This is a genomic window from Streptomyces sp. NPDC048002, from assembly GCF_040653275.1.
Taxonomy (GTDB): domain Bacteria; phylum Actinomycetota; class Actinomycetes; order Streptomycetales; family Streptomycetaceae; genus Streptomyces.
Genome location: NZ_JBEZNL010000032.1, coordinates 15,933 through 73,603, shown reverse-complemented (window position 1 = coordinate 73,603; position 57,671 = coordinate 15,933). Strand labels below are relative to the sequence as shown.

The 57,671-nt window shown below is 74.0% G+C and carries 37 protein-coding genes and 1 pseudogene (1 of these 38 only partly in view); 26 read left to right on the top strand and 12 right to left on the bottom strand.

The window, feature by feature from the left end:
* The 3 genes in view from AB0E07_RS29865 to ccrA are tightly spaced (each overlapping or abutting the next) and all read left to right on the top strand, a layout consistent with a single transcriptional unit that may run on beyond the window.
* Window positions 1-6,500: the 3' portion of an amino acid adenylation domain-containing protein gene (locus AB0E07_RS29865; protein ID WP_362258981.1), read on the top strand. Its footprint begins 2,344 nt before the window's first position; 6,500 of the gene's 8,844 nt are visible here — the last part of the coding sequence; its start codon lies beyond the left edge, outside the window; it ends in the stop codon at window positions 6,498-6,500.
* Window positions 6,493-10,434 (top strand): alpha/beta fold hydrolase, encoded by a 3,942-nt coding sequence (locus AB0E07_RS29860; RefSeq protein WP_362258978.1) that lies wholly within the window; start codon window positions 6,493-6,495, stop codon window positions 10,432-10,434. The genes AB0E07_RS29865 and AB0E07_RS29860 overlap by 8 nt, the downstream gene beginning before the upstream one ends.
* A complete protein-coding gene (ccrA, locus tag AB0E07_RS29855; protein WP_362258975.1) occupies window positions 10,431-11,666 on the top strand; it encodes a crotonyl-CoA carboxylase/reductase in 1,236 nt (411 codons plus the stop codon). The genes AB0E07_RS29860 and ccrA overlap by 4 nt, the downstream gene beginning before the upstream one ends.
* 126 nt (window positions 11,667-11,792) lie before the next feature.
* Here ccrA and AB0E07_RS29850 read toward each other — a convergent pair whose 3' ends face one another.
* Genes AB0E07_RS29850 through AB0E07_RS29840 form a run of 3 tightly spaced genes read right to left on the bottom strand, consistent with a single transcriptional unit; the run spans window position 11,793 to window position 14,265 of the window.
* The gene (locus tag AB0E07_RS29850; protein WP_362258972.1) at window positions 11,793-12,518 is read right to left on the bottom strand and encodes an enterobactin synthetase; all 726 of its coding nucleotides are present in this window, start codon (window positions 12,516-12,518) and stop codon (window positions 11,793-11,795) included.
* Between the two features lie 14 nt (window positions 12,519-12,532).
* Window positions 12,533-14,011, bottom strand: coding sequence for an AMP-binding protein (locus AB0E07_RS29845; RefSeq protein ID WP_362258969.1), 1,479 nt, complete (start codon window positions 14,009-14,011; stop codon window positions 12,533-12,535).
* Window positions 14,011-14,265: an acyl carrier protein gene (locus AB0E07_RS29840; RefSeq protein ID WP_362258967.1), complete on the bottom strand. Its 255-nt coding sequence runs from the start codon at window positions 14,263-14,265 to the stop codon at window positions 14,011-14,013. Before AB0E07_RS29840 ends, AB0E07_RS29845 begins: the two co-directional genes overlap by 1 nt.
* A 330-nt stretch (window positions 14,266-14,595) precedes the next feature.
* Between AB0E07_RS29840 and paaA the strand changes: the two genes are divergently transcribed.
* The 9 genes and pseudogenes from paaA (at window position 14,596) to kynU (ending at window position 22,316) form a co-directional block, all read left to right on the top strand.
* On the top strand, window positions 14,596-15,633 hold the full coding sequence (paaA, locus tag AB0E07_RS29835) for a 1,2-phenylacetyl-CoA epoxidase subunit PaaA (protein ID WP_362258964.1): 1,038 nt from the start codon (window positions 14,596-14,598) through the stop codon (window positions 15,631-15,633).
* On the top strand, window positions 15,630-15,947 hold the full coding sequence (locus AB0E07_RS29830; RefSeq protein WP_362258961.1) for a 1,2-phenylacetyl-CoA epoxidase subunit B: 318 nt from the start codon (window positions 15,630-15,632) through the stop codon (window positions 15,945-15,947). The genes paaA and AB0E07_RS29830 overlap by 4 nt, the downstream gene beginning before the upstream one ends.
* On the top strand, window positions 15,940-16,791 hold the full coding sequence (gene paaC, locus AB0E07_RS29825) for a 1,2-phenylacetyl-CoA epoxidase subunit PaaC (RefSeq protein WP_362258957.1): 852 nt from the start codon (window positions 15,940-15,942) through the stop codon (window positions 16,789-16,791). The genes AB0E07_RS29830 and paaC overlap by 8 nt, the downstream gene beginning before the upstream one ends.
* On the top strand, window positions 16,788-17,288 hold the full coding sequence (gene paaD, locus AB0E07_RS29820) for a 1,2-phenylacetyl-CoA epoxidase subunit PaaD (RefSeq protein WP_362258954.1): 501 nt from the start codon (window positions 16,788-16,790) through the stop codon (window positions 17,286-17,288). The genes paaC and paaD overlap by 4 nt, the downstream gene beginning before the upstream one ends.
* A gap of 8 nt (window positions 17,289-17,296) precedes the next feature.
* Entirely contained in the window at window positions 17,297-18,391 is a 1,095-nt protein-coding gene (locus AB0E07_RS29815) for a 2Fe-2S iron-sulfur cluster-binding protein (protein ID WP_362258951.1), read from the top strand.
* Window positions 18,392-18,515: 124 nt separating this feature from the next.
* A complete protein-coding gene (locus AB0E07_RS29810; protein WP_362258948.1) occupies window positions 18,516-19,292 on the top strand; it encodes an SDR family oxidoreductase in 777 nt (258 codons plus the stop codon).
* Window positions 19,293-19,363: 71 nt separating this feature from the next.
* Window positions 19,364-20,215 (top strand): tryptophan 2,3-dioxygenase family protein, encoded by an 852-nt coding sequence (locus AB0E07_RS29805; protein WP_362258945.1) that lies wholly within the window; start codon window positions 19,364-19,366, stop codon window positions 20,213-20,215.
* Window positions 20,202-20,999, top strand: a pseudogene (locus tag AB0E07_RS29800) (alpha/beta fold hydrolase); the annotation flags it as partial. The gene AB0E07_RS29805 and the pseudogene AB0E07_RS29800, both read left to right, overlap by 14 nt.
* An 84-nt stretch (window positions 21,000-21,083) precedes the next feature.
* On the top strand, window positions 21,084-22,316 hold the full coding sequence (gene kynU, locus AB0E07_RS29795) for a kynureninase (RefSeq protein WP_362259018.1): 1,233 nt from the start codon (window positions 21,084-21,086) through the stop codon (window positions 22,314-22,316).
* A gap of 64 nt (window positions 22,317-22,380) precedes the next feature.
* On the opposite strand, the gene adh is transcribed toward kynU, so the two are convergent.
* The 5 genes from adh to xylB all read right to left on the bottom strand — a co-directional run bounded on the left by adh (window position 22,381) and on the right by xylB (window position 29,140).
* A complete protein-coding gene (gene adh / locus AB0E07_RS29790) occupies window positions 22,381-23,904 on the bottom strand; it encodes an aldehyde dehydrogenase (RefSeq protein WP_362258942.1) in 1,524 nt (507 codons plus the stop codon).
* 223 nt (window positions 23,905-24,127) lie between these two features.
* The gene (locus AB0E07_RS29785) at window positions 24,128-25,444 is read right to left on the bottom strand and encodes a GAF domain-containing protein (protein WP_362258940.1); all 1,317 of its coding nucleotides are present in this window, start codon (window positions 25,442-25,444) and stop codon (window positions 24,128-24,130) included.
* A gap of 71 nt (window positions 25,445-25,515) precedes the next feature.
* A complete protein-coding gene (locus AB0E07_RS29780) occupies window positions 25,516-26,130 on the bottom strand; it encodes an N-acetylmuramoyl-L-alanine amidase (protein WP_362258937.1) in 615 nt (204 codons plus the stop codon).
* 307 nt (window positions 26,131-26,437) lie between these two features.
* The gene (locus tag AB0E07_RS29775) at window positions 26,438-27,646 is read right to left on the bottom strand and encodes an ROK family transcriptional regulator (RefSeq protein WP_362258934.1); all 1,209 of its coding nucleotides are present in this window, start codon (window positions 27,644-27,646) and stop codon (window positions 26,438-26,440) included.
* Window positions 27,647-27,694: 48 nt separating this feature from the next.
* Window positions 27,695-29,140, bottom strand: a complete 1,446-nt coding sequence (gene xylB / locus AB0E07_RS29770) for a xylulokinase (protein WP_362258932.1) — start codon at window positions 29,138-29,140, stop codon at window positions 27,695-27,697.
* Window positions 29,141-29,296: 156 nt separating this feature from the next.
* Between xylB and xylA the strand changes: the two genes are divergently transcribed.
* Window positions 29,297-30,463 (top strand): xylose isomerase, encoded by a 1,167-nt coding sequence (gene xylA, locus AB0E07_RS29765; RefSeq protein ID WP_362258929.1) that lies wholly within the window; start codon window positions 29,297-29,299, stop codon window positions 30,461-30,463.
* A gap of 350 nt (window positions 30,464-30,813) precedes the next feature.
* The gene (locus AB0E07_RS29760; RefSeq protein ID WP_362258926.1) at window positions 30,814-31,293 is read left to right on the top strand and encodes a hypothetical protein; all 480 of its coding nucleotides are present in this window, start codon (window positions 30,814-30,816) and stop codon (window positions 31,291-31,293) included.
* A 231-nt stretch (window positions 31,294-31,524) separates the two neighbouring features.
* Here the strand turns inward: AB0E07_RS29760 and AB0E07_RS29755 are convergent, their stop codons facing one another.
* Both AB0E07_RS29755 and AB0E07_RS29750 read right to left on the bottom strand, forming a co-directional pair.
* The gene (locus AB0E07_RS29755; RefSeq protein WP_362258923.1) at window positions 31,525-32,790 is read right to left on the bottom strand and encodes an SWF or SNF family helicase; all 1,266 of its coding nucleotides are present in this window, start codon (window positions 32,788-32,790) and stop codon (window positions 31,525-31,527) included.
* Complete coding sequence (locus AB0E07_RS29750; protein WP_362259015.1) at window positions 32,790-35,729, bottom strand: SNF2-related protein; 2,940 nt, start codon at window positions 35,727-35,729, stop codon at window positions 32,790-32,792. The genes AB0E07_RS29755 and AB0E07_RS29750 overlap by 1 nt, the downstream gene beginning before the upstream one ends.
* Window positions 35,730-35,969: 240 nt before the next feature.
* Here AB0E07_RS29750 and AB0E07_RS29745 point away from each other — a divergent pair, with 240 nt between their 5' ends.
* The 5 genes from AB0E07_RS29745 (at window position 35,970) to AB0E07_RS29725 (ending at window position 42,480) form a co-directional block, all read left to right on the top strand.
* A complete protein-coding gene (locus AB0E07_RS29745; protein ID WP_362258920.1) occupies window positions 35,970-36,152 on the top strand; it encodes a hypothetical protein in 183 nt (60 codons plus the stop codon).
* A 196-nt stretch (window positions 36,153-36,348) separates the two neighbouring features.
* On the top strand, window positions 36,349-37,428 hold the full coding sequence (locus AB0E07_RS29740) for a sugar-binding domain-containing protein (RefSeq protein ID WP_362258917.1): 1,080 nt from the start codon (window positions 36,349-36,351) through the stop codon (window positions 37,426-37,428).
* Window positions 37,425-38,102 (top strand): type VII secretion system-associated protein, encoded by a 678-nt coding sequence (locus AB0E07_RS29735; RefSeq protein WP_362258915.1) that lies wholly within the window; start codon window positions 37,425-37,427, stop codon window positions 38,100-38,102. The genes AB0E07_RS29740 and AB0E07_RS29735 overlap by 4 nt, the downstream gene beginning before the upstream one ends.
* Window positions 38,099-41,215 carry a hypothetical protein gene (locus tag AB0E07_RS29730; RefSeq protein WP_362258912.1) on the top strand — a complete coding sequence of 1,039 codons (3,117 nt, stop codon included), beginning with the start codon at window positions 38,099-38,101 and terminating at the stop codon, window positions 41,213-41,215. Before AB0E07_RS29735 ends, AB0E07_RS29730 begins: the two co-directional genes overlap by 4 nt.
* On the top strand, window positions 41,215-42,480 hold the full coding sequence (locus tag AB0E07_RS29725) for a hypothetical protein (protein ID WP_362258909.1): 1,266 nt from the start codon (window positions 41,215-41,217) through the stop codon (window positions 42,478-42,480). The genes AB0E07_RS29730 and AB0E07_RS29725 overlap by 1 nt, the downstream gene beginning before the upstream one ends.
* Window positions 42,481-42,553: 73 nt before the next feature.
* On the opposite strand, the gene AB0E07_RS29720 is transcribed toward AB0E07_RS29725, so the two are convergent.
* Window positions 42,554-45,877 (bottom strand): right-handed parallel beta-helix repeat-containing protein, encoded by a 3,324-nt coding sequence (locus AB0E07_RS29720; RefSeq protein WP_362258906.1) that lies wholly within the window; start codon window positions 45,875-45,877, stop codon window positions 42,554-42,556.
* A gap of 73 nt (window positions 45,878-45,950) precedes the next feature.
* Here AB0E07_RS29720 and AB0E07_RS29715 point away from each other — a divergent pair, with 73 nt between their 5' ends.
* The gene (locus tag AB0E07_RS29715; protein WP_362258903.1) at window positions 45,951-47,180 is read left to right on the top strand and encodes a S8 family serine peptidase; all 1,230 of its coding nucleotides are present in this window, start codon (window positions 45,951-45,953) and stop codon (window positions 47,178-47,180) included.
* 47 nt (window positions 47,181-47,227) lie between these two features.
* Here the strand turns inward: AB0E07_RS29715 and eccCa are convergent, their stop codons facing one another.
* Window positions 47,228-51,211: a type VII secretion protein EccCa gene (gene eccCa / locus AB0E07_RS29710; RefSeq protein WP_362259012.1), complete on the bottom strand. Its 3,984-nt coding sequence runs from the start codon at window positions 51,209-51,211 to the stop codon at window positions 47,228-47,230.
* 300 nt (window positions 51,212-51,511) lie between these two features.
* Here eccCa and eccD point away from each other — a divergent pair, with 300 nt between their 5' ends.
* The 6 genes from eccD to AB0E07_RS29680 all read left to right on the top strand — a co-directional run.
* Window positions 51,512-52,909 (top strand): type VII secretion integral membrane protein EccD, encoded by a 1,398-nt coding sequence (gene eccD, locus AB0E07_RS29705; RefSeq protein ID WP_362258899.1) that lies wholly within the window; start codon window positions 51,512-51,514, stop codon window positions 52,907-52,909.
* Window positions 52,910-52,926: 17 nt separating this feature from the next.
* Window positions 52,927-54,405: a type VII secretion protein EccB gene (eccB, locus tag AB0E07_RS29700; RefSeq protein ID WP_362258897.1), complete on the top strand. Its 1,479-nt coding sequence runs from the start codon at window positions 52,927-52,929 to the stop codon at window positions 54,403-54,405.
* Between the two features lie 459 nt (window positions 54,406-54,864).
* Window positions 54,865-55,215 carry a hypothetical protein gene (locus tag AB0E07_RS29695; protein ID WP_362258894.1) on the top strand — a complete coding sequence of 117 codons (351 nt, stop codon included), beginning with the start codon at window positions 54,865-54,867 and terminating at the stop codon, window positions 55,213-55,215.
* A gap of 63 nt (window positions 55,216-55,278) precedes the next feature.
* Window positions 55,279-55,599 carry a WXG100 family type VII secretion target gene (locus AB0E07_RS29690; RefSeq protein WP_362258891.1) on the top strand — a complete coding sequence of 107 codons (321 nt, stop codon included), beginning with the start codon at window positions 55,279-55,281 and terminating at the stop codon, window positions 55,597-55,599.
* A gap of 28 nt (window positions 55,600-55,627) precedes the next feature.
* Complete coding sequence (locus AB0E07_RS29685) at window positions 55,628-56,074, top strand: type VII secretion system-associated protein (protein WP_362258889.1); 447 nt, start codon at window positions 55,628-55,630, stop codon at window positions 56,072-56,074.
* 12 nt (window positions 56,075-56,086) lie between these two features.
* Window positions 56,087-57,671 (top strand): AAWKG family protein (locus tag AB0E07_RS29680; RefSeq protein WP_362258886.1); only part of this gene is annotated, 1,585 nt, incomplete at its 3' end.

Sequence of the window (57,671 nt, the reverse complement as noted above, 5' to 3'; positions counted from 1 at the left end):
GGCCCGCCCTGGTGAACATGTACGGCATCACCGAGACCACGGTGCACGTCACCCACCACCGCCTCACCCCGGCCGACCTCACCGACCCGCGGCGCGCCGACGTCATCGGCACCCCGCTCACCGACCTCCGCGTCCACCTCCTGGACGCGGACCGCAGGCCCGTGCCGCCGGGCGCCGTCGGCGAGATGTACATCGCGGGCGGCGGTGTGGCCCCCGGGTACCTGAACCGGCCCGAACTCACCGCCGAACGGTTCCTGGACGACCCCTACGGCCCGCCCGGCGGACGGATGTACCGCTCCGGCGACCTCGCCCGGCGCCGCGCCGACGGCACCCTCGACTACCTCGGCCGCGCCGACCAGCAGATCCAGCTGCGCGGGTTCCGGATCGAACCCGGCGAGATCGAGGCCGTCCTCGCCCGGCACCCCGGTGTCGCCCGCGCCGCCGTCGTCCTACGGGAGGCCGACGGCGGCGCCCGACAGCTCATCGCCTATACCGTGGCGACCGGTGAACAGCCGCCCACGGCGGCGGAGTTGCGCTCCCACACGGCCGCGCACCTGCCCGAGCACATGGTCCCCGCCGCCTGCGTCCCGGTGGACGCGCTGCCGCTGACCGCCAACGGCAAACTGGACACCGACGCGCTGCCCGCACCGGACTTCGGCGAGGAGGCGGCCGGAGGGCGCCCCGCGAACGCCGAACAGGCCCTGGTGTGCCACCTGTTCGAGACCGTGCTGAAACTGCCCCCGGACACCGTGGGCGTCGACGCCGACTTCTTCGCCCTGGGCGGCGACTCGTTGCTCGCCACCCGGCTGCTGGCCGCACTGCGCCACGAGTCCGGCACCGACGTCCCCATCACCGCCCTGTTCACCGCACCGACCCCCGCCGCGCTCGCCGGGCTCCTCGACGGGCGTCCCGGCACCGCACCCGCCCGGCCCGCGCTCGGCTCGCTGCCGCGCCCCGGACGCCTCCCGCTGTCCTACGCCCAGGAACGCATGTGGGTCCTGAACCGGCTGGACGGCGCGACAGCGACGTACAACATCCCCCTGGTCGTCCCGCTCGGTGCCGAGACCGACGACGCGGCGCTGCGGGCCGCGCTCGGTGATCTCACCGACCGGCACGAGAGCCTGCGCACGGTGATCGCCACCGCCGACGACGGCACCCCCCACCAGCGGATCCTTCCGCCCGGCGAGGCACACCCGAGTCTGCGCGCCGTCGACTGCCCGGTCGAGGAGATCGGCGCGCACGTGCGCGCGGCCTCCCGGCACCATTTCGACCTGACCGCCGAAACACCCCTGCGCGCCTGGCTGTTCGGCACCGGCGAGCAGCGCGTCCTGCTGCTCGTCCTGCACCACAGCGCCGCCGACGGCTGGTCCCTGCGCCCCCTCGCCGACGACCTCGGCACGGCCTACGCGGCGCGGCGCGCGGGAACCGCACCGGCCTGGGAGGCGCTCCCGGCGCAGTACGCGGACCACGCGCTGTGGCAGCGCGCCCTGCTCACCCCCGGCCCCGAAGGCGGCGGCGAGGCCGAACGGCTCACCGCCCACTGGCGGGAGGCACTGGCCGGAGCACCCGAGGAGTGCACCCTGCCCGGCGACCGGCCACGGCCTGCCGCACCGCGCGACGGCGCCCATGTCACCGAGCGCGTCGACCCCGGCCTGCACCGGGACCTGACCGGCCTCGCCGAACGCGAGGGCGCCAGCCTCTTCATGGTGCTGCACGCCGCCGTCGCCGCCCTGCTCGCCCGCTGCGGCGCCGGTGAGGACATCGTCCTGGGCGTCCCCGTCGCCGGGCGCTCCGAACCGGGCCTGGACGATCTGATCGGGCTGGTCGCCAACACCCTGGTCCTGCGCGCCGACACCTCCGGCGACCCCGCCTTCCGGGAACTGCTGGCCCGCGTCCGCCGGGACGACCTGGCCGCGCTCGACCACCGCGAACTGCCCTTCGACCGGCTCGTGGACGAACTCAACCCGGACCGCGTGCCCGGCCGGCACCCGCTGTTCCAGGTCATGCTCGCCCTCCAGAACAACGAACCCGCCGTGCTGCGCCTCGACGGACGGGTGTTCCCGCTTCGGCCCACCGCCACCGGCACCGCCAAGGTCGACCTGTTCGTGGACGTCCTCGAACGCCACGCCCCGGACGGCACCCCCGACGGCCTCGACCTGCACATCGAGTACGCCACCGACCTCTACGACCCGGCCACCGCGGCGGAGTTCGCCCGCGCCCTGGCCCGGCTGCTGGCCGCTGTGTCCGCCGACCCGGACACGAGCCTCGGCCGCCTGCCCGCGCCCCCTCCGAGGGCCGCCGCCGAGGACCGTACGCCCGACATCGACGGCCTGGCCGAGGCGGCCCGCTCCGTGCCCGGCGTGCGCGACGCCGTCGCGCTGCCCGCGGCCGACGGCGGCGCGCCCCGGCTGTTCGTGGTGCCGGGCCGCGCGAACGCCGCCGAGAGCGTCGAACGGCTGCTGGGACACACCGGACCCGGAAGCGGACCCGGCACCGGACCCGGAGGCGGCACCGGCATCGGTATCGGCACCGATCCCATAGCCGGTACCACCACGAGCACCGGCCCAGCCACCGCCCCCGGCCGCCTCACCGCCGTCAACGCGCTGCCCCGCACCCCCGACGGCAGCCTCGACACGGCCGCCCTCGACGCCCTGCCGGTGGTCGACCGCACCGCCGCCGCCGACTGGCGGGACCGTCTCACCCGGGTCGCCGGTGTCGCCGCCGCCGAGTCCGCCGTGGAGGACATCCCGGAGGAACCGGTCCGGCGGCACGTCGGCGCGCCGCGCCGCGCCCAGGAGACGGCGCCGCCGTCGACCGGCCCCGCCGCGGCCGAGCGCCCGCCGGCCCTCAGCGAGGGACCCGAGCTGACCGAACCCTCCGTGTCCAGTTGGGCGGAGGCCCTGCTCCGCGCCGCCGAGCGCGGCCTGGGCGACATCGTGCACGTCCGCGGCGACGGCGGCGAGACCCGCCGTGACTACGCCTCCCTCGTCCCCGAGGCCTCCCGGGTTCTCGCCGGACTGCGCCGCGCCGGACTGCGCCCCGGCGACCAGGTGATCCTCCAGTGCGACGACAGCGAGGACTTCCTCGCCGTGCTGTGGGGCTGCGTCCTCGGCGGCTTCACCGCCGTACCGTTGACCGTCCCCGCCTCCTACGACAATCCGTCCGCCGCCCTCACCAAACTGGAGGGCATCTGGCGGATGCTCGGCCGCCCCCGTGTCGTGTGCTCGCCCGCCCTCGAAGCGGGACTGCGCGGCGCCGCCGTCCGGCGGAACTGGGACGGCCTGAGCCTGACCACCGCCGCCGCGCTCCGCGACGCCCCCGAGGACCGCGACTGGTACGCCCCCGCACCGGACGACATCATCCTGATGCTGATGACCTCCGGCAGCACCGGGCTGCCCAAGGCCGTGCGGCTCACCCACCGCAATGTGCTCACCCGCTCCGCCGCGACCGAGACCCTGAACGGACTCGGCGTCGACGACGTCACCCTGAACTGGATCCCCCTCGACCACGTCACCGGCGTCGTCATGTTCCACCTGCGGGACGTCTACCTCGGCTGCCGGCAGATCCACGCGCCGACCTCCTGGATCCTCCAGGACCCGACCCGCTGGACCGAACTCGCCCACCGCCACCGGGTCACCGTCACCTGGGCCCCCAACTTCGCGTTCGGGCTCCTCGCCGAGCAGGCCGACCGCTTCCGGGACCGCGACTGGGACCTGAGCCCGATGCGGCTGGTGATGAACGCGGGCGAGGTCGTCGCGGCCTCCTCCGCCCGCGCCTTCCTGCACACCCTGCGGCCCTTCGGACTGCCCCAGGACGTGATGCACCCCGGCTGGGGCATGTCCGAGACCTGCTCGGTGGTGACCGACGCGGTCCTGCCCGCCGAACCGCCCGGCACCGACGAGACGTTCGTCAGCTGCGGCCTGCCCTACCCCGGGTTCGCCATGCGCGTCGTGGGCGAGGACAGCGCCGTGCTGTCCGAGGGCGACGTCGGACGGCTCCAGGTCCGCGGCACCTCCGTGACCGGCGGCTACCACGACAACCCGGCCGCGAACGCCGAGGCGTTCACCGAGGACGGCTGGTTCGACACCGGCGACCTCGCGTTCCTGCGCCACGGTGAACTCTTCATCACCGGCCGCGCCAAGGACGTCATCATCGTCAACGGCGTCAACCACTACAGCCACGAGATCGAGGCGTGCGTCGAGGAACTGCCCACCGTAGTCCGCAGCTTCACCGCGGCGTGCGCGGTCCGTACCGACCCGGCGGCGGGCACCGACGAACTCGCGCTCTTCGTCCACCTGGCCCCCGGAACCGACCCGGCCGCCGCCCTGCGGGGCATCGCGGGCAAGGTCACCCGCGAGATCGGCGTCAGCCCCGCCTTCCTCGTGCCGGTCGGCCCCGGCGACATCCCCAAGACCGAGATCGGCAAGATCCAGCGGACCAAGCTGCGCAAGAGCTTCGAGGCGGGCGCGTTCGACGCGGCCGTCCGGGAGTCCCAACTGCTGCTCGGCACCGACGCCACCCTGCCCGACTGGTTCCTGCGGACCGAGTGGCGGCCCGTCGCCCCGCACCCCCCTCGCGCCCTGCCGCCCGGCCGGCACACCCTGGTCCTGGCCGGCGCCGACCCCCGCGTCCACGAGACCGCCGACCGCCTGGCCCGGTCGCTGCGCGCCGACGGCGACCGTTGCACCGTCGTCACGGACGGACCGGCGTACACCCGCCACGACGCCGCCCGCTACCGGATCAGGCCCGCCGAGGACGCCGACCACACCGCGCTGCTGCGGGACCTGGACGCCGACGGCCGGCCGGTCGACGCCGTCGTCCACCTCACCGCGCCGTACGACGGCGATCCCGCCCGGTCCGACGGCGATCCCGCCCGGTCCGACGGCGAGCCGGCCCTGGACGACGGCGAGCCCGCGCCGGACGACGCGAGCGCCCGCACCCTGCTCGCCCTCGGCCGGGCCCTCGGCGCCCGGCCGACGCACCTCCTGCACGTGACGGTGGCCGCCCAGGCCGTCCTGGACGGTGAACTGCCGTCCCCGGCCGAGGCGATGGCCGGCGCGGTCCTCAAGTCGCTGCGGGAGGAGGCCCCGGGGCTCGCCTGCGTCCACCTGGACCTCGACCGGGACGCCGACCCGGTACCGCTCGTCCGGGCGGAAGCGGCACAGCCGCCGGTGGACGTCGAGGTGGCCCACCGGGACGGACGCCGCTTCGCGCGCCGGCTGGCCGCGCTGCCGGAGACACCGCACCGCGTGCGGCCGCCGGCCGGCGAGGGCTTCCACCTGATCAGCGGCGGACTGGGCGGAGTGGGCACCGAACTCGCCGCCCACCTGATGCGCACCCCGGGCACCCGGCTGCTGCTCCTCGGCCGCGGCGCGCCCGGCGACCACCGGCTGTCGGACTCGCCGGACGTGCGGTACGCCCGCGCGGACGTCACCGACGAGGAGCAGGTCCGGGACGCGGTGGACGCCGCCGCGAAGGACTGGGGCGTACCCCTGGTGTCGGTCTGGCATCTGGCCGGTGCCCTGGTCGAGCGGCCGGCCGGCGAACTGGACGCCGACACCTGGCGGTCGGCGCTCGCCGCCAAGGTCAGGGGCGCCTGGACCCTGCACCGGATCGCCGCCGACCATCCGGTCACCTCGTTCGTGCTGTTCTCCTCGGTCAACGGCTGGTTCGGCGGCGCCCTGAACACCGCCTACGCCGCGGCCAACGCCGGTCTCGACGCGCTCGCCGTCCACCGGCGCGCCCGGGGTCTGCCCGCGCAGAGCCTGGCCTGGAGCATGTGGCACGAGCGGGGCATGAGCGAGGGCTACCGGCTCGCCGCGCTCACCGAGGCCCGCGGCTACCGGGTGCTGGACATCCCGGCCGCGCTCCGCTCGCTCGATTTCGCCCGCACCCTGGACGAACCCCACCTCCTGATCGGCGCCGACCGCACCGCCCCCTGGGTCCGCAGCCATGTCGCCGAACCGGTGCGCGGGGTAAGGCGGTTGGCCGGACGCGTCACCCTGGAGGACGGCGCGGACATCGCCACCCTGCACCGGGCCGCGACCGACGCCGCGAGCGCCGCCCCCTGGGTGCTGAGCGCCGTCGGCAGCGCGCAGCAGCCTGCGGCGAACGGGGCCGAGGAGCGCCTGCATGCCCTGGAACAGCGGCTCGCCGCACTGTGGTGCGAGGTCCTGGGCCGCGACCGGGTGGGCCGGGACGACAACTTCTTCGACCTGGGCGGCAACTCCCTGCGCCTGGTCACCGCGCACACGGTCGTCAACCGGGCGTTCGGCACCGACCTGACCGTGGTCGACCTCTTCGCCCACCCCACCGTGCGCGACCTGGCCCGCCACCTCGCCGCCCGGACCCCGGCGCCAGACGGAGCGAGCGACGAGGACGGCGCGGGGGAGCCGCCACCACCGAGCGGGCTGGACCGCGCCAGGGAACAGGCACGACGACAGCGCGAGGCACGGGTCCGCCGCTCCCCGCGGAACGGAAAGGGCCGAGGCCATGCGTGAGCACGACCAGCCGGACGGCATCGAGGCGGAGCAGGCGCCGGCCGTCGCCGTCATCGGCATGGCCGGACGGTTCCCCGACGCCGACGACCTGGACGCCTTCTGGGACAACCTCGCGGCCGGCCACGACTCGGTACGCCCCGTCACCGACGAGGAGTTCCTCGCCGCCGGGGGCGACCCGCGCGACCTCGCCGACCCGGCGCTCGTCCGCATGGTCGCCGTCGTCGAGGGCATCGACCGCTTCGACGCCGGCTTCTTCGGCTGGACCCCCGCCGAGGCGGCCGTCGTCGACCCGCAGCAACGCCTGCTGCTGGAGACCGCCCACCACGCCCTGGAGGACGCGGGCCTGCTCGCCCCCGGCGCCGACGGCGGCATCTTCGGCGTGTACGCGGGCGCCGGCGACAGCCGCTACTACCCCGCCCACCTCCACCCCCGCTACGCCGGACAGCCCGGCTCGGTCGAGCTGGTGCACGCGGCCACCGCCAACTCGCTCGGCACGCTCGCCACCCGCGTCTCCTACGAACTGGGGCTGACCGGCCCGAGCGTGTCCCTTCAGACGGCCTGCTCCACCGCGCTCGTCGCCGTGCACACCGCCTGCCAGGACCTCCTCGACCACCGTTGCGACACCGCCCTCGCCGCCGCCGTCTCCCTCAACCCCTCGGCATCGCTGGGCTACCGCCACGTACCCGACGGGCCGTTCTCACCGGACGGACGCTGCCGGGCGTTCGCCGCGGACGCCGCCGGCACCTGCTCCGGGGACGGCGTCGGCGCGGTCGTCCTCAAACGGCTGGCGGACGCGCTGGCCGACGGCGACCCGGTCCGGGCCGTCATCAGGGGCAGCGCCGTCAACAACGACGGGCGGCGCAAGGTCGGCTTCAGCGCGCCGAGTTCCGCCGGGCAGACCGAGGTCGTGCTCGCCGCGCAGGCCGAGGCGATGGTGGACGCCGGCACCATCGAGTTCGTCGAGGCGCACGGCACCGCGACCCGTCTCGGCGACCCCATCGAGGTCGCCGCGCTCACCGAGGCCTTCCGTCAGTCCACCGACCGGCGCGGCCACTGCGCGCTCGGCTCGGTGAAGACCAACATCGGCCACCTGGGCGCGGCGGCCGGCATCGCCGGGCTCATCAAGGCCGTCCTCGCCCTCGAACACCGGCAGATCCCGCCCAGCCTGCACTTCGACCGCCCCAACCCGCTCATCGACTTCGCGGCGAGCCCCTTCCGGGTCCCGACCGCCCTGGAGGACTGGCCCGCCGCCGACCACCCCCGGCGGGCCGCGGTCAGCGCCTTCGGGGTCGGCGGCACCAACGCCCACGTCGTCCTGGAGGAGGCACCGCCCTCCGCGGCCCACGACGCCCCACCGCGCGAAGCCGAGGGCACAGGCCGGCTGCCGCGCGAAGCCGAAGGCACAGGCCGGCTGCTGTTGCCGCTGTCGGCCCGCACGGCCGGCGCCCTGCGCGGCCAGGCCGAGGCACTCGCCCGCCACCTCGAACGGCGGCCCGAGCTGCGCCTGGACGACATCGCGCACACCCTGCGCGTCGCCCGCCCCACCCGGCGCCACCGCCTGGCCGTCACCGCCGCCTCCCGCGCCGAGGCCCTGTCCGCCCTGCGCGCCGCGGCCCCCGCCACCCCGCCCGTGCCGGACGAGCCCGCCCGGGTCGCGTTCCTGCTGCCCGGCGGCGGCACCCAGTACCCCGGCATGGGCGCGGAGCTCTACCGCGACGACGCCGTCTACCGCGACGCCGTCGACACATGCGCCCGCATCCTGCGCCCCGTCCTCGGCCCCGACCCGCGCACCGCCCTGCTCGACGCGGCGCCGACGGATCACCTCCCCACCTTCCTCGGCCTGGTCGTCACCGAGTACGCCCTCGCCCGCACCCTGATGGCCGCCGGGGTCCGCCCGGACGCGATGATCGGCCACTCCCTCGGCGAGTACACGGCGGCCTGCCTGGCCGGGGTCATCGACCTCGCCGACATGCTGCCCCTGGTGGCCGAGCGGATCCGGCTGATCGGCGACGCCGGCGGGGCGACCGTCTCGGTGGCGGCCCCGGCCGAGGACGTCCTGCCGCTGCTCGGTGCCGAGCTGTCGCTGGCCGCGGTGAACGGACCGGCCGCCTGCACCGTCGCCGGGTACGACGACGCCGTGGCGCGCTTCGAGCGGGAACTCGCCCGCCGGGACGTCCCGTTCCGCCGGGTGCGCATCCCGGCCGCCGCCCACTCCCACGTCCTGGACCCGGTGCTGGAGACGTACGGCAAGCACCTGCGCGCGGTCACCCTGCGCCCGCCCCGCATCCCGTTCGTCACCAACGTCACCGGCACCTGGATCACCGACGCCGAGGCGACGTCCGTGGGGCACTGGCTCGACCACACGCGCCGCACCGTGTGCTTCGCCGACGGCATCAACGCCCTGTGGGAGGAAGGGCGTCCGGTGCTGGTGGAGATCGGACCCGCGGACACCCTGGTGAAGCTGGCGGCCGCCGGGCTGGCCCCGGAGACACCGGTGACGGTCACCACCATGCGCCACGCCAAGGCGGACGCCGCCGACGGATTCGTCCTCGCCGAGGCGCTCGGCCGGCTCTGGAGCGCGGGAGTGGACTCCGCGCTCGCCCCGGTGCCGGGTACCCCGCGCACGGTTCCGCTGCCGCCGTACGCCTTCGAACGGCAGCGGCACTGGATCGACGCCCCCGGCGCCCGCACCACCGCGCCCGGCGACACCGTCCAGGCCGGGCCGGTCCTCGCGCCCCGGCCCCGGCTCGGCACCGAGCACCTGCCGCCGCGCACCGAAGCCGAACGGACCGTCGTACGGCTGTGGGAGGAGACCCTCGGCATCGGCGGCATCGGCCTGCACGACAACTTCTTCGACCTCGGCGGCGACTCCCTGCGCGCCGTGCTCCTCGCGGGCCGGCTCCGCCGCGACGGCGTCCTCGACGTGCCCGCCGCCGCGCTGATCGCCGCCCCGACCGTCGCAGGGATCCTCACGACCGGCACCGGCACCGGCACCGGCACCGGCACCGGCACGGACATGGGCGGGGACACGGGTACCGGCGGCGCCGCGAGCGGCCTCGCGCCGCTGCTGCCCCTGCGCCCCGAGGGCGGCGCCGCACCACTGTTCTGCGTACACCCCGGCGCCGGCGTGGCCTGGCGCTACACCGGCCTGCTGCCCCATCTGGGCGGCGACCAGCCGGTGTACGGCATCCAGGCCGCCGGCCTCGACGGCAGCGGGCCGCCCGCGCCGGACGCCGCCGCCATGGTCGCCTCCTACGTCGACCTGGTCCGCGCCACCCGGCCGCACGGCCCGTACCGGCTGCTCGGCTGGTCGTACGGCGGTTTCGTCGCGCACGCCATGGCCCGCGCCCTCCAGGAGCGGGGTGAGCGCGTGGAGTTGCTGGCCATGCTGGACGCCCCGCAGCCGTACGGCAGTGCCTACGACGCCGAGGCGGCCGAACGCCAGGTGGCGGCCCTGCTGACCAGGGTGGCCGGCCTGTCCGTGGAACCCGACGCCGGACCGGCGGACGTGGCGGCCGTGCTGGACCGGATCGGCGCCAAGGTCGCGGCGGATCCGGCCGGTTCACCCGTCACCCGCGCCCAGGCCGCCGCCGTCGCCGACGTGATGCGCAACAACCTGCGTCTCGCTCCCGGGTTCGAGCCCGGCCCGTTCGACGGCGACGTGCTGTTCTTCAGCGCGGACGACGAGCCGGTCACGGACGCGGCGGGCGACCTCGCGGTGGCTCCGGGCAAGGCCGACGCCTGGCGGCCCCATGTACGGGGGACGCTGCACGACCACCGAGTGCCGTGCGGGCACTACGAGATGACCGAACCCGAGCCGCTCGCCCTGATCGGCGCCGTCGTCGCCGAGGCGCTGCGCGCCACCTCCGACTCCCCAGCGTCCGTACCCCCACCGCCCCCAGCGGGCACCGACCGTCCAGGAGAACCCCAATGACCGAGACCGCGCCCCAGGACCTCTACGAACTCGGCGACGCGCCCGAACTCGGCCTCGCACCACGGAAGATGTACGCCTCGGTGATCCGCAGGGAGCGCTACGGACAGCCCGTCGACGCCTTCCGCACCGAGGTGGTCGACGTGCCCCCGGTGCGCCGCGGCCAGGTCCTGGTCAAGGTGATGGCGGCCGGCGTCAACTACAACAACGTCTGGGCCGCGCTGGGCCAGCCGCTCGACGTGATCGCCGCCCGGCAGAAGGCCGGGTCGACCGAGGACTTCCACATCGGGGGCTCCGATCTGTCCGGGATCGTCTGGGCCGTCGGCGAGGACGTCAGCGGCGTCCGGCTCGGCGACGAGGTCGTCGTGCTCGCCAACCGCTGGGACGAGTCGGCCGAGGACATCCGCCTCGGCGGCGACCCGGCCTCCTCCACCAGCCAGCGGGTGTGGGGCTACGAGGAGAACTACGGCTCCTTCGCCCAGTTCGCCGTCGTGGACGACTACATGTGCCACCCCAAGCCCGCCCGGCTGTCCTGGGCCGCGGCGGCCTGCTACATGGCGACCGCGGCCACCGCCTACCGGCAGCTGTTCGGCTGGGACCCGCACACCGTCCGGCCCGGCGACCCGGTCCTGATCTGGGGCGGCGCGGGCGGCCTCGGCAGCATCGCCATCCAGCTCGTCCGGCACGTCGGCGGCATCCCGGTCGCCGTCGTCTCCAGCGAGGAGCGCGGCGAGTTCTGCGTGCGGCTCGGCGCCAAGGGCTGGATCGACCGCCGGGACTTCGACCACTGGGGCCGGATGCCCGACACCACCGACGAGGAGGCGATGAGCCGCTGGCTGTCCGGGGCGCGCGCCTTCGGACGCCGCTTCTGGGAGGTGCTGGGCGAACGCCGCAGTCCGCGGATCGTGCTGGAGCACTCCGGCGCGGACACCATCCCCACCTCCCTCTACCTGTGCGACAGCGCGGGCATGGTCGTCATCTGCGGCGGTACCACCGGCTACAACGGCGACATCGACCTGCGGTTCCTGTGGATGCGGCAGAAGCGCCTCCAGGGCTCGCACGGCGCCAGCGCCCGTGAGGCCCGCGAGATCACCCGGCTGATCGACCAGGGCGCCATCGTGCCCTGCCTCTCCCGCACTCTCGGGTTCGAGGAGATCGGCCTGGCCCACCAGCTCATCCACGACAACGAGCACCCGGCGGGGAACATGGCGGTGCTGGTCAACGCCTCGGAGTAGCGGGCGGAAGCGCGAAGCCCCTGCCCTGGAGGTCCGGCTGTCCGGCGGTCCGGTCGCCCGGCGGTCGGGCGGGGCAGGGGCTTGCTTCGTGGGTGGCTCGGCGAGCGGCGCGCCCTGGGCCGGCGGTCAGCCGGCGCCCGCGGCCATCACCACGCTCAGGACGCCCGGCCCGACGGCGAGCACCCGGACCCGTACGACGGGGCTCCCCGCCCAGGGGCGGCCCGCGCCGTCCCGGGTCCGGACCCGCAGGCCGCCCGCGCCACCGGGCCCGGCCCGCAGATCGCGCAGGGTGCCGGGGTCGGTGCCGGGGTGGCCGCCCGCCGGGGTCCGCGCGGCCCGCGGCCCGAGCAGGGCCTTCCACGCGGCCTCCTTGGCGGAGAACAGGGCCGTGACGGACCACTCGCGCAACAGGTGCTCCTCGTCCGCGCGCAGCACCAGCCGGGCCGCCCCCGGCGGCAGCGGGCACAGTTCCAGGTCGCAGCCGAGCGGGGTGTCGCGGCCGGGCGCACGGGCCACCGCGAGGGCGACGCCCGCACTGTGCGAGATCGAGGCCGCCCGGCCGGGCGGGAACAGCGGCAGTCGGCCCGCCCGGGGCACGTCCCCGCAGTCCAGCCCGACCGCGCGGAGCGCACGGCGTGCGGCGAGCCGGCCCGCGAGGAACTCGGACCGGCGGCGCGCGGGCATCGACGAGAGCGCGGCCGACTCGCCGGGCCCGGCGGGTGCCAGCCCCGGCTCGGTGCCGAGCGCGACGCCCGCACCGAGTCCGGCGGCAGACAACTCCGCTCCCAGCAGAGCCAGTTGAGCGACCACGAGCGGGCCGGGCCCGGACCCGGCCGCCGGGACGACCGTCACGGGGCGCTCGGGGTTCAGGCCCGCAGCAGCTTCTTCATGATCTTCCCGGCGGGGTTGCGGGGCACCTGCTCGATGAACTCCACCCGTCGCGGCCGCTTGTAGGGCGCGAGCAACTGTGCGACATGAGCGAGGAGGTCCGCGGACCGGGTGTCCGGCTCGGCCACCACGTACGCCAACGGCACCTCGCCGTAGTCCGCGTCCGCCGTTCCGACGACCGCCGCGTCCCGCACCGCCGGGTGGCTCATCAGGGCCCGCTCGATCTCGGAGGGGTAGACGTTCTGGCCGGCCCGGATGATGAGGTCCTTGGTGCGGTCCACCAGGTGGATCCGTCCGGCCTCGTCCACGAACCCCAGGTCGCCGGTGCGGATCCAGCCGTCGAGCAGGATCTCCCGGGTGGCCTCCGGATCGTTCCAGTAGCCCTGCATCACCCCGGGCCCGCGCACCACGATCTCGCCGATCTCACCGCCCGGCACCTCCGTCCCGTCCGTTCCCACCGCGCGGGCGGACATGCCGGGGACCACCCGTCCGCAGGGGATGCGGGCGGCGCCGTCACCGGGCGAGGGGTGCTCGTCGGGACCCAGGGTCACGAACGGGCCGCCGACCTCCGTCATGCCGTACACCTGCCGGAAGCCGCAGTCCAGGCGCTCTGCGGCCTCCTCGTACACGTCAAGGGGCATGGGGGCGGCGCCGTAGAGGATCTCCCGAACGGTCGACAGGTCGGTGCGGTCCGCGCCCTTGGCCTGGAGCATGAAGCGCAGCATCTGCGGGACCAGCCACATGTGCGTCGCCCGGTGGCGTTCCACCGAGGCGAGCGCCCGCTGAGGGGTGAAGCCGGGCATGAGCACGATGGTCGCGCCGACCGCCATGTAGGTGAGCGAGACGGTCATGCTGCCGTGGTACAGCGGACAGCAGTTGACCATCACGATGTCGTCGGTGGGCCGGGCCGACACGAGCCAGCCCAGGGCGATGGCACGGAACGAGCCGCTGTCCACCGTGACACCCTTGGCCTGCCCGGTGGTCGCCGAGGTGTGCAGCACGGCCACCGGATCGGTGTCCGCCACGGCGGGAAGCGCGACCCGCGGCGCCGTACCGCCCAGCTTCTCGAACTCCGGTGCGTCCAGCGCCGTCCTGGTCCGTACGCACGCGGGCAACTCCACGTGCCGGTCCAGGAGTTCGGACTCGCCCACGATCGCGACCGCGCCGACCCGGGCCACGATCCCGGTGACCTCCGGCACGGTCAGGCTGTGGTTCAGCGGCACGAACAGCGCGCCGAGCCGGGCGAGCGCGAAGTAGGTCTCCAGCACCTCGATCCGGTCCTTGGACAGCACGGCGACCCGGTCACCGGGCTCGATGCCCGACTCGGCGAGCCCGTGGGCCAGTTCGAGCGTACGGTCGTGGAACTGGCGCCAGGTGACCGAGCGTCGCTCGTCGATCAGCGCCGTACGCTCCGGGAAGCACTGCCGGTTGCGTTCCAGCAGCTGGGTGAGCCACATCAGGCACCGCCACCCGCGCCGGCCGCCGACCGCTCGGACACGAAGCGCTCGTAGTCGGCGATCGTGCGCAGGGTCTCCATGTCGTCGGCGGTGATCTCCACCCCGGCCCGCTGCTCCAGCAGCAGCACCAGCCGCACCAGGTCCCCGGAGTCGATGCCGCTCGCGGCGAGGTCGACGTCGTCGCCGATCCGCCCGGCGTCCGCGTACTCCTCCGTGCCGGTCAGCTCGACCAGCAACTCCCTGACGGTGCTCATCGGTTACCCCTCTTCGCCTTGCCGGACCGGTCGCCGGGCGGATCGCGCCGCGTCCTCCGCCCGTCACCGGAACAAGAGGCGACCGCACCGGGCCGCAATCCGCGCGACCCCTGTGACGCTTGTCACGCAACCGGCCCGACGGTCCGGGGGATTGCGCCCCCTCCGCGGGGCCTCTTTACCGAGACGGAGGCCACGCCCGACCCGCCGGGCGAGGCGTCCGCCCCGGTGGCCGGAGGAGGATCGGAGAGTGATGTCGGTGCTCAGGCGAGAGGACCGCTGCGGGGGCGCGCACGTCCCCCACCCGGGTCGGACCGGGCGGGGAGGAACGGCATGAGCGCGGCACCGCCCGCCGGCCCCGCGCACCTCGGCGAGGACGAGGCGCTGGAACGGTTCGAGGCACGCGTCGGCGCCGGCGAGGCCGTCGAACCCCGCGACCGGATGCCAGACGGCTACCGCCGCATGGTGCTCCGCCAACTCGCCCAGCACGCCCACTCCGAGATCATCGGCATGCAGCCGGAGGGCGCCTGGCTCACCCGGGCCCCCTCCCTGCACCGCAAGTCGGTGCTCATCGCCAAGGTCCAGGACGAGGCCGGCCACGGCCTGTACCTGTACTCCGCCGCCGAGACCCTCGGCGTGGACCGGGCCGACCTGCTGGACGCCCTGCACGAGGGCCGCCAGCGCGCCTCGGCCACCTTCAACCACCCGGCGTTGACCTGGGCGGACACCGGCACCATCGCCTGGCTGACGGACGGCGCCGCCGTCATCAACCAGGCACCGCTGTGCCGCACCTCGTACGGGCCCTACGCGCGGGCGATGCGGCGCGTCTGCCAGGAGGAGTCCTTCCACGTACGCCAGGGCTACGACCTGATCCGCGCCCTGTGCGAAGGCACCCCGGCGCAGCGGGAGATGGCGCAGGACGCGGTGAACCGCTGGTGGCTGCCGGCCGTGGCGCTGATGTTCGGGCCGCCCGACACCGAGGCCGGCGGCGCCGTCTCGCGCACCGCGGCGGTCGGCGCCGCCGTCTCGCGCCGCTCCATGGCCTGGGGCATCAAGCAGCACAGCAACGACGAACTGCGCCAGCGCTTCGTCGACACCTGCGTCCCGCAGGCCGCCCGTCTCGGTCTGACCCTGCCCGATCCGGCGATCCGCTGGAACGAGGAGCGCGGCCACCACGACTTCACCCCGGTCGACTGGGACGTCTACCGGGGGGCGCTCGGCGAGGACACCCACTGGGCCCGCCGGCGCGTCGCCCACCGGCGTGCCGCGCACGAGGACGGGGCCTGGGTACGGGAGGCCGCCGCGGCGTACGCGGCCCGCACCGGGGACGGCGCCGGGCCCGGCGCCGGCCGGACGGAGGTGCGCGCATGAGCGGCCCGCGGCCCGAGGGCGCCCCCGCGTCCTGGGAGGTCTTCCTGCGGCCCCGGCGCGGGCTCGCCCACCACCACGTGGGCTCGGTGCGCGCCTTCGACCCCGACACCGCCCTGCTGCGCGCCCGCGACCTGTACACGCGCCGCGGCGATCCGCTGTCGCTGTGGGTGGTCCGCTCCGACGCGGTGCACACCGCGTCCCCCGACGAACACGACCCCTACTTCGCGGGCGCCCGGCACAAGCCGTACCGCTACCCGCACTACTTCCCCCCGCTCTCCACCGAGAAGGGCCCGGACGGTGACCCCGATGAGTGACACGACGGGCACCGGAACGATCACCGGGACGGTCAGCGGTACGGTCAGCGGGGCGGTTGCCGGGGCGGTCACCGAGGCGTCCGGCGTCCGGCCCGACGCCCTGCTCGCCGTCCAACTGCTGCGCCTCGGCGACGACGCACTCGTCCTCGGGCAGAGGCTGTGCCGGTGGATCACCCGGGCGCCCACCATCGAGGAGGACCTGGCGCTGTCCAACATCGCACTGGACCTCGTCGGCCACGCCCGGATCCTGCTCACCCTCTCCGGACGCCTCGACGGCACCGGTCGCGACGAGGACGACCTCGCCTTCGCGCGGACCGACCGCGAGTTCACCAACCTGCTCCTCACCGAACTGCCCAACGGCGACTTCGCGGCCACCGTCGCCCGCCAACTCGCTTACACGCACTACGCGGTGGCGTACTACGAGGCGCTCGGCGGCTGCACCGACCCCGAACTCGCCGCGTTCGGAAGGCGGGCCGCCCAGGAGGTCGCCTTCCACCGGCTGCACGCCGACACCTGGACCGTACGGCTCGGACTCGGCACCGCCGAGAGCGCCCGCCGCATGCAACAGGGTCTGGACCTGGTGTGGCCGTACACGGCGGAACCCTTCGACGAGGACGACGTGGTCCGTGCCCTCGCCGCCGCCGGCGCCGTGCCCTCACCGGCCCCGCTGCGGACCCGGTGGGAGGAGAGCACCGCGGCGGTGATCTCCCGGGCCGGACTGACCGTGCCGGCGCCCCGCTGGCAGGCCCGGGGCGGCCGGGCGGGCCTGCACAGCGAGGAGTTCGGACCGCTGATCGCCGAACTCCAGTCGGTGCGGCGCCAGTTCCCCGGAGGCACCTGGTGAGCGGACGTACCCGACGTGCGGCAGCCGAGGTCCGGGCGCGCGTGGAGGCCGTACCGGACCCCGAACTGCCCTTCCTCACCCTCGGTGACCTCGGGGTGATCGGAGCCGTCGGCCCCGGAGCCGACGGACGCATCGAAGTGGAGTTCACGCCCACCTACCTGGGCTGCCCGGCGCTGGTCGCCATGGCGGCCGCGATCCGGGACGTCCTGACGGACTGCGGCCACCCGGACGGACGGGTACGGCAGGTGCTGTCCCCGGTGTGGACGACGGAACGCATCAGCGCGGCCGGCCGGAAGGCGCTCGCCGCCCACGGCATCGCACCGCCCGTGCCGGAACCGGGGGACGGTCCGGTGCTCGTGCGGCTCACCGGGGTGCCCTGCCCGCACTGCGGGTCCCGGGCCACCCGGCCGCACAGCGCCTTCGGCCCGTCCCGCTGCCAGTCGGTGCTCCACTGCACCGCCTGCCACGAGCTGTTCCCCCACCTGACCGCGCTGTGAGGCCCCGCGTGAACTCCGTCGTCCCGGCCGGTGCCCGCCGGCGCACCGACCGCCACCGGCTCCCCGTCACCGCCGTCCAACGGCTCACCGAGGACGCCGTCGCCGTCACCCTCGGCGTCCCCGAGGCACTCCGGGACACCTTCGCCCACCGGCCGGGCGAGCACGTCATCGTCCGGCACCACCGCGCGGACGGGGAACTGCGCCGCAGCTACTCGGTGTGCCCCCCTCCCGGCGACCCCGGTGCGCTGCGGCTGGTGATCAAGCGGGGCTCCCCGGACGGCTTCGGCGCGCACGCGCTGACCGCGCTGAAGGCCGGCGACCACCTCGAACTCACCCCGCCCGGCGGCACTTTCGCGCTGCCCGAGCGGACCGGAGGGCACCATGTGCTGATCGCGGGCGGCTCCGGTGTCACCCCACTGGCCGCCATGGCCGCGGGCGCGCTGCGCGACGACCCGGACTGCCGGGTCTCCCTCGTCCACTCGGTGCCCACCGCCGCGGAGGCGCTGCTCGCCGACGAACTCGCCCTGCTCAAAGACGCGTTCGTGGACCGGTTCACCCTGCTGCACGTCCTCACCCGGGAGGCGGGCGCGGCCCTGGCCGGCCGGATCGACGCCGCCGGTCTGGCGCGCCTGCTCGCGGCCCTGGACGCCCGGCCCGGTCCCGGCACCACCTTCGCGCTGTGCGGGCCGGCCGGCCTCACCGACACGGTCCGTACGGCCCTGACGGAGGCGGGAGCCGCTCCCGAGGAGATCCGCTCCGAACTGTTCACCTCCGGCGGCGTCCCGGCCCCCGTGCCGGTGCCCGGGGCTCCGCCCACCGCGAACGCCACCCGGATCACCGCCCTGTACGACGGGCACCGCCGGGTCGTCACCGCCCGGCCCGGCGAACCGACGCTGCTCGACGCGCTGCTGCGCGACCACCCGGACGTCCCGCACGCCTGCCGCGAGGGCATCTGCGGCAGCTGCCGCGCCAAGGTCGTCACCGGCGAGGTCGTCACCGGCGTCCAGTACGCCCTGGACGGCGCGCAGTTGGCCGCCGGCTACACCCTCACCTGCCGCGCCAGGCCCCTGGGTGCCGAGGTCACCGTCGACTTCGACACCTGACGGCACCCGGCCCGCGGTCCACACCGGCCGGCCCCGCCACCCCCGCGGGTCGCACCAACCCGACCCCGTCACTCCGCCCCTCCGTCACTCCGCACCTCCGTCACTCCGGCAGAAGGAGAGCAAGATGACCAACTCCCCTCGTCTCGCGGGCAGGACCGCCCTGGTCACCGGAGGCAGCCGCGGCATCGGCCGGGCGATCAGCCGCCGGCTCGCCCGTGAGGGAGCCCTCGTGGCGGTCCACTACGGGCACGACGCCGAAGCCGCCGCCCGCACCGTCAAGGAGATCGAGACCGACGGCGGACACGCCTTCCCGGTCCACGCCGAACTCGGGGTGCCCGGCGACGCCGACGCCCTCTGGACCGCCTTCGACGAGGCACTCGCCCGCCAGGACGCCGAACCCGGCCTGGACATCCTCGTCAACAACGCCGGCATCACCGTTCCGCGCGGGATCGCCGAGATCACCGAGGACGACTACGACCGGGTGTTCGCCCTCAACGCGAGGGCGCCCTTCTTCATCGTGCAGCGCGGCCTGCGACGGCTGCGGGACGGCGGCCGGATCGTCAACGTCTCCTCCGCCGCCACCCGCGTCGCCCTCCCGCCGATCGTCGCCTACACCATGACCAAGGCCGCCCTCGACCACCTCACCCTGTCCCTCGCCAGGGAGTTGGGAGCGCGGGGCATCACGGTGAACAGCGTCGCGCCCGGCTACACCGACACGGAGATCAACCCGACCCTGGCCGTCCCCGAGATCCGCCGGCGCTACGAGGCGGCCTCCGTCTTCGGCCGGCTCGGCGCCCCCGCCGACATCGCCGACATCGTGGCGTTCGTGGCGAGCGACGACGCCCGCTGGGTGACCGGCCAGTGGATCGACGCCTCGGGCGGTGTCCACCTCGGCCCGTGAGCCCCGCGCCCGCCGCCGGGCGCGGACCTTCCCGCCGTAGCGCCCGCCGCAGTCATCAGGAGACCCCCACCATGAAAGACGGCACGTCCGCACCGGCCCCGCAGGCCGCGGACGACACACTGACCCGGCCCTTCGACGGCCCCAGCCCCTACGACACCTATGTGCGCGCGTCCGTCCTCAACCACCTCCAGCAGCCCCTCACCGAGGCACCCGACGAGATGGGGTTCGTCGTCACCACCCAGGTGATGGAACTGTGGTTCACGCTGATCGTCCACGAGTGGCGCACCGCCGGGACCGCCTTCGCCAAGGACGACCTCGACGCCGCCACCGACGCCCTCACCCGCAGCCGCCGCGCCCTGACCGCCCTCAACGCCACCTGGGCGCCGCTGGCCTCCCTGACACCCGCCCAGTTCAACGGCTTCCGGGCGGCGTTCGGCAGGGCGTCGGGCTTCCAGTCGGCGATGTACCGGCACCTGGAGTTCCTCCTCGGCGACAAGTCCGAGGCGATGCTCGGGACGCACCGCGGTGACCCGGTCGCGCACGAGGCGCTGAGCGAGACCCACCGCCAGCCCTCCCTGTACGACGAGGTGCTGGGCTATCTCCACCGGCAGGGCCTGCCGGTCCCGGCCCACGTACGGGAACGGGCCGCGACCGCGCCCTACGAGGCGGACCCGGGCGTCGTCGAGGTGTGGAGGCGGATCTACGCGGGCCCGCAGCACCATCCGCTGCTCGCCCTCGGCGAACTGCTCACCGACATCGCCGAACTCGTCCTGCGCTGGCGCTTCGACCACGTCATGGTGGTCCGCCGGGCCATGGGCGCCAAGAGCGGCAGCGCCGGTTCCACGGGACTCGCGTGGCTCGAACAGCGGGCCACGCGCCCGGTGTTCCCCGAACTGTGGGAGGTCCGCGGTGCCGTCCAGTGAGATCTCGGCCTTCGCGGCGGAGGAGGAGCGGCGGGTACTGAGCCTGAAGCCGGTCCTCGCCCCGGTCCAGGGCCGCTACGGCGACCACCCGCACCAGCGCTACGACGCCTGGCCCGCCCAGGACCCGAGCGCCCCGCTGGTCATCCTGCTGCACGGCGGCTACTGGCGCTACGACCGCACCCACCTCACCCCCTTCGCGGCCTGGCTCGCGCGGCAGGGTTTTCATGTGCTGCTGCCCGGCTTCCGCCGCTCCGGCGGCGCCGGCGGCTACCCGGAGACCTTCGACGACGTCGCCCGGATCGTGGACACGCTGCCCGAGGGCCGGCCCCACCTGCTGGCCGGGCACTGCTCCGGCGGCCACCTCGCCCTGTGGTGCGCGGCCCGCGGACTCCTTCCCGAAGGCTCCCGGTGGCACACCACGACCCTCCCGGCCGGCGTCCTCGCGCTCGCCCCGATCACCGACCTCACCGCCACCCGCCGGGACGACCTCAGCGAGGGGGCCGCGCTGCAACTCCTCGGCGGGGAGGACGTCTTCGAGGCCCGGCTGCCCGAGACCGACCCTCTCACGCTGCTGCGCGGAACCGGTACCACCGGGGTGCCGACCGTGCTGCTGCACGGTGCCGCGGACGAGGAGGTCCCGCTCACCCAGTTCGCCGACTACACGGCCGTGCACGAGGACCTCCGGACGGTCGTGCTGCCCGGCACCGGCCACTACACCCTCATCGAGCCCGACGCCCCCGGCGCCCGCGCGGTCGCCGCCACCCTGTGGGAGATGTCCGAGGCCCTCGACTCCCGGCCCCGGTCACCGCTGCCGCCCCGGCCGGGGAGCCGGGGGACGTCCGGGCCTCTCGCGTCCGCCACCGGCTCTCTGTCCGGCCGGGCCGCCCGAGCCGACGCCGAGGACGCTCTGGCGCCGCTCGCCAAACGCTTCCTGCTCCCCGAAGGCGTCATCTACCTCGACGGGAACTCCCTCGGACCGCTGCCCGCCGCCGTCGAGCCCGCCCTGGCGGACGCCGTGGCACGCCAGTGGGGCACCGGCCTGATCGGCTCCTGGAACGAGCACGGCTGGTGGGAGGCGCCCCTGCGGATCGGCGACGCCATCGGCCGCCTGGTCGGCGCGGCGCCGGGCCAGACGGTGGCGGGGGACTCCACCAGCGTGCAGCTGTACACCGCGCTGGGCGCGGCCACGGCGCTGCGGCCCGACCGGCCCCTGCTGGTCACCGACCCCGGCCACTTCCCCACGGACCGCTACCTGGCCGAGGCGGTGGCCCGCCTCCGGGACGGCACGGAGGTGCACCGGGTCGCCCCGCACGACCTGGACCGGTTCCTCGCCGCACACGGCACGCGGGTGGCCGCGGTCAGCTACTCACCGGTGGACTTCCGCACCGGCGAGCTGTACGACATGGCCGCCCTGACCGAGGTCACGCACCGGGCCGGCGCGGTCGTGGTGTGGGACCTGTGCCACGCGGCGGGAGCGATGCCGCTGCACCTGGACGCCCTGGACGTCGACCTCGCCGTCGGCTGCGGCTACAAGTTCCTCAACGGCGGCCCCGGCGCCCCCGCCTGGCTCTACGCCGCACGTCGCCACCACGACGTCCTGGACACGCCCCTGACCGGCTGGAACGGCCACGCGGACCCGTTCGCGATGGACCCGGACTACACGCCGGCTCCGGGCGTGGCCCGCGCCCGCATCGGCACGCCGCCCGTCCTCTCCCTGCTGGCCCTGGAGGCCGCCCTCACCGTCTTCGAGGACGTGGACCTGGAACAACTGCGCGCCAAGAGCCTGTCGTTGACGGAGTTCTTCCTGGACTGCGCCGAGGAACTCCTCACCCCCCTGGGCGTCACCCCGGTCACTCCCCGCGAGGGCGCCCGCCGGGGCAGCCACGTGGCACTGCGCCACCCGCACGCCCACGGCCTGGCCCGCGCCCTGGCGGACCGGGGCGTGGTCGTCGACAGGCGCCCGCCGGACCTGCTCCGCTTCGGCGTCAACGCGCTCTACACGACCCACACCGAACTCCTCACCGCCGCCGAGCGCCTGACGACGATCCTCCGCGACTCGGCCTACGACCCCACGCCCCCACCCCCGGGCCGGGTCACGTGAACACGGCCGAAGGCCGCGCCCACGGCGACGCACGGGCGTCGCCGTGGGCACGGCCGCTCACCGCTCAGAAGAACCCGAGCTTCCTGGGGGAGTAGCTGACCAGGAGGTTCTTCGTCTGCTGGTAGTGCTCCAGCATCATCTTGTGCGTCTCGCGGCCGATGCCCGAGCCCTTGTAGCCGCCGAACGCGGCGTGCGCCGGGTAGGCGTGGTAGCAGTTGGTCCAGACGCGGCCCGCCTGGATCGCCCGCCCGGCACGGTAGGCGGTGTTGGCGTCCCGGGTCCACACGCCCGCGCCCAGCCCGTACAGCGTGTCGTTGGCGATCTTGATGGCGTCGTCGAAGTCGTCGAAGGAGGTCACCGAGACCACCGGGCCGAAGATCTCCTCCTGGAAGATCCGCATCCGGTTGTTGCCCTCGAAGATCGTCGGCTGGACGTAGTAGCCGCCCTTGAGTTCGCCGTCGTGCTCGACGCGCTCCCCGCCGGTGAGGATGCGGGCGCCCTCCTGACGGCCGATGTCCAGGTAGGAGAGGATCTTCTCCAACTGGTCGTTGGACGCCTGGGCGCCGATCATCGTGTCCGTGTCGAGCGGGTGGCCGGTCTTGATCAGCTCGGTGCGGGCGACCGCCGCCTCCATGAACTCGCTGTAGTGGGCCCGCTGGACGAGCGCCCGCGAGGGACAGGTGCACACCTCGCCCTGGTTCAGCGCGAACATGGTGAACCCTTCGAGGGCCTTGTCGCGGAAGTCGTCGTCGGCCCGCCAGACGTCCTCGAAGAAGATGTTCGGGGACTTGCCGCCGAGTTCGAGGGTCACCGGGGTGATGTTCTCCGAGGCGTACTGCATGATCAGCCGGCCGGTCGTGGTCTCACCGGTGAACGCCACCTTCGCCACGCGCGGGCTGGACGCCAGCGGCTTGCCCGCCTCCACGCCGAAGCCGTTCACCACGTTGACCACGCCCGCCGGCAGCAGGTCGGAGACGAGGCTCAGCCAGTAGTGGATGGAGGCCGGGGTCTGCTCGGCCGGCTTGAGCACCACCGCGTTGCCCGCGGCGAGGGCCGGGGCGAGCTTCCACACCGCCATCAGGATGGGGAAGTTCCACGGGATGATCTGCGCGACCACCCCGAGCGGCTCGTGGAAGTGGTACGCCACCGTGTCGTCGTCGATCTCGCCGAGCGACCCCTCCTGCGCGCGGATCGCCCCCGCGAAGTAGCGGAAGTGGTCGATGGCGAGCGGGATGTCGGCCGCGAGCGTCTCGCGCACCGGCTTGCCGTTCTCCCAGCTCTCGGCGACCGCCAGCCGCTCCAGGTTCGTCTCCATCCGGTCGGCGATCTTCAGCAGGATGTCGGAGCGTTCGGTCACCGAGGTCCGGCCCCAGGCCGGGGCGGCCGCGTGCGCCGCGTCCAGGGCCCGCTCCACGTCCTCCGCCGTGCCCCGCGCGATCTCGGTGAACGGCTGCCCGTTCACGGGGGAGGGGTTCTCGAAGTACTGCCCCCGGAGCGGCGGCACGTACTCACCGCCGATGAAATGGTCGTAGCGCGCCTGGTAGGAGACGATCGCGCCCTCGGTGCCGGGTGCCGCGTAACGGGTCATGCCGGTCTGCCTCCCTGCTGCGGTGCTGCCCGCCGTTGGACAGCGCTCGCCGCGAGGCTAGGCAGCGGGAGGTTGCAAGGACGTTGCGCGGAGCCGGGTGAAGGACGTCGCGCGCGGCCGGGCGAAGGACGTCGCGCGGGGCCGGGTGAAGGATATTGCGGGGCCGGGGGCGCGACCGTCGACATCGCGGGCCCGGGGTGCCGGCCCGCCGACACCCCGGTGTTCAGCGTGGCGCCCGGACCCGGGGAGCCGCCAGCTCCGACTCCAGCGCGGCGAGCCGTGAGCGGACCGTGGCCGTCGGGCGTACGGCGGCCAGGGCATGCCACACGTCGAGGTCGTCCTCGCCCCACGGCGCGTGCGCCCAGTCCGCCAGCAGGTCGGGGTCCCGGCGCGCGATCAGCGCCGAGCGCACTCCGTCGGCGAGCCGTTGCCTGACCCGCACCACCGCCGGTGCCTGGGAGCCGGGCAGCAGCGGACCCGTGTACGCCGTCGCCGCCGCGCTGACCGCCCCGGCGGCCAGCCGCCGCTCGACCACGGACACGTCGCACTCGACGGGCACGGTGAGCCGGTAGGGCCGCGAGGCGAGCAGCGCCGGGCCCAGGGTCCTTCGCAGCCGCGCCAGTTCGGCCCGCAGGGTCACCGGGGTCACCGACTCGTCCTCGTACAGCGCGCAGAGCAGCTCGTCGCCGGTCAGGCCCTCCGGATGGCGGGCCAGCAGGACGAGGATCTCGCTGTGCCGACGGCTGAGCCGGATCCGGCGGCCACCGGTGGTCAGTTGAGCCTCGTCACGGCCGAGCGCGGACAGCTCGTGCGTGTCGGCCGCCGGCCCCGCCGGTTCGAGCAGGGCCAGATGGGACTCGGCCGCCCTCGCCACCGCCTGGACGAAGCCGAGACTGTGCGGGTGCGCCAGCCCGTCGCCGCCGGTGATGTCGACGGCTCCCAGCACCCGCCCGGTGCGCGGGTCGTGCACCGGTGCCGCCGCGCACGTCCAGGGCTGCACCCGCCGGATGAAGTGCTCGGCCGCGAAGACCTGGACCGGCCGGTCGACCGCGACCGCCGTGCCCGGAGCGTTCGTTCCGACCGCCGCTTCCGACCAGCGGGCGCCGGGCACGAAGTTCATCCGGTCCGCCTTCCGCCGCGTCGTCGGATGTCCTTCGACCCACAGCAGCCTGCCGTGTTCGTCGCACACCGCGAGCAGGTGTTCCCCGTCCGCCGCGAACGAGCCCATCAGCTCACGGAACAGCGGCATCACCCGGGCCAGCGGATGCTCCGCGCGGTAGGCGGCCAGGTCACTGTCCAGGAGTTCCACGCTCGCCGTCCCGTCGGGCCCCACGCCCGCTCTCGCGGAACGGCGCCAGGAGTCGGCCACCACGGCGCGCACCGGCTTCGGCACCGTTCCCGCCAGGGTGAACGTCTCGTGCGCGCGGCGGAGCGTCCGCGCGCGTTCGGCAGGGTCGGCCCCCGGCTCCAGGGCCACCCACGGATCGGTCAACTGGGCCTCCCCGGACGGCGATGCGATGGCGATGCCATGTGGGGACATCGTCACTCCGAGTCCGGGCCCGGACAACCTTTTCGACCGCCGTCACCCGGACGGCTGACGCGCCGGCCCGTTCAGGCGGCTCGGACGAGTTCCATGTATCGCCTCCAGTCCCAGTGCGGTCCGGGGTCGGTGTGATCGGTACCGGGCACCTCGTGGTGGCCGATGATGTGCCTCCTGTCCCTCGGGATGCCGTGTCTGGCGCAGATCGCCGCGGTCAGCGCGGCCGACTTCGCGTACAGGGGGTCGGTGAACCAGGCGGGGCGGTCCACCCAGCCCTCGTGCTCGATGCCGATGCTGCGGGTGTTGTGGTCCCAGTCGCCGGCGTGCCAGGCGATGTCCGATTCGCGCACGCACTGCGCCACGTGCCCGTCGGAGGAACGGACGAGGTAGTGCGCGGACACCTTCTTCGCCGGGTTGCCGAAGACGTGCAGGGTGTTGCGGTAGTCGGTCTGCGTGACATGGATGACGACGAGGCCGATGGCGTGGTCCACCGGACGGCCGGCGGCGGTGTAGTTGGCCGGGTTCGCGGGCTGCCACTCGGCGGAGGGGTGGTCGGGGCCCGGTATGTGGGCGCCCGCCCGCGGCTCGGGGAGCAGGGCGTAGGGAACGGCGGCCAGTGCCGCGCCCTTCAGCAGCAGTCGTCTGCCGCCCTGCCCTGTGCTGGTCGGTGGTCGGTCCCGTTGCATGTGAGGTGGTGCCTCTCGGTTGCGGACGAAGCAGTTGAGGCAGCAGTTGAGGTGGTGCCTCTCGGTCGCGGACGGAGCAGCTGCGGATGACGGCCGGTCGGCGGGGCGGAGGCGCCGACCGGGTGCGGGGCGGGGGCCTCGCGTGGATCACGTTACGGCGTGCGGGGGTTGGCCGTCCGAGGACGCCGTCGGTCCGTGGACAGTGCCCGGGGTGTGGAAAACTCGGCCACCCGCAGGAGTGAACGGGGCCGTGGGGAGGGGCGGTTCCGGGTGCCCGGAGTGTGGACTTCCGCGAGCGCGTCCGCCCTCAGCCCCGTGCCGCGACCGCCGCCGGATCGTCCAGTACGCCCCGCACCACCGAGTGCGCGGCGCCGAGCAGCGGACCCTCCGGGCCCAGCCGGGACACCGAGACCGGGCACGCCGCGCCCGCGGTACGGCCGTTCAGCTCGGCCTCCAGTGAGGGGAGCAGCCAGGGGGCGAGCCCGGCCAGCGCGCCGCCGAGCACCACGTTCTCGGGGTCGAGCAGGTTCACCGCACCGGTCAGCGCGATGCCGAGGGCGGCGCCCGCGTCGCGCAGCGCGCCCCGTACCTCCGCGTCCCCCTCGGCCGCGCGTCCGGCGAGCAGGCCGACCCGGTCCTCGCCCGGTTCCAGTCCCGCGGCCCGCAGCACCGCCTCCTCCCCGGCGTACTGCTCCAGACAGCCGCGCCCGCCGCACGGGCACGCGGGCCCCTCCGGCCGTACCGGCACGTGCCCCAGTTCGCCCGCGAATCCCCGTGTCCCGCGCAGCAGTTGCCCGTCCACCACGACGGCGGCGCCGATGCCGATCTCCGCCGACACGTGCAGGAAGTCGCGCGGGGTCCCCTCGCCGAGCCAGAGTTCGGCCAGCGCCCCGAAGTTCGCCTCGTTGTCCACGGTCGGCGGGCAGGGTTCGGGCAGCAGCGCCCCGAGGTCGACGTCGTGCCATGCGAGGTTCGGCGCGCGCACCACCGTGCGGCCGTCGCGGGCCACCAGACCGGGCACGGCCACCGCGAACCCCGCGGGCCACAGCCCCTGTAGTGCGGCCTCCGCGACGACGCCGTGCACCAGTTCGGTCAGTTCCCGGATCACGGGCTCGGGGGAGCGGCCGCGGTTCGCGCCGTACCGCACGGCGCTCGCCCGGACCTCGCCCCGGAGATCGACCGCGCACACCGCGAGGTGGTCGACACCGATCTCGGCGCCGAGCCCGGCCGGGCCGCGGGCACTGACCGCCAGGGCGGAACCGGGCCGCCCCACACGGCCGGGCCGCTCGGGGCCCAGCTCCTCCAGCAGGCCCGAGCGGATCAGCTCGTCGACGAGGGTCGACACCGCGGCCCGCGTCAGTCCGATCCGCGAGGCGACCCCGGCCCGGGAGAGGGGGCCCTCGGCGCTGACGGTGTGCATCACCCGGGCCAGATTGCGGCGGCGCATGCCCTGCTGGGTGTCGGGCAGCGCGCGTCCGGGACCGGACGGATGGGGTTCGTGCTGCGGTGCGGTCATGCCTCCGTCAGTCCTGGGTCGGGGTGCGTGCGGTCGCGGAGCGGGCCGTCACCGGGCCGGTGAGTCCCGTTCCAGCAGGGGTCCCGCGTCGGAGAGTACCCCGGCGATCCGCGCCAGGGTCGCCTCGTCGCGCTCGACGGCGTCCAGCACCGGTCCCGCGGCCGTGTTCCAGCGCCGGGCGACGGCCGCCGGATCCTCGCCGGTCAGCAGGCCGGCCGCCTGGGCGGCGGCGCCGAGCGCCACCAGTTCCCTCGCCTCGGGCACCTGGACGGGACGGCCCGAGAGGCGGCGTACGGTCTGCTGCCAGGCGGTACCGCGGGCGCCGCCGCCGATCAGCAGCAGCGGGGCCGAGCGGTCCGCGTCCGCGTCGAGCACCAGGTCCAGCGCGCCGAGCAGGGAGTGCACGGCGCCGTCGTAGGCGGCCTGGAGGAGCTGGCCGGCGGTCGTGTCGTGGCGCAGGCCCGTCAGCAGTCCCGAGGCGCCGGGCAGGTTCGGGGTGCGTTCGCCGTCCAGGTAGGGCAGGAGCGTGAGGTCCGCGGTGGGTTCCACGGCCTCGCGGTCCAGGCCGAGCAGGGCCGCCACGCGGTCGACGGCGAGGGTGCAGTTCAGGGTGCAGGCGAGCGGCAGCCAGTCGCCGTGCGCGTCGGCGAAGCCCGCGACCGTGCCGGTCGGGTCCGCGGGCCGGTGCCTGGCCACGGCGTACACGGTGCCGGAGGTGCCGAGGCTGAGCACCGGGGTGCCGGGGCGCAGGCCCAGGCCGAGCGCGGCGGCGGCGTTGTCGCCGGTGCCGGCGGCGACCAGGGTTCCCTTGGAGAACGGCAGGTCGTGATGGGTGCGCACGGTGCCGGCGACCTTGCCCGGCCGCACCACGCGGGGCAGCAGCGCGGGGTCCAGGCCCACGTGCGCGAGGGTCTCCTCGTCGTACGCCTCCGTCCCGGACGCCCACCAGCCCGTGCCGGAGGCGTCACCGCGGTCGGTCGTGCCGAGGCCGGTGAGGCGCTCGGTGAGGTAGTCGTGGGGGAGGCGGACGGACTTCGTCGCCCGGACGGCCTCCGGTTCGTGCTCGGCCAGCCAGGCCCACTTCGTCACCGTGAAGGAGACGCCGGGCACGCTGCCGGTGCGTTCCGCCCAGCCTTTGGGGCCGCCCAGCTCCTCGACGAGCCGGCGGGCCTGCGGGGCGGAGCGGACGTCGTTCCACAGGATCGCCGGGCGGACCGGTTCGCCCCGCTCGTCCATCGTGACCAGGCCGTGCTGCTGCCCGCCGATCGACACCGCGGCCGCCTCGCGCGCGGCGTCACCGCACTGGCGCAGCGCCTCGCACAGGGCGTCCCACCACTGGCGGGGGTCCGATTCGCGGCCCGCCCCCGAGGACACCGTGTGCGGGGCCTGGCCGCTCGCGACGACCTCCCCGGTGGCCGCGTCCACGACGAGGGCCTTGGTCGACTGGGTGGACGTGTCCACGCCGACGACGAGCGGTCCTTCGGCTGCTGACATCCGGCTCTCCTCCTGTGCGGCTCGGGTTCCCTGCGGCTCGTGTCCTTACCCGCGGACAGCTGTTCTCTTCCCAGGGACGCGAGGGCATACTAATTTGTAAAGCGCCATGACGAAATAGTCGGCAGCAAGCATTCGGAGCACGCAAGGAGCCGCGGCATGAACTACCAGCCCACCCCCGAGGACAAGTTCACCTTCGGCCTGTGGACCGTCGGCTGGCAGGGACGGGACCCCTTCGGCGACGCCACCCGGCGCGCCCTCGACCCGGTCGAGACGGTGCAGCGCCTGGCCGAGCTGGGCGCCCACGGCGTCACGTTCCACGACGACGACCTGATCCCCTTCGGATCCTCCGACACCGAGCGCGAGGCGCACGTCAAGCGCTTCCGGCAGGCCCTGGACGCCACCGGCATGACCGTGCCGATGGCCACCACGAACCTCTTCACGCACCCCGTCTTCAAGGACGGCGCGTTCACCGCCAACGACCGCGACGTGCGCCGCTACGCCCTGCGCAAGACCATCCGCAACATCGACCTGGCGGCCGAGCTGGGCGCGAGGACGTATGTCGCCTGGGGCGGCCGCGAGGGCGCCGAGTCCGGCGCCGCCAAGGACGTGCGCGTCGCCCTGGACCGCATGAAGGAAGCCTTCGACCTCCTGGGCGAGTACGTCACCGAGCAGGGCTACGACCTGCGCTTCGCCATCGAGCCCAAGCCCAACGAGCCGCGCGGCGACATCCTGCTGCCCACCGTCGGCCACGCGCTCGCGTTCATCGAGCGCCTGGAGCGCCCCGAGCTGTACGGGGTGAACCCCGAGGTCGGCCACGAGCAGATGGCCGGGCTCAACTTCCCCCACGGCATCGCCCAGGCCCTGTGGGCGGGCAAGCTCTTCCACATCGACCTCAACGGCCAGTCCGGCATCAAGTACGACCAGGACCTGCGCTTCGGCGCCGGCGACCTGCGGGCCGCCTTCTGGCTCGTCGACCTGCTGGAGAGCGCCGGCTACGCGGGGCCGAAGCACTTCGACTTCAAGCCGCCGCGGACCGAGGACCTGGACGGCGTGTGGGCCTCCGCCGCGGGCTGCATGCGCAACTACCTGATCCTCAAGGAGCGCGCGGCCGCCTTCCGCGCCGACCCGGAGGTGCAGGCGGCGCTGCGGGCCTCGCGGTTGGACGAGCTGGCGCAGTCCACCGCGGCCGACGGCCTCCAGGCGCTGCTCGCCGACCGCGCCGCCTTCGAGGACTTCGACGCCGAGGCGGTCGCCGCGCGCGGGATGGCCTTCGAGCAGCTCGACCAGCTGGCCATGGACCACCTGCTGGGCGCCCGTGGCTGACCCGGCACACGCGCCGGGCTGACTCGCAGGGCTGACTCGCCCCGCTGACACGTCCGGCTGACCCGCCGGGTTGCCTTGTCCGGTTGACTCGCTGGGCTGACCCGCCGGGTTGCCTTGTCCGGTTGACTTGCCGGGTTGACCCGGCCGGTGTGCCCGCGGTGCCGCGCGCCGGGCGTGCCCTTCGGGGCGGCGTCCCGCGCGTGGCACTCCGGAGTGCGCGCCGCGACGCGGGGCGCGCGGCGTGTCGTGCGCCGCGCAATGCCGCGGAATCATGCGGTCCGTGACATCGCCGGGTATCAACTTCCGCGAGCTGCTCGCGTGATCGCCGCCCGGGGGCGACGCTGGGCGGTATGGCCATTCCGCCCGTACCGCCTCAGCCCCCCGGGCCGCCGCCGGGGGACACACCGCCTCCGGGTGGTGGTTACGGACCCCCGACCGGCGGCTTCGGCCCGCCCCCGGACGACGGGCCGCCGCCTTACGACGGCACGCCCCCGGACGACGGCCCGCCCGGAGGGGGTCCCGGGAGGCGGTTCAACCCGCTGCTCGCCCTGTTGGCGGTGCTGGTGGCCGCCGGGGCCGTCGCCCTGGTGGTGATGCTGGCCTCGGGCGGCGACGACTCGCCCGGGGAGAACCCGGGCCAGAGCAGCGCGAGCCCTTCGGCGAGGCCTTCGTTCAGCATCCCCACCGAACTGCCCAGCGAGCTGCCGAGCGAACTTCCCAGCTCGCTGCCGTCGGGGTTCCCGACCGAGCTGCCGAGCGACCTGCCGAGCGATCTGTCCAGCGCGATCGAGTCGTTGCTGCCCGACCTCGACGACGTGGACCTGCCCTGAGCCGGCATCGGACCTGGGCAGGGTCACGCGCGCGCAGCCGGACAGGAGACCGTCAGAGGCCGGGGACATCGGGGCCTCCTGAGGACCAAGTTCGCTGACTGCGGCCAGATTTGGCCCCTGCGTCGAACAGTGCGCGTTCAGCGGGTGAACGGGGGACGTGGGCCGATCGTCGAGCCGCCGCCCCCGCCTCACCCGCGTGCCGCGGACTCCGAGGTCACCTGGGGCACGGGGTCACCGGGGCGGGGGACCCGGCTCCGTGGAGGCCAGCGCGGTCGCCGGGTCCCCCGCCGGGCCGCCGGCCGGCACCCAGCGGCCCCGTTCCTTGCGGTACGGCCACCAGCGGCCGTCCCGGTCCAGGCGTACCTGCGCCGAAGTACCCGCTGCGGTCCAGCGGTTGGCCCTGGACCGCAGTACGGGGCGCTCGTCCTCCTCCCAGGCGGATTCCAGGGCGGTACGCGCGCGTGCCAGGACCTCGCCCTCCACGGTCCACTCGTCCTCCAGTACGGACAGCGCCGCCGCACCGCCGTATCCCCAGGCCCGGACCGCGAGCGCCAACTGCTCCCGGCTGCGCCCCGAACCAGCGGCGAGGCGCTCGGCGACCGCCGGCCCGGGAGCCCCGGCGGCGAGCCGGACCGCGTCCTCGGCCGCGGGCAGCCCGACGAACCCCGTCCGGTCGTGGTCCCCGCGTTGGGTGGCGGCCAGCACCCGGTGTGCCTCCGCCGCGGTGCGGGCGGCGAGGAACTCCAGCGCCGTGACGTCCGTGCCGGGCGGTGCCGGGGCCTCGGTGTCGAGCGAGGGCGGCAGGCCCGGCTCCGGAGGGTGTGCGGGGAGATCCGGGAGCGACGGCAGGATGCCACCGGCGGCGAACGCCTCCGCGGCGTCCACTCCCTCCGGCTCCGGCGCCGCCTCGACGGGAGCGGAGCCGCGGGCCTGGAGGTCGTCCAGCAGGGCCCGTTCGCCCCGTCCCCGCATCAGCAGCAGCACGAAGGGATCCTGGTCCAGCAGACGTGCCAGCTGGTAGCACAGGGCTGCCGTGTGGCCGCAGTGGTCCCAGGCCCCGCAGTCGCACTGCGGCTCCAGGTCGCCCATGCCCGGCAGCAGTTCGACTCCGGTGCCCGCCGCGTCCTCGACCAGATGCGGCGGCATGTCGCGGTCCAGCAGCGCCGCGACATGCCCGGCCCGCTCCACCGCCGTCTCCAGGAAGCGGTCCCACTGGTCGTCCGTCAGCTCCTCCAGCAGCACGTCCGCGCGGTGACGCGTGCCGTCGCGGTCCTGGACGACGGCCGTGATGCGTCCCGGGCGCACCGACACCGCGCCCACCCCTCCCGCGCGCGCCAGCCGGCGCCCCGCCTTGAGCTGCTGGAGGTCGAGCGCCGTGTCCTCCAGGGCCTTCAGCCAGGCCCGCCCCCACCAGGTCTGCGCGAAGCCCCTGCCCTGCGCGGGAGGCAGCGCCGCGAACGTGCGCTCCACGTCGTCGTACGCACCGTGTTCCGCCATCACGCGCCCCCTCGCAGCTCGACCAGCTCGGTCAGTTCGGCGTCCGTCAGTTCCGTCAGCGCGGCCTCCCCCGAGCCCAGCACGGCGTCCGCCAGCTCCTTCTTCCGGCTCAGCATGTCGGCGATCCGGTCCTCGACGGTCCCCTCGGCGATCAGCCGGTGCACCTGCACGGGCCGGGTCTGGCCGATCCGGTACGCGCGGTCGGTGGCCTGCGCCTCCACCGCCGGGTTCCACCAGCGGTCGTAGTGCACGACGTGTTCGGCCCGGGTGAGGTTCAGCCCCGTGCCCGCCGCCTTCAACGACAGCAGGAAGACCGGCACCTCACCGTCCTGGAAGCGGCGGACCTGCTCCTCCCGCTCCGCGATCGGCGTTCCGCCGTGCAGGAACTGCACCTGCACGCCCCGCGCCCTCAGATGCCGCTCGACGAGCCGCCCCATGCGCACGTACTGGGTGAAGACCAGCACGCCCGCGTCCTCCGAGAGGATCGTGTCGAGCAGCTCGTCCAGCAGCTCCAGTTTCCCGGACCGCCCGGCGGTCCCGAGCCGTTCCTCCTTGAGGTACTGCGCCGGGTGGTTGCAGATCTGCTTCAGCGCCGTCAGCAGTTTCACGATCAGCCCGCGCCGCGCCATGCTGTCCGCCTCGGCGATCTCCGCGAGCGTCTCGCGCACCACCGCCTCGTACAGGGCGGCCTGTTCCTTGGAGAGCGAGACCGCGCGATCGGTCTCGGTCTTCGGCGGCAGCTCGGGCGCGATCCCGGGGTCCGACTTGCGGCGGCGCAGCAGGAACGGGCGGACCAGACGGGACAGCCGCTCCGCGGCGAGCGGATCCCGGCCGGTCTCCACGGGCTGCGCGTAGCGGCTTCGGAAGGTGCCGAGCCGCCCCAGCAGCCCGGGTGTCGTCCAGTCGAGGATCGCCCACAGCTCGGAGAGGTTGTTCTCCACCGGGGTGCCGGTGAGCGCCACGCGCGCGCGTGCCCCGATCGAGCGCAGCTCCCGGGCGGTGGCGGAGTAGGGGTTCTTCACGTGCTGGGCCTCGTCCGCGACGACCAGGCCCCAGGGCACCGCGGCGAGCCGGGCCGCGTCCAGCCGCATGGTGCCGTACGTGGTGAGCACGAACTCCCCGTCGGCGAGGTCCGCCAGGTCGCGCCGGGCGCCGTGGAAGCGCCGCACCGGTGTGCCGGGCGCGAACCGCTCGATCTCGCGCTGCCAGTTGCCCATCAGCGAGGTCGGACACACCACCAGGGTGGGACCCGCCGAGGCGGGGTCCGTCTGCCGGTGCAGATGCAGCGCCACCAGGGTGATCGTCTTGCCGAGGCCCATGTCGTCGGCGAGGCAGCAGCCCAGGCCCAGCGAGGTCGTACGGGCCAGCCAGCTCAGGCCCCGCCGCTGGTAGTCCCTCAGGGTGGCCGCGAGCGCCGCGGGCTGCGGCACCTGCTCCTGCCCCTCGGGGTCGGCCAGCCGCTCGCGCAGCGCCGCCAGCCACCCCGTGGGCTGCACCTCGACGGTACGTCCGTCGACCTCGGCCGAGCCCGTGAGCGCGGCGCCGAGCGCGTCCACCGGCGTGACCTTGTGGTCCCGCTGTCCCCGGGCGCGGCGCACCTCCTCGGGATCGACGAGGACCCACTGGTCGCGCAGACGCACCAGGGGCCGGTTGGCCTCGGCCAGCCGGTCCAGGTCGTCCCGGGAGAGCGTTCGGTCGCCGAGGGCGAACCGCCAGTCGAAGGAGAGCAGCGCGTCGGCGGAGAGGAACGACGGCGTGTCGGCGGCGAGCCTCGTGGGGCCGCTCTCCTCGTCGGGCGGTCCGATCACCGCGCGGGCGGTCAGTTCGCGGGCCAGTCCCCGGGGCCAGTGCACGTCGACGCCTGCTCCGGCCAGGGTCCGTGCCCCGGTGGAGAGCAGGTCGGCGACCTCCTCGTCGGCGAGTTCGACGGCGTCCGGCACGGCCGCCGAGAGCAGCGGGGTCAGCGTCGGCCACGCGCGTGCCGCGCGGCGCAGGGCCAGCAGGGCGTCCATCCGCGCGCGGGAGCCGAAGGCGGAGGTCCCGGACCACACCTGGGAGGCGTCAGCGACCAGGGCCTGATCGACGGCGCCGTGCACCTGGAGCACCGCGCGGAACGCGGGCGCCTCGTCCGCTTCGAGGGCGTCGGTCAGGCCGGGGACCTCGACGCGCAGCGACAGGCGCACTCCGGCGTCGTGGCCCGCGGCGACATCGGCGGCCCAGGCGCGGTGTCCGGGCAGCGTCCGCGGCTCCGGTGCCGCGTAGGCGGGCCCGCCGGTGACCAAGGGGGCCGCGGGGGTGCGCGGCAGGGTGTCCGCGACGGCGTCCAGGAAGGCGCGCAGCAGCCGCTCGGGGTCGGGCAGGCGGGGCGGGCCCGGGGCGGGCAGCGGGACGGAGTGCGCCTCGGGAGGCATCGCGGCGGCGAGCCGCCGGAGGTCCTCGAGGTCCGCGGAGGCGAGCGGGCCGATCCGCCAGGCGTCGTGGTCCTCGGGGGAGAGGCCGGGCAGCAGCAGGCCCCTTGCCACGAGGTGCAGAGCCAGCAGGGCTGCCGAGCCCCAGAACGCGGGCGCTCGGTGCGCGCCCGCCACGGCACGGGCGCGAAGCAGGACCGGCAGGGCCGCGGGGAGAGGCAGCAGCACGGCGGGCACGGTCACCCGCTCGACGCCCTCGGGACCCGGCGCGACCACCGTGAGGTCCCCGGCCGTGGCTCCGCCGGCCGTCGGATGCCCGGCCGTGCATCCGCCGGCCGTCAGGTTCCCGGCCCAGGTCCCGTCGGGGCGGACGAGGGGCGATCCGTCGGGGCGGGCAAGGGGTGAGCCGTCGGGGCGCCAGAAGGCGACCCGGCCGACGCGTGCCGGGTCACCGGGGACGAACACGGCGAGGCAGTGGGCGGGTTCGAAGATCTCGGAAGGGTGAGCCGGGGAAGCCTTCTGCGCAGCTATGGCTAATTCCTCAAACTTGACTACTGGGCGGAGTCGCCGAGGGTACAGCACCAGCCTGCCCGAACCGGTCGGGCAGGGATGTGTTCCGGGTCACTCGCGTGGGAGGGTGGTGAGTGCCTCCGGGGGACCAGTAAGGGGCGCACCTCAGGGATGCCTCAGGGTCGTGGTCCGGAACCGGGGGGAGCGCGGGCCCGTTTTCAGAGCAGAGAGCGGCAGTGTGCCGCGGAGGAGGCGACTCATATGACGAGGAACCACAAGATCGCCGCTGGGGGTGCGGCGGTCGGGATCTTTCTGCTCATCTGGCTGCCCTGGTGGGCGGCACTTCTGATCATCCTGGGCGTCCCGGCCGCCGCGTACCTCGCACTCGACCCCTCGCAGCGGCGAAGGCTGCGACGCGGCCGCCGCGGGGAACTCGGCCGCTGAGACGGAGGGAATCCGGGGCGGCGGGACCGGCGGGGGCGGACCCGCCGACCCCGCCGACCCGCCGGCCTCGTGTGCCACTTCGGCCCCTGGCGTCACCCAGTGGTCGCCCTTTCGTCATGTGCTACTCACCTCGCCCGGATGAACTGGCATACGGAAACGGTGAGTTGACGGATCGACGAGAGTGCGGAGAACCGAGATGGCCGAATCGGCTGACGTGGTGGCGTTACCCCCGCCGATCGACACGCTCCTCGCCGCCGCCGTAGCCAGGCGTTTCTACCTGGAGAACCGCTCCAAGGTGGAGATAGCCAAGGAGTTCGGCATCAGCCGGTTCAAGGTGGCCCGCCTGCTGGAGGCGGCCGTCGCGCACGAGATCGTACGCATCGACATCACGGTCCCCGCCGAGGTCGACGTCCCGCTCGGACGGGCATTGACCGAACGCTTCGGGCTCCGGCACGGCATCGTCGTCAGCCTGGCCCGCGGTCAGGGCGGTACGGGGGACCCGCGTCGGACCGGCCGCTGGCTCGGCATCGCGGCCGCCCGGCTGATCTCCGAGATCGCCCAGGACGGTGACGTCCTCGGACTCGACGGCAGCCACACCGTGGACGCCTTCAGCGAGGCGGTCGGCCGACTGCCCCTCTGCGACGTCGTCCAACTGACCGGGGTGCGCGGACACGACCTCGCCCACGACTCCGCGATCGCCGCGGTCCGCCGTACGGCCGCGGCGGGCGGCGGGCGGGCGTACCCGCTCCATGTCCCGTTCCTCCTGCCGGACGCGGCGACCGCGGCGCTGCTGCGCGGTCAGCCCGGCACCGCCGAGGCCCTGGAACGGTTCGGCCTGGTCACCAAGGCTGTCGTGGGGGTCGGCGCCTGGGACGGTCCGCACTCACCGGTCCACGACGCCCTGTCCGAGGCCGAGCGCCGCACCCTCCGGGTGGCGGGAGCCTGCGCCGAAGTGGCGGGCCAGGTGCTGGACGCCGACGGCCGACCGGTTCCCACGGAGCTGACCTCCCGCATGATCTCCGTCGACACCGCCGCACTGCGCGAGGTCACGGAGCTGATCGGCGTCGCCGCCGGCGGGCGCGGCACCCGGGCGATCCGCGCCGCACTGAGATCGGGCCTGCTCACCGGACTCGTCACGGACGCCACCACCGCGCGCCTGCTGCTCTGGCACGACGAACCGGACGGCTCCCCGGGGACCGTCGTCCCGGCACCCCGCGACACCGACATCGACACCGACACCGACACCGACATCGACACCGTACGAGGAACGCGATGAGCGAGCCGGACGGCACCCTTCCGACCGTGCCGGACGGCACCCTTCCGCCTGTGCCGGACGATATCCGCGAGGCGGGCCGCCTCGCCCCGGACCACTGGCTCGGCGCGGTCGACCCGACCTGGTCCGGCGAAGGTCGCCCCCCGCTGTGGGCGATGACCGGACGGTGGCGGTCCGGAGCGGACGGCGAGATCGTCGAGTGGGAGGAGAACCCCGAGTACCGGCCGTCGCCCCGGGCGCTCGGCTGGCCCGAACCCGAGGACGAGGTGGACCGCGCCGTCCAGCTCGCCGCCACGGGCTACGGGCCCGGCGAGGCGGTGGCGGCCGCGCTGGCCGGCCGCGAGGTGGCCGTACTGACGGCTTCGGACGGCGGTCCCCTGAGCGCGGCCGCGACGGACGGGACCCCGGTGGTGCCGGTCTTCACGTCCTCGGTTTTCCTGCACACAGCGGGCCGGTTCGCCTTCGAACTCGTCGTCGTGGACGACCTGTTGACTCGGGTGCCCGAGGGCCACGTGCTGTACGTGAACCCGTCGGCCGCGGTGAGCATGCTGCTGGACCCCGACGCTGTGCGCGGAGCCGACCGTCCCGCAGCGGACGAGCGGTCCACCGCCGCCGCCACCGGCACCGCCCGGGTGCTCGTGGAGGCGGTCCGGCCCGCCGGAGGGACGGCAGCGTGAGCCGCTGGTCATCGGTGATCCCCGGTCGGCGGCGCAGGCCCGGACCCGGCCAGGACCGCACGCTCTCCGGAGGCGCGTCCGGGGCGTCCGGGGCGTCCGGTGGGCGCGCCGGTCCGCCGGTCGAGGACGTCGACGGTGTCCTGCTGGTGCGCTCGGTGGAGGACGACTCCTTCCCCCTGGACGCCGTGGCCGAAGTGGCGGGTGCCGTCGGCAACGACGCCGACGTCGTCACCGTGATCGTGGGCACCGCGGCCGGGGGAGCCGCGCCCGACGCCGACCACTGGGCCCGGCTGGGCGCGCTGCTGGACTCCCTGCGCGAGCGCGGCACCGACCGGATCAGGCTCGTGATGTCCGGTGCCGGCGCCGACCGGCCGGACCGGCCCTGCGTGGCCCGCCGTATCGCCGAGGCATGGGAACTGGAGGTGACGGCTCCCGACGGCGCCGTCCTCGTCACCCCCGGCGGCGCGCTGTTCGTGCACGGCGACTCCGGCCCCATGTGCGGCTGGTGGCGGTTCGCGCCCGGCGCGGAACCCCGCCGGCTCGGTCGGCGCGCCCCGGTCCCCGTGTGGGAGGAGGCGTTGGACGGGGTGCCCGTGCGCACCTCCGGGGGTTGTGTCGTCGACCGCGTTCCGGCGGGTGTGGTCATCCGCCCCGCCGAGGCGCCCGGCCCGGCCCTCGACGACCTCTGCTTCTCCGTGCCCGTCGACTTCGAGCGCCTCACGGTGCTGGTCGGCGCGCCGCAGGCGGAGGACGTCGCCGCCGACGAGGTCGCCGCCGTGCTCGCGGGGCTGCCCGAGGCGGAACGCGCCCGTGCGCGGCTCGCGCCCGGTGGAAGGCGTGATCTGCTCCGGCTCGGACAGTCCGTCGCCGAGCTGCTGGGCTCGGAGGTGGAGGTGCTCACCGGACTCCCCCTGCTCGACGACCACGCTGCGCCCGGGACGGCACCCCGTCCCACGCTCGTGGGACGGGACGGGCGGCCCAGCTGGCGGCCGTTCCTGTCGTCCGTGGTCTGCGCGCCCACCGCCGGGGACGGGCACACCCCCGCGCCCAGACCGGTGAGCCCGCACCCGCCCGAGTGGATCCTGAGCGGTACGGAGCCGGGGACGGTACGGCTCACGGACCGCTGGCAGGCCACCGTGACCCGCGCCGGACTCGCCCTGTGGGCGCCCGACGGGCCGCGTCCCGCAGTGGCCGGACCAGCGGTGGATCCCGATGTGTGCGCGATCGAACTGGGCGCGCCGGGGCAGCCGTTGGACGGCAGCCTGCTGCCCGCCCTCTCACAATTGCTGCGCGGACTCGGCGCCGACGTCCGGGCTCGCACGACCTTGATGGTCCGCGGCAGACTCCTCGGGGGCGACGGCGCCCTTCGCCGACTCGCCGCGGAACACGGCGTCCCCGGAATCCGCTACGTCACGACCGGGCGGTCCGGGCCGGCCGGGGCGACCGCCAACCGGGCGGCGACACCGGCCGGTTCGGGCGGGGCTGCGCCCCACCGACCCGGGGTGCCGCACCGGAGCGGTACGGCGACTGTCGGCGGGCCCGACGCGGGAGCGCCGAATGAGGGTGTGCCGGGCGGGACTTCGGTGCCCGATGCTCCGATTCCCGGGCGGGCGGGGTCCAGTGGTACGGGGCGGCCGGTGCGTGTTGCTTCCGGCGCCGCGCAGGCAGCCCCCGGTGTCGAGGGTCGCGCCCCTGAGCACCCCGATCGGCCGGACGGCAGCATCGAAGCGAATGTCCTCCCGGCGGGGCCGGTGGGCAGGCGGCCGGTCCCCGCGGTGTCCTCGGAGCCCCTCCCGTCGGGAAGCCCCGCCACCGAGACGGCAGAGGCACCCGACGTGACCGTGGCTTCCGAGGCGACCGCGAGTGGCGCCCCGCTGCCCACCGTCCCCCAGCGGACGGCCTCGGCGTCCGTGGCCGCCGCCCGACCGCCCGGAGCCGTCGCACCGCCGGACACGGAGAGCGTGAGCGAACCGGCGACCGGACGGTCCGGACCCACCGAACCACGCGGCCCGGTACACGAACCGACGCCATCCCCGGAACCGAAACCGGAACCGGCACCGGAATCGAAGCCAGCACCGGCACTGGCACGGGCCGCCCAACCCCCGAGCCCGCAGGAGCCCGCCCCCGCACCGCCGAGCGCGAAGGAACCCGCACCCGAAGCGCCCGCACCACGTGCCCGCACCCGCGAGGCGCCGCTCAGCACCCGGGAGGCGCAGCCCAGCACCCGCGAGAACCCGCCCCGCGAGGAACCGCCCCGACAGGCTCCGCCCCGTCCCCCCGCCGTCCTCCCCTTCGCCCCGGGGCACGTCAGCTCCGCTGCCGAGCGGGCCGCCTTCCGGGACGCGTCGGCCGGTGCCTGGGAGGGCCACGCGGCCGCCGTGTCCCGGGTCCTCACCCGGCTGCCCGCCCTGCGCGGCCATGAACTGGAGGTCGCCCGGACCGACCTGGTCGCGGCGCACGCCTACCTCACCGCCGAGGAAGGTCCGCTGCACCACCGCGAGCTGATCCGTGACCTGCACACCGGTGAGGGCCGTCTCATGCCCTACGCCGGCTGCCTGGCGTCGGCCCTGCGCCGGCTCCCCTCCTACCGGGGTGTGGCCCTGCGCGGCGGTGCCGTCGGCGGACCCGATCCCGTGACCGGCTCGCTGTTGCAGGACCCGGCCCCGGTCAGCGCCCTGGCCGGAACCCCGCCGCTCCCCACCGGCGCTTCCGTCCGCTACGCGATCTGGTCCGTCACCGGTCGCAACGTGCGTCAGCTGCACGGCAACGGCGCCCCGGGGACGTACGAGGAGATCGTCTTCGTCCCGGGGACCGGCTTCCGGGTGCTCGGGGTGCGGGACGTGCCGGGCGCCTCCTCCGTCGTACTCCTGCGGGAGCTGCCCGGGAACGCCACCGCCTACATGGACGGGTCGGAGGAACTGAGCGGCCTGGACCTCAAGGCGCTCGCGAACCTCGAACAGGCGCTCGCCCAGGGCCTGCGCGCCGGTGCGGCGCGGGAGTGGCCCGAGCGGTGTTCCGGGCCCCTGGGCCAGGACGGGCCACCGACGGGGGCCGCGCCGCATGCCGCGCCCGACCACCCGTCACCCCACAGTCCGCACGCTCAAGGAGAATGATGGCCAGTCAGAACCAGTCAGCCCCCCAAGGGCCCGAGGCCGGCGGCGGCCCGTCCGTCCGCCGCGCGGTCTCCCTCGGGGCCGCCGCGGCCGACCCCGGCCCGATGCTGGCACCGGCCGCACCGCGTACGGCCGGGCTGGGGTCGGAGCCGGCCGGAGCCGGAGTCCGCGGCACGGACGAGGAGGCCACCACGACGGGCGGCAGCACGGAGGAGCCGGAGGCCCCCGCCGCACAAGAGCGCCCGAACGAGGAGGAGCGCCCGAACGAGGAGGAGCAGCCGGAAGAGCAGAGCCCGGAACAGGAGCGCCCCGAGCAGGAGCGCGCGGAGGCGGCGAGCGTGGGCGCCGAGGAGCCCGCCGCCGCGGTCCGGGCCGCCGCCCCCGATGCCGAGGCCGCCGGTTCCCGGGCCGGCGGTGCCGCGGCGGCCGGTGCCGGAGGGGCGGACGGGCCTCCGACCGGTAACCCCAAGAAGCCCCTGCTGGCCGCGGCCGGGCTGGTCGGTGTCGTCCTGCTCTCGGTGCCGCTGCTGATCTGGGCGTCCGACGACTCGGACGAGAAGAAGAAGGACGTGGCGGTGGCCGCCGGGTCGGACACCCTGCTGGAGGAGGACGTCCAGGAGGTGCCGAAGGGCGACTACGCCCCGGCGGAGCCCACACCGGAGCCGTCGTCGAAGAAGCCGTCCGCCAAGCCGAAGCCCGCCGCGGAGAAGCCCGCACCGGTGCCGACCTCGGCCCCGGCGAGCGAGCCGACCGCCACCCGCAAGGCGGAGACCCGGATCGAGGAGAACGATCCGCCCAAGCTTCCGCCGAACACCGCCGCCTACGCCGTCCAACGGCTGGCCGCCTCGAACCCCGGCCGGCACATCTGCTACCGGGTCCATGTGAAGGGTTCCGGCTGGACCGCCCCGGCCTGCGACGGGGCCACCGCGGGCCGGGAGGGCAGCGGGCGGGCCATCACCGCGATCAACCTGGCGGTGGCGGACGCGAAGCGGGTCAACGCCAACGAGTTCATCCAGAAGGACGGCTGGACCACGGAGTGGTCGGGCGCGGCCGACGGACTGGACCTGATCCTGGGCAGCGCCGCCTCGAACGCGCCGAACCTCAGCGGCTTCACCATCGGGGTCGAGGCGGGCAACGTCTGCCAGAACCACAAGCTCGCCGGACACGGTTGGGGCGGGCTGGCCTGCGAGACGTCCCAGGGCTGGATCTTCGGCGGGACGACGGAACCGCAGTGGTGGCTGGAGGCCGTCCGGTTCACCGTATGACCGGCACATGACGCCCGCCGGAACCGTCCGGCGGGCGTCCGCACCCGGGCACAGGACAGGCGTCCGTGCCCGGTCACAGCGCGGGTGTCGTCCGCCGGGCCGGTGGCAGGTCCTGCGGCAGCAGCGTGGTCAGGTCGGCGAGGCTGGGCGAGGCGATCCCGCCCAGCCGGCGCGCCTGGCTCGTCATCATCGTCTCCAGCAACTGCCGGGCCAGCCGCGCGTTGCCGAAGGACCGGTCGCGCGGCACGCCGTCCACATGGTCGCGCAGCGCGGCGAGCGTGGGCTCGGCGCACTCGTACCCGGCGACCGCCGCGTGGCGGGACACGATGGTGACCAGTTCGTCCGTGCTGTAGTCCTCGAACGTCACGAACTTCGAGAAGCGGGACGTCAGTCCGGGGTTGGAGGCCAGGAAGCGCCCCATCTCCTCGGTGTAGCCGGCCACCACGACGACGATCTCGTCACGGTGGTCCTCCATCAGCTTCAGCAGGGTGTCGACGGCTTCCCGGCCGAAGTCGTTGGCCGAGCCCTCGGGCGTCAGGGTGTACGCCTCGTCGATGAACAGCACCCCGCCCAGCGCGCCGGTGAAGACGTCCTTGGTGCGCTGGGCGGTGTGGCCGACGTACTGGCCGACCAGGTCCGCCCGTGCCACCTCCACCAGGGAGTCGCGGGGGAGCACCCCCAGCGAGTGCAGCAGTCGTGCGTACAGCCGGGCGACCGTGGTCTTGCCGGTCCCGGGCGGTCCGCTGAAGACGAGATGGTTGCTGATCCGGGGCGCGGGCAGGCCCGCGGCGATCCGCTGCCGGGCGTTGGTGAGCAGACTGACGAGATCGGCGACCTCCCGCTTCACGGCGGCGAGTCCGACCATGGCGGTGAGTTCGGCCATCGGGTCGGGCTCGTCCGCGGTGCTCTCGGCCGTCCCGCCGACGGCCGCCGCCTCCGCGTCACCGACGTCCTGCGGCAGCAGCAGCGTCAGATCCTCCTCCGCCGGGTCGGTCATGGCGGCGAGCCGGAACGCCTGTCGGTCCACCATGTCCTCGAACACCGAGCGTGCCGCCCGGCCGTTGCCGAAGGACGCGTCCCTGGTCATCTGCTCGAAGCGGACGGCGAGGGCCTCCCGGGTCAGCGGCCCGAGCTCGAACTGGTGCCGGGCGCAGAGACTCTCGGTGATCGTCACCAGTTCGTCGACCGCGTAGTTGCCGAACTCGATGGTGCGGGTGAACCGGGAGGCGAGGCCGGGGTTGGCGGACAGGAACGACTGCATCTGCTCCGAGTAGCCCGCCGCCACCACGACGACGTCCTCGCGGTGGTCCTCCATCAGCTTCAGCAGGGTGTCGACGGCTTCCCGGCCGAAGTCGTTGGAGGAGCCCTCGACGGTGAGCGTGTACGCCTCGTCGATGAACAGCACTCCGCCCAGCGCGCTGGTGAACGCCTCGGTCGTCTTGATCGCCGTACCGCCGATGACCTGCGCGACGAGGTCGGCGCGGGCGACCTCGACGAGATGCCCGCTGCGCAGCACCCCGAGTTCCGCGAGGATGCTGCCGTACAGGCGGGCGACGGTGGTCTTGCCGGTGCCGGGCGGCCCCGCGAAGATCAGGTGGCGGCTCATCGAGGGGACCGGCATGCCGAGCCGGCGTCGGCGCTCCGCGAGCTGGTTCAGATTGACCAGCGTGGTCACCTGGTGCTTGACGTTCTCCAGGCCGATCAGCGCCTCCAGTTCGGCCAGCGGGCCCTCGGGCTCCGGCTCGCCGCCGGGTGCGCCCGGGGCGCCGTCCCCGACGGCCGCCGCGGCCGACTCGCCCCAGCTGTCCGCCAGTCCGTTGTCCGCGCTGGTCAGCAGTTCTACCGTGAGCCGTTCGCCCGCCCGGCTCTGACGCAGTCCGGCGCCCCGGTTGTCCCGTACGACGCACCGGGTGACGTCGACCGGTTCGGCCGAGTCGATCCGTATGCCGTCGCCGGTGCTGCCGGTGATCTCGCAGGCGTCGAGGGTGGCCCGGCCGCCGCGCGACACCTGGACGCCGTGGGCCTTCGAGCCGTGCACCCGGACCCGCTCCAGGACGATCTCCGCGCCGTCCCGCACGCCGACCCCGGCGTCCGCGCTGTCCCCGATCTCGCAGTCCCGCAGGGTGCCCCGGCCGCGTTCGCCGACGAGGAGGCCCGAACGGGCGGCGGAGCGCAGGACGGTGTCGCTGATACGGGGGTCGGAGTCGTCGTCGACGCTCACCGCGCACCCCCCGGCGGATTCGACCTCGCAGTGTTCCAGCCGGCCGCGTCCGTCGTCGGTGAACTCGATGCCGTGGCCGCCGGATCCGACGACCCTGGTGTGGCGCAGCAGCGGGTCGGCGGCGGAGCGCACCGAGATGCCGACGCCCGCCGCGTCCAGGACGTCCAGGCGTTCGAACTCGGCGGTGGAGTCGTCGGCGAGCTGCACCGCCCCCGCGGTGTCCGCGCAGTCGCTCACCACGGTGTTCCGCAGGAGCGGGGCGCTGCCGCCGAGGACACGCACCGCCGCCTCGGTCGCGCCGTGGAACGAGCAGCCCTCCAGGGTTCCGCGCGAGCGGTCCAGGACGAGGAGCCCGCCGGCGGCCGTGCGCCGGGTGACGCAGCCGCTCAGGACCGGGTCGGCTCCGCCCGAGATGACGATGCCGCTCTGGGTGAGGGACTCGAACGAGGTCTCCTCGATCTCGGGGCGGGCCATGCTGGTCACCAGCAGGCCGACCGAGGTGTGGTGCACGGTGCAGCCCAGCACCCGGGTGGAGCTGTGGCCCTCCAGCGCGACGGCGGGCTTGTCCGTGCCGGAGATGTCGCAGCCCTCCACGGTGCCGCGGGCCTCGCCGCTCGCGAGCACGCCGTTGGCCCGCGCGCCGCGGATCCGGCAGTCGCGGATGTGCGGCGCGGCGGTCTCGCCGAGCACCACGGCCGAGGTGCCGAAGTTCTCGAACACGCAGTCCTCGACGATGCTCTCGGACTCCGAGGAGTCGACGAGGCCGGCGCCGCCGGGGTTGGTGATCCGGCAGCCCCGGGCGGCCAGCGAGCCCTTGCCGCGCACCAGGACCGCGGCCCATCCGGCGCCGGTCACGGTGCAGCCGTCGAGGGCCGCCTGTCCGGCGGGTACGTCGATGACGGGGGCCTCCTTGTCCCGGCCCCGGACGGTCAGGGAGCCGAGCATCACGGCGTCGGCCATGAGGGTGACGGCGGTGCCGTCCCGGGGGCACAGCTCGACCGTGCCGGGCTCGCCCTCGGCGAGGATCGTCACCCGGTGCCGGATGACGAGGTTCTCGGCGTAGCGGCCGGGGCGGACCCGGATCACCGCACCGGTGCGCGCCTGGGCCAGGGCCTCACCGATCGTCGGGAAGCCGTCCGACCGTTCCGCGTCGACCGTGAGTATGTGCCGTGCCACGCCTCGAACCTCCTTGTGCTGAACGGTAGTTGGCGTTGTACGCCGTACCTGTTGTGTGCATATCATGCGGGACATGCGGAATGTGAAGAAAGAGCGGTGTGCGCGGGTCGCCCTGGCGGTCGCCGTGGTCCTCACGGCGGGCGGCGCGCCCGCCGTCGCCGCCACGGGCGCGCCGGGCGCGCCCTCCGAGAGTCCGGGCGCCGCGGACCCGGGCACCACGCTGCTGCCCCCGCTGCCCGTCCGCCTCGGCGAGGGCAATCCGTGCACCGGGGCCTCGGAGCGGACCGCCACCGGAGCGGCCTGGTCGCAGACCGCGCTCGGCCTGCCCCGGGCCCAGCGGATCTCCCGGGGCGCCGGCGTCACCGTCGCGGTCGTCGACACCGGAGTCGCCCCCGCCGTCCCGAGCCTCGCCGGCCGGGTCACCCACCTCGGCGCGGCGGACGAGGACTGCGTCGGCCACGGCACCTTCGCCGCCGGTCTGATCGCGGCGGCGCCCGAGCGGGGCAGCGGCATCACCGGGGTCGCCCCCGGGGCGAAGGTCCTCGCCCTGCCGGGCACCGACGACCGGGGCGTACCCTCCGCGGCCCTGGTGGCCGCCGGTATCCGCACCGCCGCCGACCGGGGCGCGCAGGTCATCTACGTCGGCCACGCCCTGCGGACCGGTGAGGCCGAACTCACCGCGGCCGTCGCGCACGCGGCCCGGCGCGACGCGGTGGTCGTGGCCCCCGCCGCCCCGGACGCCGTGCCGCGTACCGAACTCGGCCCGGACGGCGAGATGCCCACCGGGCCGTACTGGCCGGCGGCCGCCCCGGGCGTCCTGTCCGTCGTGGACTTCGGGCCCGGGGGAGTACGGCAGGAGAACGCGCCGCCGGCCCACCGGCCGGACCTCGCCGCGCCGGGCAGTTCGATGGTCAGCGTCGGACCGCGCGGCTCCGGCCACTACATCGGGTCCGGCGCCTCCCTGGCCACGGCGACCGTCGCCGGCGCCGCCGCACTCGTCCGCGCCTACCGCCCGGAACTGACGGCAGCCGAGGTCACCCGCAGGCTCCTCGCCACCGCCTACCCGTCGGACATTCCGCGCCTCGACCCGTACGCCGCGCTCTCCCAGGTCCAGGACGAGGCGCGGGCGGCCACACCGGCACCCGCCGTCGCCCGGATGCCGGAAGCCGCGGACTCCGCGCCGCACTCCCGCTCCCTGGCCATCGCCGCCGTGTCCCTGACGGCCGTGCTGCTGCTGGCCGCGCTGGCGTTCGTGATCCCGCGCGGCCGCGCGAGGAACTGGCGCCCCCCGCAGAGCCGTTGACCGCACGGGAGTGCCACGGGCGCGGCGAAAGAGGCTCGGCGGGACCATCAGAGGGTGTCCTCCACAAAGGCGGTCTGGATCTGGAGCGTCTTGCGGCGCGCGATCCGGATCGCCCGGCCCGGGATCAGCTCACGGCCCTTCACGCTGCCGAACAGGTAACCCTCGCTGGGCGGGCAGGACATCAGCAGACCGGGCGTGTTGACCTCCTGGAGCCGACGCAGCAGCGCCTCGTTCAGACCCCGCCCGGCGCCCGCCGAGGACCGCGCCACCACGAGGTGCAGCCCGACCTCGTGCCCCAGCGCGAGATGGTCCAGCAGCGGCGCGAACGGCTGCGCCATGGGACCGCTGCCGACCATGTCGTAGTCGTCGACCAGGATGAACAGCCGCGGACCCTGCCACCAGTCGCACAGCCGCATCCGGGACGGCGCGATGTCCTCGCCCGGCACCCGCTGCCGGACCGCGCGGGCCGCGCCGTCCACCAGTTCCCGCAGCATGTCCAGGGACACCGCGTGCCCCAGGCGGTACGCCTCGGGGACGCTCTCCACCAGTTCCCGCCGGAAGTCCACCGTCATGATGCGGGCCTCGGCCGGCGTGTACCGCTCGGTGATGCCCCGCGCGACCAGCCGCAGCAGGTTCGTCTTGCCGCTCTCCGTGTCACCGACCACGATCAGATGCGGGTTCTCGGTGAAGTCGTGCCACACCGGCGCCAGTTCGTTCTCGTCCAGACCGAGCGCGATCCGCAGACCCTGCTCGCCGTCCGGCTCCGGAAGCTCCCCGACCGGCAGGTTCGCGGGCAGCATGCGCACCCGGGGCGCCGCCGGACCCGGCCAGCTCTCGGCGATCGCGGCTACCAGGCCCGCCACCCCGTCCGCGAGGTCGTCGGCGTCCTCGACGCCGTCCACCCGCGGCAGCGCCGACAGATAGTGCAGCTTGTCGGCGGTCAGCCCCCGTCCCGCGCTGCGCGGGACCGCCGCCGCCCTGCGGGAGTCGATCTGCGAGTCCATCGGATCGCCCATCCGCAGCTCCAGCCGGGTCCCGGTCTGGTCGCGCACCGACGACGACAGCTCCACCCAGCGGGCGGTGGTGATCAGCAGATGGACGCCGTAGTTGAGGCCGCGGGCGGCGAGGGCGTTGAAGGTGGGGATGTGCCGGTCGAAGTCCTGGCGCACGGTGGCCCAGCCGTCGATCGCCAGAAAGACGTCCCCGTGCGGCTCCTCGGCGAACTCGCCCGCCGCGCGCCGCTTGCGGTACGTGGCCATCGAGTCGATGCCGTGCTCCAGGAAGAACCGCTCCCGCCGGGCGAGCAGCGAGGTCACCTCGGCGATGGTCCGCCCCACGCGCTCGCTGTCCACGCGGGCCGCGACGCCGCTCATATGGGGCAGTTCATCGAGGGCGGCGAGGGTGCCACCGCCGAAGTCCAGGCAGTAGAACTGCACTTCGCGCGGGGTATGGGTGAGGGCGAGCGCCGTGATCAGGGTCCGCAGCAGGGTGCTCTTGCCGCTCTGCGGGCCACCGGCGATGGCCACATGACCACCGGCCGCCGACAGGTCGACCGTCAGCAGGTCGCGCAACTGGTCGAAGGGCCGGTCCACGACCCCCACCGGCACGGTCAGCCGGCCCCGCATCGGCCAGTCCGCCGTGGTCAGCCCGAACCGCGGATCCGGTGCCAGCGGCGGCAGGATCTGGTCCAGGGTGGAGGGACGGCCCAGCGGCGGGAGCCACACCTGATGGGCGGGCGGACCCGAGCCGCGCAGCCGGTCCAGCGCCACCGACAGCAGCGACTCCCCGTCCCCCTCGCCCTCGCCGTCCGGCTCCGGCTCCGCCCCGTCGGGCTCACCCGGGTCCGGGACCGCCGGAGCGCGCGGCACCACCCACTCCGCCGTCCACGGCACCACCTGACGCGCCACCTGCGCCTGCGCGACGGCCCGCCGCCGCTGGTAGGGCCCCGACACATACGCGGCACGGAACCGGGTGAGCGCGTCGACCCCGCTCTTGAGGAAGCCCGCCCCCGGCTGCGCGGGCAGCTCGTACGCGTCCGGCACGCCCAGCACGCCCCGGCTCTCCATCGCCGAGAACGTCCGCAGACCGATCCGGTACGACAGATGACTCTCCAACTGGTGCATCCGGCCCTCGTCCAGCCGCTGCGAGGCCAGCAGCAGATGGACCCCGAGACTGCGCCCGAGCCGGCCGATCATCACGAACAGCTCCATGAAGTCCCGGTGCGAGGCGAGCAGTTCGCTGAACTCGTCGACCACCACGAACAGACTCGGCAACGGTTGCAGCGGCGCCCCGGACTGCCGTGCCTTCTCGTACTCCAGCGCCGACGTGAAGTTCCCCGCCGCGCGCAGCAGTTCCTGCCGCCGGATCAGCTCCCCGTGCAGGGCGTCCTGCATCCGCGCGACCAGCGCCACCTCGTCCGCCAGGTTGGTGATCACCGCCGAGGTGTGCGGGAGTTCGTCCAGGCCGAGGAAGGTCGCGCCGCCCTTGAAGTCGACGAGGACGAAGTTCAGCGTCTCGGAGGAGTTGGTCAGCGCCAGACCCAGCACCAGGGTGCGCAGCAGCTCGCTCTTGCCGGAACCGGTGGCCCCGATGAGCATGCCGTGCGGGCCCGTCCCGCCCTGCGCGGACTCCTTGATGTCCAGTTCCACCGGCCTGCCCTCACCGCTCACCGCGATCGGTACCCGCAGCCGGGCACTCCCGGTCGACCTCTCCCACAGCGTGGCGGGCACATGCTTGTGCAGATCCGGGATGTTCAGCAGGGAGGTCAGCTCCACGTCGCTCGCGAGCGGCCGCGAGTCGTCCCCGCCCACACTCATCCGGTACGGGGCGAGGAGCCGCGCCAGCGACAGGGCGCCCGCCGTACCCAGCCGGTCGGGCCGGCCGAGCACCGTCGACTGCTCCTTGCGGTCGCGGTCGGTGCGCACCAGCGCGACCCCGTCCCCGTCCACCTCCAGGCGCAGCGTGGTCCGCCCCGGCTTCCAGGCGAGCGCACCGGTGAGATCGAGCACCACCGCGTTGCGGAACCCGTGCCCGTCGAATCGGTGCCCCGCCGGCACCGTGCACCCGTCGATCACGACGACCGTGTAGGGCTCCTCCCGACCCGGCACCGCGTCCGGATCGGCGGCCGGGCGCTCCAGGAACTCCGCGCCCAGCAGGTTCTCCAGCTCCGTGAAGGCGGACGCGATCATTCGGGCCGGGCCCGCGCCGTCCTCCTCGTGCCGGTGCAGACTGTGCGGCAGCCACTTCGCCCACTCCCACTCGGCACGCCGCTCGTCCGAGACGCACAGCGCGATCCACAGGTCGTCGGGGGAGTGGAAGACGGCCAACTGCCCCAGCAGGGACCGCGCCAGGGCACGCGTCCGGTCCTCGTCCCCCCGGAACAGCACCTTCGACCAGGCCCGCAGATAGATCGCGATGGGCTGGTCCCGGACGGTGGAGTAGGCCCGGGTGAAACTGCGCAGCGCGTGCGCCGACAGCGGCTCCAGGTCCTCGACGGGCTTGGTCGACAGCGGTGTCAGCCGCATCGCCAGACGCTGGTCGCCGACGCCCATCCGCACCTCGGCGAAGTCCTCGTCCGACGAACGCCGCTCCCACAGCCGGGTGCTGCGCACCAGCGACGACAGCGCGTCGGGCTCGGGATGCCGCCAGGCCAGCGCCCGCTGCTGCTCGACGACGGAGGCCCGCACGATGCGCCGGGTCTGCCGCAGATAGCGCAGGTAGTCCCGGCGTTCCCCCTTCATCCGCTGCTTGCGTTCGGAGTTGCGGCGCATGACCTGACCGAGCATCATCCCCGCCGACGCGACCACCATCACACCCAGCGCGATGTAGATGAAGCCGCCGCTGTCCCGGCTCATTCCGGGCCGCATGAACATCAGCATCATGGACACCGACATCAGCGCCATCGGCAGATACGTCCACACCGCGGAACTGTCCGGGACGACTTCCGGGAGCGTGGGCGGCTCCTGAAGGCTCAGTTCCCCCGACGGCATTTCCGGCCCTTTGCGGCGGGCCGGTCGGCGGAACAGGATCACGCTCAACGAACGTCCTCCTCAACGATTTCGGAAGGAATTCCGGGCGAACCTCGCGGGAACGTCGCGGTTTTTCGTAAGGGGTTCAGGGTGCCAAGCGGCGGAAGCGGGGGAATTACCGGGAGTTTCCCCGGAGTTGAACTCCGGGAGTGGTGTTGCGAAAAGTCCGGCGTGCGGTCAAACTCGTCGGCGCATGCCCCGTCCGACTCATTTCGTCGCGTTCGGCGACCGACCGGTGTGCCGCTGCCACCTTCCAGCCACCGCGATCACCGCGGACCGCCAGAAAGTGTGAAACCCGATCCCATGACCGAGATTCAGACGGCAAGCCTGTGCCGCGTCACCGTACGGGCTCCGGCCAGGACCGTCGACCTGGCCGTCCCCTCCGACGTCCCCGTCGCCGATCTGCTGCCCACAGTGATCGGCTACGGAGGGGACGACCTGGAGGAATCCGGTCTGGAGCACGGGGGTTGGGTACTCCAACGCCTCGGCGGTCCACCGCTCGACCCCGAGAGTACCTTGGACTCCCTCGGACTGCGGGACGGAGAGGAACTCTATCTGCGCCCGCGCACCGAGGCGTTGCCCGAGGTGCACATCGACGACCTGGTCGACGGTATCGCCGAGGGCATGAGCCGCAGGCCGCACGGCTGGAGCGCCGACGCGGGCCGACGGCTGCTGCGCGGACTGGCCGTGGCCACCCTCGCGCTGGGCGTGGTGCTGCTCGCCATGCCGGGAACGGCCGGCTGGGTGCGGGCGGTCGCCGCCGCCGCGGCCGGACTGCTGCTGATCGCCGGCGCGGGCTCCGCCTCCCGGGCGGTCGGCGACGCCGGGGCCGGATCGGTGCTCGGACTGATGGCGGCACCCTACTTCGCGCTGGCCGGCTGGCTGCTGCCCGGCGGCGACCTGGGCGGCACCGCCGGGGACGCCGTGCTCGGTGCCCGGCTCCTGGCGGCGTCCGCGGCCGCCGGCGCGGGCGCGGTACTGGCCCTGGCCGCGGTCGGCACGTACCCGGCGCTCTTCATCGGCGCGGCCTGCGTCGCGGCGGCGGGCGCGCTCGGCGCCGCACTGATCATCCTGGACCTGGCGCCGGAACAGGCTGCCGGTGTGGTGGCCGTCGTGGTGGTGCTCTTCGGCGGGTTCGTCCCGTCCCTGTCGTTCCGGCTGGCCGGGATGCGGATGCCGCCCCTGCCCACCAACGTCCAGCAGCTCCAGCAGGGCATCGACCCGTACTCCTCCTCGGAGGTGGAGGCGCGGTCCGCGCTCGCCGACGGCTGGATGACCGCCCTCTACGGTGCCGTCGGCCTCGTGTGCCTGTACTGCCTGGTCGCGCTCCTGACCGGGCCGGGCCTCCCCGAGATCCTCGTCGTCGTGGCCCTCTCCCTGCTGTTGCTGCTGCACAGCAGGGGCCTGGGCAACGTATGGCAGCGGCTGGCCCTGACCGCCGCCGGCGCCTGGGGCGTGGCGCTGCTGCTGTTCCAGGCCGCCCGCTCGCTCGCCCCGGCCGACCGGCTGACCCTGACGGCCGGACTCATGGGGCTGGCCGCCGCGATCGTCATCGCCTCGTGGACCGTGCCCGGACGGCGGCTCGTCCCGTACTGGGGCCGCGCGGCCGAACTGCTGCACTCGCTCGCCGCACTCAGCCTGCTGCCCCTGACGCTCTGGTCGACGGGCGTCTACGGCTGGCTCCGCGGCATCAACGGCTGACCCGGGAGAACGGCGACATGCACAGCAAGCGCGACCAGGTACAGGCGCACCTCTTCATCATGGGGCGGCTGGCCTCGGCCATGCTGCGCTCCGAGCCCGACGCCCCGGAGAGCCCGCTGGGCCGCACCAACCGGGGCGCCGCGATCGGCGTGATCATCGCCGTGCTGGTCTGCGCGGGCGCCTTCGTCTTCGGGCTGATCAGGCCGGGCGGCAACGACTCGTGGCGCTCGGGCGAGCACCTGATCGTGGACAAGCAGACCGGCGCCCGCTACCTGTACCTCGACGGCCGGCTGCGCCCGGTGCGCAACCACGCCTCGGCACGCCTGCTCACCGGCGGGCCCGTCGACGTCACCACCGTGGGCACCTCCTCGCTGGCCGGCACCCCGCACGGGACGCCCATCGGCATCCCGGACGGCCCCGAGGCGCTGCCGGCCTCCGGCGACCTGGACCGGACGCCCTGGCTGGTCTGTTCCGGCGTCCGGCCCCGTACGACGGGCGTCGTCACGGCCACCACGACGCTCGCCCTGGGCACCGGCACCCCGCCGGACGTACCGGGCGGCGGACGGCTCGGCCGGGACCAGGGCCTGCTGGTGACCGGCCCCGACGAGACCGCGTACCTGCTCTGGCAGGGCAGCCGACTGCGCCTGGACGACCGGGCGAAGGCGGCCGAGGCCCTCGGGTACGGCGGCGTCACCCCGCGCCCGGTGTCCGCCGCCTTCCTCGACGCCTTCCCGCTGGGCCCCGACCTCGCCCCCGCCGCTGTGCCCGGCCGCGGTGAGAAGGGACCCGAACTGGCCGGGCGGAGCACCAGGATCGGGCAGCTGTTCCGGGTCGACGTGCCCGGCTCCACCGCCCGTCACCACCTCCTCACCCGCGAGGGGCTCGTCCCGCTCACCGACACCGGCGCCACCCTGCTGCTGGGCGATCCGCGCACCCGTGAGCTGGCCTACGGCGGCCGGACCGCGACCGTGGCCACGCTCGGCGCGGACAGCCTGGCCGGGCATCTCGCCCCCGGTGCGGGGGCCTCGGGGGCGGACCAGGCGGGGCTGCCCGCGAAGCCGCCGAAGGCGGTCGTGGTGGCCGGGGACTCCGTGGCCTGCGCCGAGGTCGACTCCACGGCATCCGGAGTGCGGGTGGGCGCCTCGGTGCTGCCCGCGGACGCCCTGCCCGAGGCCGTGCAGGCACCGGCTCCCGAGATCGAACCGGGCTGCCTGCGGGTCGACTCCATAGCGGTACGGCCCGGAACGGGCACGCTGGTCCGGGTGTTGAGCGCGAGCGGAAGCGCGCTGGGCGACACCACGTACCTGGTGACGGACGACGGGGTGAAGTACCGGCTGCTGTCCCAGCAGGCGGTCCGGGCACTGGGGTACGAGGGTGCCGAGGCCCGTACGATGCCGGCCCCGATGCTGGCCATGCTCCCCAGCGGCCCCGACCTCACACCGGAGGCGGCGGCCGAGGGCGAGGCACGGGTGACCCTGCGCTGTCCCGGGCGATAGCGCACTGTCCTCTGAGGTAGCGCGCCGTCCCGGGCGGTGGCGCGCTGTCCCGGCGGCGGCGCGGGGCCGCATGCGGCCCGGGACCGACCCACGGCAATCGTCGGGCAGGGAAATTCTTGGCGTCGTCGGGCCCACTTCGCGTCGTGCGACGACCGCTTCGCGTCGAGCCGCACCCGCGGACCGCACCTCCTCCGCCGGTGCCCGTGCCCGCCCTGTCCGGCTTTGACCATCCCACCGCTCACCTGAGCGCCGATAATTCCGCGGAATTGCTCAATTGAGCTTTCCGCGCCGGGTATTTCAGGCTTCCGGCGGGCAATTGCCAAACCAGCTGCACCCTGCATAACATCTGGCCACCCCCATGCCCCGGCGATTCGACCGTGATCGCAGGAACAGCCCGTCTGCCCGCGGGACGGTGTGGGTCCGCGACTCGGTGAGTTCCGCCGAAAGGGGATTTCTCTCATGGCCATGCAGCAATCCGAAGAACGCGCCACCCGCAACGGGATCATGGCGCTGGAACAGGCTTTCACCGGTGTGCAGCGCTGCCAGCAGGACGTCCAGTCCACGTCGCACACGCTCGCCTCGAACTACGGCGGCGCGGACGGCGGAAAGTACAAGAGACTGCTGGAGCAGTGGGACGAGCATGTCGACACCATCCTGATCAACCTGGACCGCATGGTCGACGAACTCAACGGCACGCTCCGCGAGCACGGGCTGGTGCAGGGATCCACCAGCGACGCGATCGACGCCGAGTACTCACGCTCCACGGCGGTGTTCGACGAGCTCAACGGCACCAACACGTCGACGAACTGACCGACGCCGCGTGCCGGGAGCCGGCCACCCCACCCTTTCCTCCGTGTTGATTGAAGGACCCCGATGGACTTCTCCGACGGCTACATCTACGTCGACTACAACCATGCCGAAGGCGCGGCGGACGACATGGTCGGCCAGTCCCAGGCGATCATGAGCATTCTGGCCAACCTGGAGATGGAACTGGCCGAACTCCGCAACAGCTGGATCGGTGACGACCGGGACGTCTACAGCGAGGTCCAGGCGAAGTGGGACAACGCCGTCGAGAACATCAAGACCCTGCTCGCCAACCACTCCGGACTGCTCTCCGAGATCTCCGCGAACTACCGCTACACGGAGCAGAACCTGTCGCAGCGGTGGGGCGACATCAGGATCGGAAGCCGCTGACGCCGATTTGTGACGCAGAGGCGATCGCATGGCCGTCACGGTCCTCGACAGCACCTTCCTGAGAAACTTCATCAACAACCAGATCGACGGCTTCCGTACGCAGTTGGAGAACATCCTCAAGGACAGTCCCAGCGCCGGACCCGCGATCTCCTTCATCGCCGACTCCATTTCGACCACCACCATCGACGCGGCGAAACCACTCGTCATCGGCCGTATGGCCGGCGAGAGCAGTTCGGTCGGCGGGGGAGCCCTGAACAAGGTGATCCAGCAGGGCGCCGGTGAGGTCGTACGCATCCTGGAGGACCAGACGATCCTCTTCGAGGACCTGGAACAGGCGTTGTGGGACACCATCGACGAACTGGCCAAGAGCCAGGGCAAGAATCTGGAGAACATCACCGCGGACGAGTTCATGGACATCTTCGAGGATGTCGACAGTGACCTCGGAAATCCCGGTGGTAACGAAGAGGAAGAGTAGCGGAGTTCGGCGATGGCCAACCCCGAGGACAACAACAACGACAACTGGAAGAAAGCGGTTGACCTGCTCACCGGCTACATCCTGCCGGAGCGGAGCACGTTGTTCGACAATCTGAAGGGCAATGACGGCATCCCGCTGATACACGTCCGGCTGGACAAGCACGGCGGCCCGGAGTATTCCTCGGGTTTCCTGTCGTCGGGCGGCTGGAAGACGCACAACACCGACTACACGATCCCCTTCTACCGTCCCAGCGACGACGCGCAGGACGTGTCCGAGGGCAAGTACCTCTACCGGTACCGCGCCTACATCACCTTCCTCGCCTCCGGCCAGTCATGGCCGCCCAGCGGTGACGACGTGATCCCCGGCTACACGAAGACCAGCGAGAAGCTGAAGGACAAGGGCGGCTGGAACAAGGAGGGCGAGAAGCTCGACTGGGACACCAACCCCTTGGTCCAGTACCTCTACGGCTCCAAGGCCGCCCTCGCACAGCTGACCATGTGGCCCTACTCCACCCACGGGTTCGAGAACCGCGGCATCCCGGTGAACGACGCCGACTACGTCGACCTGCGCACCTTCACGGACGCGGCCAGGGCCTTCGACCGGGTGGTGAAGTTCTTCGAGGACAGCGCGGTCACCGTCGGCAAGTGGGACACCGAGGACATCGGTGAGGGCAGCGACTCCTGGGACGGCACCTCGGCCGCCATCTTCAAGGAACTCATCCACAAACTGGCCCGCAACTACGAGGGGTACGCCGACCAGCTCAACGGCAAGGGCAGCGAGGGAACCGCCGTCACCATCGACGACGTGACGGTGACCTCGGAGCCGGCCCGCGCGCTGGCCGAGGCCCAGCGGGTCGTCCTCACCCAGGCGCAGAAGCTCTACGACGCCTGGGAGGCGTGGAAGGCCGAGAGCAACCCGCAGCGCTGGCTCTACGACATGCTGCAGGACGCCCGGCTGACCCTCTTCGACACCCAGTACGACAAGACGGACATCGACACGGTGTCCAGCGGCTCCGGTCCGTACACGAGTTGGCACAACTACGTCGTGTCGACGGCCGGCTTCCAGAACGCGATCGTCATCGGGGGCAAGTCGTACGGACGGCCCAGCGACATGACCACCTGGAAGGCGATAGCCGACGAGGCAGTGCGCCGGTGGGAGCAGTCCGTGCAGGACTGGCTCAGCACCGCCGGTGCCGAGGCCATCGTCGAGATCCACAAGGCGTTCAAGACCGCAGAGAAGGCGTTCGACACCAGCATCACCGACAAGGACGACCGCCCGCTGTCGGAGATCTCCGCGGAGGCGGAGGCCGAGGCCGAGAAGAAGAAGGCGGAGGCCGAAGCCGCCGCGGCCAAGGCGCAGGCCGAGAAGGAGAAGGCGGAGGCCAAGGCGGAGGCGGAGCGGGAGAAGGCGGAGGCCAAGGCCGAGCGGGACCGGGAGAAGGCCGAGGCGGAGAAGGAGAAGGCCGAGGCCAAGGCGGAAGCCGAACGGGAGAAGGCGGAAGCCAAGGCGGAGGCGGAGCGGGAGAAGGCGGAGGCCAAGGCCGAGCGGGACCGGGAGAAGGCCGAGGCGGAGAAGGAGAAGGCCGAGGCCAAGGCGG

Coding starts and splice junctions, on each gene's coding strand:
- AB0E07_RS29845 (WP_362258969.1), bottom strand. CDS start 14,011: ATGTGGCTCACCCAGCTGCTGGAACGCAACCGGCAGTGCTTCCCGGAG.
- AB0E07_RS29785 (WP_362258940.1), bottom strand. CDS start 25,444: ATGTCCCCACATGGCATCGCCATCGCATCGCCGTCCGGGGAGGCCCAG.
- AB0E07_RS29830 (WP_362258961.1), top strand. CDS start 15,630: ATGAGCGGCCCGCGGCCCGAGGGCGCCCCCGCGTCCTGGGAGGTCTTC.
- AB0E07_RS29760 (WP_362258926.1), top strand. CDS start 30,814: ATGGCCATTCCGCCCGTACCGCCTCAGCCCCCCGGGCCGCCGCCGGGG.
- paaC (WP_362258957.1), top strand. CDS start 15,940: ATGAGTGACACGACGGGCACCGGAACGATCACCGGGACGGTCAGCGGT.
- AB0E07_RS29735 (WP_362258915.1), top strand. CDS start 37,425: ATGAGCGAGCCGGACGGCACCCTTCCGACCGTGCCGGACGGCACCCTT.
- AB0E07_RS29690 (WP_362258891.1), top strand. CDS start 55,279: ATGGACTTCTCCGACGGCTACATCTACGTCGACTACAACCATGCCGAA.
- xylB (WP_362258932.1), bottom strand. CDS start 29,140: ATGTCAGCAGCCGAAGGACCGCTCGTCGTCGGCGTGGACACGTCCACC.
- AB0E07_RS29860 (WP_362258978.1), top strand. CDS start 6,493: ATGCGTGAGCACGACCAGCCGGACGGCATCGAGGCGGAGCAGGCGCCG.
- AB0E07_RS29840 (WP_362258967.1), bottom strand. CDS start 14,265: ATGAGCACCGTCAGGGAGTTGCTGGTCGAGCTGACCGGCACGGAGGAG.
- AB0E07_RS29755 (WP_362258923.1), bottom strand. CDS start 32,790: ATGGCGGAACACGGTGCGTACGACGACGTGGAGCGCACGTTCGCGGCG.
- adh (WP_362258942.1), bottom strand. CDS start 23,904: ATGACCCGTTACGCGGCACCCGGCACCGAGGGCGCGATCGTCTCCTAC.
- eccD (WP_362258899.1), top strand. CDS start 51,512: ATGACCGAGATTCAGACGGCAAGCCTGTGCCGCGTCACCGTACGGGCT.
- AB0E07_RS29715 (WP_362258903.1), top strand. CDS start 45,951: ATGCGGAATGTGAAGAAAGAGCGGTGTGCGCGGGTCGCCCTGGCGGTC.
- AB0E07_RS29685 (WP_362258889.1), top strand. CDS start 55,628: ATGGCCGTCACGGTCCTCGACAGCACCTTCCTGAGAAACTTCATCAAC.
- eccB (WP_362258897.1), top strand. CDS start 52,927: ATGCACAGCAAGCGCGACCAGGTACAGGCGCACCTCTTCATCATGGGG.
- AB0E07_RS29805 (WP_362258945.1), top strand. CDS start 19,364: ATGAAAGACGGCACGTCCGCACCGGCCCCGCAGGCCGCGGACGACACA.
- ccrA (WP_362258975.1), top strand. CDS start 10,431: ATGACCGAGACCGCGCCCCAGGACCTCTACGAACTCGGCGACGCGCCC.
- AB0E07_RS29775 (WP_362258934.1), bottom strand. CDS start 27,646: ATGACCGCACCGCAGCACGAACCCCATCCGTCCGGTCCCGGACGCGCG.
- AB0E07_RS29810 (WP_362258948.1), top strand. CDS start 18,516: ATGACCAACTCCCCTCGTCTCGCGGGCAGGACCGCCCTGGTCACCGGA.
- AB0E07_RS29780 (WP_362258937.1), bottom strand. CDS start 26,130: ATGCAACGGGACCGACCACCGACCAGCACAGGGCAGGGCGGCAGACGA.
- AB0E07_RS29745 (WP_362258920.1), top strand. CDS start 35,970: ATGACGAGGAACCACAAGATCGCCGCTGGGGGTGCGGCGGTCGGGATC.
- AB0E07_RS29725 (WP_362258909.1), top strand. CDS start 41,215: ATGGCCAGTCAGAACCAGTCAGCCCCCCAAGGGCCCGAGGCCGGCGGC.
- AB0E07_RS29740 (WP_362258917.1), top strand. CDS start 36,349: ATGGCCGAATCGGCTGACGTGGTGGCGTTACCCCCGCCGATCGACACG.
- paaA (WP_362258964.1), top strand. CDS start 14,596: ATGAGCGCGGCACCGCCCGCCGGCCCCGCGCACCTCGGCGAGGACGAG.
- AB0E07_RS29695 (WP_362258894.1), top strand. CDS start 54,865: ATGGCCATGCAGCAATCCGAAGAACGCGCCACCCGCAACGGGATCATG.
- xylA (WP_362258929.1), top strand. CDS start 29,297: ATGAACTACCAGCCCACCCCCGAGGACAAGTTCACCTTCGGCCTGTGG.